Source organism: Sphingomonas sp. Leaf4, from assembly GCF_920939515.1.
Taxonomy (GTDB): domain Bacteria; phylum Pseudomonadota; class Alphaproteobacteria; order Sphingomonadales; family Sphingomonadaceae; genus Sphingomonas.
Genome location: NZ_CAKLBB010000004.1, coordinates 278,299 through 334,847, shown reverse-complemented (window position 1 = coordinate 334,847; position 56,549 = coordinate 278,299). Strand labels below are relative to the sequence as shown.

53 protein-coding genes (2 of these 53 only partly in view) are annotated in these 56,549 nt (G+C 67.7%); 26 read left to right on the top strand and 27 right to left on the bottom strand.

The genetic code is table 11. The features are described from left to right. On the top strand, positions 1–401 hold the 3' end of the coding sequence (locus LRA89_RS08165; protein WP_230769745.1) for an NADP-dependent oxidoreductase. The gene continues 589 nt to the left of window position 1, outside the view; only the last 401 of its 990 coding nucleotides appear in the window; its start codon lies off the left edge, out of view; its stop codon occupies positions 399–401. 121 nt (positions 402–522) lie between these two features. Here the strand turns inward: LRA89_RS08165 and LRA89_RS08160 are convergent, their stop codons facing one another. The 4 genes from LRA89_RS08160 to ypfJ are packed head-to-tail and all read right to left on the bottom strand — an operon-like array spanning position 523 to position 2,507. Then, positions 523–702, bottom strand: coding sequence for a phage terminase small subunit-related protein (locus LRA89_RS08160; protein ID WP_055762730.1), 180 nt, complete (start codon positions 700–702; stop codon positions 523–525). A 10-nt stretch (positions 703–712) separates the two neighbouring features. Next, entirely contained in the window at positions 713–1,162 is a 450-nt protein-coding gene (locus LRA89_RS08155; protein WP_230769774.1) for a YaiI/YqxD family protein, read from the bottom strand. After that, entirely contained in the window at positions 1,162–1,626 is a 465-nt protein-coding gene (locus LRA89_RS08150) for a GreA/GreB family elongation factor (protein ID WP_230769744.1), read from the bottom strand. Before LRA89_RS08150 ends, LRA89_RS08155 begins: the two co-directional genes overlap by 1 nt. Continuing rightward, positions 1,626–2,507 (bottom strand): KPN_02809 family neutral zinc metallopeptidase, encoded by an 882-nt coding sequence (gene ypfJ, locus LRA89_RS08145; protein ID WP_230769743.1) that lies wholly within the window; start codon positions 2,505–2,507, stop codon positions 1,626–1,628. The genes LRA89_RS08150 and ypfJ overlap by 1 nt, the downstream gene beginning before the upstream one ends. A 129-nt stretch (positions 2,508–2,636) precedes the next feature. Here ypfJ and LRA89_RS08140 point away from each other — a divergent pair, with 129 nt between their 5' ends. The 3 genes from LRA89_RS08140 to LRA89_RS08130 are packed head-to-tail and all read left to right on the top strand — an operon-like array spanning position 2,637 to position 5,235. Continuing rightward, complete coding sequence (locus LRA89_RS08140; protein ID WP_230769742.1) at positions 2,637–3,797, top strand: patatin-like phospholipase family protein; 1,161 nt, start codon at positions 2,637–2,639, stop codon at positions 3,795–3,797. A gap of 3 nt (positions 3,798–3,800) precedes the next feature. After that, complete coding sequence (locus LRA89_RS08135; protein ID WP_230769741.1) at positions 3,801–4,586, top strand: 3-hydroxybutyrate dehydrogenase; 786 nt, start codon at positions 3,801–3,803, stop codon at positions 4,584–4,586. Between the two features lie 7 nt (positions 4,587–4,593). Further along, positions 4,594–5,235: a DUF4893 domain-containing protein gene (locus LRA89_RS08130; protein ID WP_230769740.1), complete on the top strand. Its 642-nt coding sequence runs from the start codon at positions 4,594–4,596 to the stop codon at positions 5,233–5,235. A 29-nt stretch (positions 5,236–5,264) separates the two neighbouring features. On the opposite strand, the gene LRA89_RS08125 is transcribed toward LRA89_RS08130, so the two are convergent. Beyond that, on the bottom strand, positions 5,265–5,867 hold the full coding sequence (locus LRA89_RS08125; RefSeq protein WP_082467111.1) for a hypothetical protein: 603 nt from the start codon (positions 5,865–5,867) through the stop codon (positions 5,265–5,267). Positions 5,868–5,978: 111 nt separating this feature from the next. Here LRA89_RS08125 and LRA89_RS08120 point away from each other — a divergent pair, with 111 nt between their 5' ends. Both LRA89_RS08120 and LRA89_RS08115 read left to right on the top strand, forming a co-directional pair. Further along, entirely contained in the window at positions 5,979–6,641 is a 663-nt protein-coding gene (locus LRA89_RS08120; RefSeq protein WP_056496135.1) for a response regulator, read from the top strand. After that, positions 6,638–7,990: a sensor histidine kinase gene (locus tag LRA89_RS08115; protein ID WP_230769739.1), complete on the top strand. Its 1,353-nt coding sequence runs from the start codon at positions 6,638–6,640 to the stop codon at positions 7,988–7,990. The genes LRA89_RS08120 and LRA89_RS08115 overlap by 4 nt, the downstream gene beginning before the upstream one ends. Here the strand turns inward: LRA89_RS08115 and LRA89_RS08110 are convergent. Then, a complete protein-coding gene (locus tag LRA89_RS08110) occupies positions 7,977–8,462 on the bottom strand; it encodes a DUF6702 family protein (protein WP_055762701.1) in 486 nt (161 codons plus the stop codon). The two genes, LRA89_RS08115 and LRA89_RS08110, sit on opposite strands and share 14 nt — an antisense overlap. Then, a complete protein-coding gene (locus tag LRA89_RS08105) occupies positions 8,459–10,930 on the bottom strand; it encodes a M1 family metallopeptidase (protein WP_230769738.1) in 2,472 nt (823 codons plus the stop codon). The genes LRA89_RS08110 and LRA89_RS08105 overlap by 4 nt, the downstream gene beginning before the upstream one ends. A 74-nt stretch (positions 10,931–11,004) precedes the next feature. Here LRA89_RS08105 and LRA89_RS08100 point away from each other — a divergent pair, with 74 nt between their 5' ends. From LRA89_RS08100 to LRA89_RS08085, 4 genes are read left to right on the top strand one after another with little or no spacing between them, the layout of a single operon-like run. Next, positions 11,005–11,973, top strand: coding sequence for a glycoside hydrolase family 43 protein (locus LRA89_RS08100; protein WP_230769737.1), 969 nt, complete (start codon positions 11,005–11,007; stop codon positions 11,971–11,973). A 3-nt stretch (positions 11,974–11,976) separates the two neighbouring features. After that, positions 11,977–14,055 (top strand): ATP-binding protein, encoded by a 2,079-nt coding sequence (locus tag LRA89_RS08095; RefSeq protein ID WP_230769736.1) that lies wholly within the window; start codon positions 11,977–11,979, stop codon positions 14,053–14,055. A gap of 54 nt (positions 14,056–14,109) precedes the next feature. After that, entirely contained in the window at positions 14,110–14,631 is a 522-nt protein-coding gene (gene gloA, locus LRA89_RS08090) for a lactoylglutathione lyase (protein ID WP_230769735.1), read from the top strand. Beyond that, positions 14,628–15,635: a zinc-dependent alcohol dehydrogenase family protein gene (locus LRA89_RS08085; RefSeq protein WP_230769734.1), complete on the top strand. Its 1,008-nt coding sequence runs from the start codon at positions 14,628–14,630 to the stop codon at positions 15,633–15,635. Before gloA ends, LRA89_RS08085 begins: the two co-directional genes overlap by 4 nt. A gap of 122 nt (positions 15,636–15,757) precedes the next feature. On the opposite strand, the gene LRA89_RS08080 is transcribed toward LRA89_RS08085, so the two are convergent. After that, positions 15,758–16,888 (bottom strand): Gfo/Idh/MocA family protein, encoded by a 1,131-nt coding sequence (locus LRA89_RS08080; protein WP_230769733.1) that lies wholly within the window; start codon positions 16,886–16,888, stop codon positions 15,758–15,760. A 116-nt stretch (positions 16,889–17,004) separates the two neighbouring features. Between LRA89_RS08080 and LRA89_RS08075 the strand changes: the two genes are divergently transcribed. Together LRA89_RS08075 and LRA89_RS08070 are read left to right on the top strand one after the other, a co-directional pair. Beyond that, entirely contained in the window at positions 17,005–18,816 is a 1,812-nt protein-coding gene (locus LRA89_RS08075; RefSeq protein ID WP_230769732.1) for a glycoside hydrolase family 15 protein, read from the top strand. A gap of 60 nt (positions 18,817–18,876) precedes the next feature. Continuing rightward, entirely contained in the window at positions 18,877–19,680 is an 804-nt protein-coding gene (locus LRA89_RS08070) for an SDR family NAD(P)-dependent oxidoreductase (protein WP_230769731.1), read from the top strand. Between the two features lie 38 nt (positions 19,681–19,718). Here the strand turns inward: LRA89_RS08070 and LRA89_RS08065 are convergent, their stop codons facing one another. From LRA89_RS08065 to LRA89_RS08040, 6 genes are all read right to left on the bottom strand, one after another. Then, a complete protein-coding gene (locus LRA89_RS08065; protein WP_055762681.1) occupies positions 19,719–20,357 on the bottom strand; it encodes a carbonic anhydrase in 639 nt (212 codons plus the stop codon). Next, a complete protein-coding gene (locus LRA89_RS08060) occupies positions 20,354–21,943 on the bottom strand; it encodes a SulP family inorganic anion transporter (protein ID WP_056496158.1) in 1,590 nt (529 codons plus the stop codon). The genes LRA89_RS08065 and LRA89_RS08060 overlap by 4 nt, the downstream gene beginning before the upstream one ends. 132 nt (positions 21,944–22,075) lie before the next feature. Continuing rightward, positions 22,076–22,771, bottom strand: a complete 696-nt coding sequence (locus LRA89_RS08055; RefSeq protein ID WP_055762675.1) for a carbonic anhydrase — start codon at positions 22,769–22,771, stop codon at positions 22,076–22,078. Between the two features lie 101 nt (positions 22,772–22,872). Next, positions 22,873–24,189 carry an ATP-binding protein gene (locus LRA89_RS08050; protein WP_055762916.1) on the bottom strand — a complete coding sequence of 439 codons (1,317 nt, stop codon included), beginning with the start codon at positions 24,187–24,189 and terminating at the stop codon, positions 22,873–22,875. Positions 24,190–24,206: 17 nt separating this feature from the next. Further along, complete coding sequence (locus tag LRA89_RS08045) at positions 24,207–24,917, bottom strand: response regulator (protein ID WP_056496161.1); 711 nt, start codon at positions 24,915–24,917, stop codon at positions 24,207–24,209. Positions 24,918–24,966: 49 nt separating this feature from the next. Beyond that, the gene (locus LRA89_RS08040) at positions 24,967–26,742 is read right to left on the bottom strand and encodes a M14 family metallopeptidase (protein WP_230769730.1); all 1,776 of its coding nucleotides are present in this window, start codon (positions 26,740–26,742) and stop codon (positions 24,967–24,969) included. 25 nt (positions 26,743–26,767) lie between these two features. Between LRA89_RS08040 and LRA89_RS08035 the strand changes: the two genes are divergently transcribed. The 4 genes from LRA89_RS08035 to LRA89_RS08020 are packed head-to-tail and all read left to right on the top strand — an operon-like array spanning position 26,768 to position 31,543. Then, a complete protein-coding gene (locus LRA89_RS08035) occupies positions 26,768–28,519 on the top strand; it encodes an MFS transporter (protein WP_230769729.1) in 1,752 nt (583 codons plus the stop codon). Beyond that, positions 28,516–29,664, top strand: a complete 1,149-nt coding sequence (locus tag LRA89_RS08030; protein ID WP_230769728.1) for an HlyD family secretion protein — start codon at positions 28,516–28,518, stop codon at positions 29,662–29,664. Before LRA89_RS08035 ends, LRA89_RS08030 begins: the two co-directional genes overlap by 4 nt. Next, positions 29,661–31,028, top strand: a complete 1,368-nt coding sequence (locus LRA89_RS08025) for an efflux transporter outer membrane subunit (protein ID WP_230769727.1) — start codon at positions 29,661–29,663, stop codon at positions 31,026–31,028. The genes LRA89_RS08030 and LRA89_RS08025 overlap by 4 nt, the downstream gene beginning before the upstream one ends. Beyond that, entirely contained in the window at positions 31,025–31,543 is a 519-nt protein-coding gene (locus LRA89_RS08020; protein ID WP_230769726.1) for a GNAT family N-acetyltransferase, read from the top strand. The genes LRA89_RS08025 and LRA89_RS08020 overlap by 4 nt, the downstream gene beginning before the upstream one ends. Positions 31,544–31,610: 67 nt before the next feature. Here LRA89_RS08020 and LRA89_RS08015 read toward each other — a convergent pair whose 3' ends face one another. Beyond that, entirely contained in the window at positions 31,611–32,213 is a 603-nt protein-coding gene (locus tag LRA89_RS08015) for a TetR/AcrR family transcriptional regulator (protein ID WP_055762657.1), read from the bottom strand. 179 nt (positions 32,214–32,392) lie between these two features. On the opposite strand from LRA89_RS08015, the gene LRA89_RS08010 reads away from it, so the two are divergent. From LRA89_RS08010 to LRA89_RS07990, 5 genes are all read left to right on the top strand, one after another. Next, positions 32,393–33,592, top strand: coding sequence for an efflux RND transporter periplasmic adaptor subunit (locus tag LRA89_RS08010; protein WP_055762655.1), 1,200 nt, complete (start codon positions 32,393–32,395; stop codon positions 33,590–33,592). A gap of 5 nt (positions 33,593–33,597) precedes the next feature. Beyond that, complete coding sequence (locus LRA89_RS08005; protein WP_056496184.1) at positions 33,598–36,828, top strand: efflux RND transporter permease subunit; 3,231 nt, start codon at positions 33,598–33,600, stop codon at positions 36,826–36,828. A 17-nt stretch (positions 36,829–36,845) separates the two neighbouring features. Further along, positions 36,846–38,309 (top strand): efflux transporter outer membrane subunit, encoded by a 1,464-nt coding sequence (locus LRA89_RS08000; protein ID WP_230769725.1) that lies wholly within the window; start codon positions 36,846–36,848, stop codon positions 38,307–38,309. Between the two features lie 65 nt (positions 38,310–38,374). After that, entirely contained in the window at positions 38,375–38,638 is a 264-nt protein-coding gene (locus tag LRA89_RS07995) for a hypothetical protein (RefSeq protein ID WP_055762647.1), read from the top strand. A 154-nt stretch (positions 38,639–38,792) separates the two neighbouring features. Next, the gene (locus LRA89_RS07990; RefSeq protein WP_230769724.1) at positions 38,793–38,981 is read left to right on the top strand and encodes a hypothetical protein; all 189 of its coding nucleotides are present in this window, start codon (positions 38,793–38,795) and stop codon (positions 38,979–38,981) included. Positions 38,982–39,549: 568 nt separating this feature from the next. Here the strand turns inward: LRA89_RS07990 and LRA89_RS07985 are convergent. The 9 genes from LRA89_RS07985 to cyoA form a co-directional block, all read right to left on the bottom strand. Beyond that, the gene (locus LRA89_RS07985) at positions 39,550–39,924 is read right to left on the bottom strand and encodes a hypothetical protein (RefSeq protein WP_230769723.1); all 375 of its coding nucleotides are present in this window, start codon (positions 39,922–39,924) and stop codon (positions 39,550–39,552) included. Positions 39,925–39,935: 11 nt separating this feature from the next. Further along, positions 39,936–41,360, bottom strand: coding sequence for a L,D-transpeptidase family protein (locus LRA89_RS07980; RefSeq protein ID WP_443024950.1), 1,425 nt, complete (start codon positions 41,358–41,360; stop codon positions 39,936–39,938). A gap of 184 nt (positions 41,361–41,544) precedes the next feature. After that, on the bottom strand, positions 41,545–42,075 hold the full coding sequence (locus tag LRA89_RS07975) for a response regulator transcription factor (RefSeq protein WP_055762638.1): 531 nt from the start codon (positions 42,073–42,075) through the stop codon (positions 41,545–41,547). Continuing rightward, positions 42,072–43,373: an ATP-binding protein gene (locus LRA89_RS07970; protein ID WP_230769721.1), complete on the bottom strand. Its 1,302-nt coding sequence runs from the start codon at positions 43,371–43,373 to the stop codon at positions 42,072–42,074. Before LRA89_RS07970 ends, LRA89_RS07975 begins: the two co-directional genes overlap by 4 nt. Before the next feature lie 162 nt (positions 43,374–43,535). After that, entirely contained in the window at positions 43,536–44,198 is a 663-nt protein-coding gene (locus LRA89_RS07965; protein WP_443024949.1) for an SURF1 family protein, read from the bottom strand. 2 nt (positions 44,199–44,200) lie between these two features. After that, positions 44,201–44,602, bottom strand: coding sequence for a cytochrome o ubiquinol oxidase subunit IV (gene cyoD / locus LRA89_RS07960; RefSeq protein WP_230769719.1), 402 nt, complete (start codon positions 44,600–44,602; stop codon positions 44,201–44,203). Next, positions 44,602–45,231 (bottom strand): cytochrome o ubiquinol oxidase subunit III, encoded by a 630-nt coding sequence (gene cyoC / locus LRA89_RS07955; protein ID WP_055762625.1) that lies wholly within the window; start codon positions 45,229–45,231, stop codon positions 44,602–44,604. Before cyoC ends, cyoD begins: the two co-directional genes overlap by 1 nt. 5 nt (positions 45,232–45,236) lie before the next feature. Continuing rightward, positions 45,237–47,237, bottom strand: coding sequence for a cytochrome o ubiquinol oxidase subunit I (gene cyoB, locus LRA89_RS07950; RefSeq protein ID WP_230769718.1), 2,001 nt, complete (start codon positions 47,235–47,237; stop codon positions 45,237–45,239). A gap of 8 nt (positions 47,238–47,245) precedes the next feature. Beyond that, positions 47,246–48,406, bottom strand: coding sequence for a ubiquinol oxidase subunit II (gene cyoA, locus LRA89_RS07945; RefSeq protein ID WP_230769717.1), 1,161 nt, complete (start codon positions 48,404–48,406; stop codon positions 47,246–47,248). 135 nt (positions 48,407–48,541) lie between these two features. Here cyoA and LRA89_RS07940 point away from each other — a divergent pair, with 135 nt between their 5' ends. The 4 genes from LRA89_RS07940 to LRA89_RS07925 are packed head-to-tail and all read left to right on the top strand — an operon-like array spanning position 48,542 to position 52,563. Next, positions 48,542–49,882, top strand: a complete 1,341-nt coding sequence (locus tag LRA89_RS07940; RefSeq protein ID WP_055762616.1) for an MFS transporter — start codon at positions 48,542–48,544, stop codon at positions 49,880–49,882. Positions 49,883–49,889: 7 nt separating this feature from the next. Then, positions 49,890–51,119: a S1 family peptidase gene (locus LRA89_RS07935; RefSeq protein WP_230769716.1), complete on the top strand. Its 1,230-nt coding sequence runs from the start codon at positions 49,890–49,892 to the stop codon at positions 51,117–51,119. After that, positions 51,116–51,826 (top strand): NUDIX hydrolase, encoded by a 711-nt coding sequence (locus LRA89_RS07930; RefSeq protein WP_230769715.1) that lies wholly within the window; start codon positions 51,116–51,118, stop codon positions 51,824–51,826. Before LRA89_RS07935 ends, LRA89_RS07930 begins: the two co-directional genes overlap by 4 nt. Further along, positions 51,823–52,563, top strand: a complete 741-nt coding sequence (locus LRA89_RS07925) for an extensin-like domain-containing protein (RefSeq protein WP_443024944.1) — start codon at positions 51,823–51,825, stop codon at positions 52,561–52,563. The genes LRA89_RS07930 and LRA89_RS07925 overlap by 4 nt, the downstream gene beginning before the upstream one ends. Positions 52,564–52,678: 115 nt before the next feature. Here LRA89_RS07925 and LRA89_RS07920 read toward each other — a convergent pair whose 3' ends face one another. Then, entirely contained in the window at positions 52,679–53,230 is a 552-nt protein-coding gene (locus LRA89_RS07920) for a hypothetical protein (protein WP_230769714.1), read from the bottom strand. Positions 53,231–53,610: 380 nt separating this feature from the next. Here LRA89_RS07920 and LRA89_RS07915 point away from each other — a divergent pair, with 380 nt between their 5' ends. Beyond that, positions 53,611–54,219 carry a CHAP domain-containing protein gene (locus LRA89_RS07915; RefSeq protein WP_230769713.1) on the top strand — a complete coding sequence of 203 codons (609 nt, stop codon included), beginning with the start codon at positions 53,611–53,613 and terminating at the stop codon, positions 54,217–54,219. A 190-nt stretch (positions 54,220–54,409) separates the two neighbouring features. Here LRA89_RS07915 and msrB read toward each other — a convergent pair whose 3' ends face one another. Together msrB and LRA89_RS07905 are read right to left on the bottom strand one after the other, a co-directional pair. Further along, a complete protein-coding gene (gene msrB, locus LRA89_RS07910) occupies positions 54,410–54,895 on the bottom strand; it encodes a peptide-methionine (R)-S-oxide reductase MsrB (RefSeq protein ID WP_056496530.1) in 486 nt (161 codons plus the stop codon). A 69-nt stretch (positions 54,896–54,964) separates the two neighbouring features. After that, a protein-coding gene (locus LRA89_RS07905; protein ID WP_230769712.1) for an NAD-glutamate dehydrogenase domain-containing protein crosses the window boundary here: on the bottom strand, positions 54,965–56,549 show its 3' end. It continues 3,029 nt past the right edge of the window; the window shows 1,585 of its 4,614 coding nt (coding positions 3,030–4,614); its start codon lies off the right edge, out of view; the stop codon is at positions 54,965–54,967.

The following is a 56,549-nucleotide window of genomic DNA, read 5'->3' as shown; positions in this document are numbered from 1 at the left end:
GCGACGTGCCGCTGGTGAAAGCCTTGGGTGAGGCCGCACCGGACGGCATCGACGTCTATTTCGACAATGTCGGCGGCGATCACTTCGACGCGGCACTGGCCCATGCCAATCAGAACGCGCGCTTCGCGGTCTGCGGCATGATCGACGGCTACAATGCCTCCGAACCGGTCGCGTTACGCTACCTGATGCGGATCATTTCGCAGCGCGTCCGCATCCGCGGCTTCATCGTCAGCGACTTCCTGTCGCGCATCTCTGAATTTCACCACGGCATGGGCGAGATCGTGGCAAGCGGCCGGTTCCAGCGTGAGGAAACCGTGGTCGAGGGGCTGGACGCGATGCCCGACGCCTTCCTCGGCCTGTTCTCCGGCAAGAACCGCGGCAAAATGCTGGTGAAGCTGTAAGTAAGCTCCCCTCCCTGACAGGGAGGGGCTGGGGGTGGGTTGGTCCGCGAGGGAACGTCGCGAGTGCCTCAAACCGACCCACCCCCGACCCCTCCCTGTCAGGGAGGGGAGGCAGCAGGGATCAGCGCAGCTTGGCGATCTTCAGCCCGTCGTCCTTCGCCCGGTCCCTGACCGATTCCTCGCTGCGGGTCAGCGCCTTGGCGATGGCCTTCAACGCCATGCCCTTGCCGGCCAGTTGGTGCAGTTTCTGGATTTCGTCCGGTCGCCATGGCTGGCGGTGACGCTCGAACTTCTCGGCCATGACAGGCTCCTCACAGGGTCCGCTGGAGCCGCACCACGGCGGCATCGAGCGATTGCAGAAAACGCGAGCGGTCGGCCTTGGCGAAGGGTGCCGGACCGCCGAGTTGATCGCCGCCCGCGCGCAGATCGGCCATGATCGCCCGCGTCGCGATGGCGCCGCCGATCGATGCGCCGGTGAACGGCTTGCCATTGGGCGCGAGGACGCTCGCCCCGGCTTTCAGACACCGGTCGGCGAGCAGGATGTCGGCGGTCACGACGACACAGTGCCGGTCGGCCGCCTCCGCGATCCAGTCGTCGGCGGCATCGAACCCGTCCGACACGATCACCCGTTCGACGAACGGCAGCGGCGGCACGCGAAACGCGCTGTTGCTGACGATCCTGACCGCCGCGCCATGCCGCTCGGCGACGCGATATACCTCGTCCTTGACCGGACAGGCATCGGCATCGACGAGAATGCGGATCACGGTTCGATCGCTTGGCTGTCGATCACCTCGATCGCATCGACCCGCCCGGCGAAGTCGGCGGTTTCCCCCGCCATCAAGCCCGTAAGCGCCACTGCCAGCGGCGCGGTGAAGGCAACCCGCCCCGCCGCCGGATCGGCCTCGTCGCTGCCGACCAGCTCGATCGTCTTTTGCTGACCGTTCAGCCGATAGGTGACGCGCGCCCCGAAGGCGACCTCGTCGGTCGGCGGCGGCGCGATCTCGGCGGTCGAATGGCGCGTGCGCCAATAGCGCAGGTCGCGTTTCAGCGCCGTCTGCCGCTCGGCGTCGCTTTCTGCCGCAAGGTCATGCTCCAGCCGCGCGACCTGCTCGGCCATCGCCGCCAGCCCGCGCCGCGTGACGAGGTTGGGGCCAGGGGGGAGCGGCAGTTCGAAGCGCGGCTCCTTATGCTCGTCGTCATCCTCCCGCCGGAACGCCACGCTCATCAGATCGCACCCGAAAACGTGTCGCACTGGGCCGGATCGCCGGTCTGATACCCCCGGTTCAGCCAGCTACGACGCTGTGCCGACGTGCCATGGGTAAAGCTCTCGGGCGAAGCGTTGCTGCCTTGCAGCGTGTCGTCGCCGATCGCCTCGGCTGCCTTCAGCCCTTCTTCCAGATCGCCCGGTTCCATCCGCCCGCTGCGCTTGCCCCACACGCCGGCATAGCAATCGGCCTGAAGCTCGAGGCGGACCGACTGGGCATTGCCCTGCGCCTTGGGCAGCGTCTGCTGCGCCCGGCTGACGGCTTCGGCCTGTCCGGTCAGGTTCTGGATATGATGGCCAACCTCGTGCGCGACGACATAGGCCTGCGCGAAATCGCCGCCCGCGCCGAACCGCTGCGACAATTCGCGGAAGAAGCCGGTGTCGAGATACACGCCGCGATCGGGCGGGCAATAGAATGGCCCCATCGCCGATTGTGCCGCGCCGCAGCCCGACCGGCCATTGTCCTGATAGAAGCGCAAGCGCGGCGGCGCATAGGTCTGCCCCTGCTGCGCATAGATTTCGCCCCATACCTGCTCGGTCGATTTGAGCACGCGGCAGGCGAACAGTTCCTCGGCGGTGTCGCACGGCACGTCGCCCTGCGCCGACCCCTGCTGCTGCGTCGTGGGAGTGCTGCTCCCGCCGCCCAGCATGCCGCCACCGCCCGAGAACAACAGGAACGCGACCCCGACGATCGCAAGGATGCCGATCGTCCCGCAGCCAAGGCCGCGCCCGAGCAGCAGCGGCAACAGGCCGAGCAGGTTGAAGCCGCCCCCACCAAGCCCGCCGCCGCCACGGCCAAGATCGTCGACGTTGCTGGATGGATCGAGATCGTCGAGGCGCATGGGCGGCGGTCCGGTTCGTTAAAGCTGCGTATTGAAATGCGCGAAGGGGCACGCGCGTTGCAACCCTCGCCGATGAAATCGGTTGTACGGGCATTGAACCCCTGCACGAGAACGCACAAGGTGCCCGCGATGGCCGAAGCCGACCCCCGCCCGCGCCGCGCCGCACTCCCCGGACTGCCGCTTCCCGATTGCGTCGCACTGGTGTTGCAGGGCGGCGGCGCGCTCGGCAGTTATCAGGCCGGCGTGATCGAACGGCTGGGCGAGGCGGGCGTCGAGATCGACTGGGTCGCCGGCATCTCGATCGGCGCGATCAATGCCGCGATCGTCGCGGGCAATCCGCCCGCCGCCCGTGTCGAATGCCTGCGACAGTTCTGGAACCAGGCGGGGGGCGTGCTGCCGTGGTTCCCGATCCTGCCCGACGATCAGGTGCGCGAATGGGTGCATGAATGGTCGGCGGGCGTGGTGCTGGCGACCGGGGTGCCGGGCTTCTTCCGCCCGCGCATGCTCGCGCCGCAGTTCGCCGCTCCGGGCACGCCCGCCGCGCTCAGCTATTACGATACGACCCCCTTGCGCGAGACGCTCGACACGCTGGTCGACTGGGATCTGGTCAACGACGGACCGATGCGCCTGTCGGTCGGCGCGGTGGATATTGAGAGCGGCAATTTCGTGTATTTCGACAGCGCGCGCGAACGGCTCGATGCGCGCCATGTCATGGCATCGGGCGCGTTGCCGCCGGGGCTGCCCCCGGTCGAGATCGACGGGCGGTGGTATTGGGACGGCGGCCTCGTCAGCAATACGCCGCTTACCCACATCCTCGACCATCAGCGCGATCCGATGCTGGTGTTCCAGGTCGATCTGTTCGCCGCCGAAGCCACGATGCCGCGCACGATCGGCGACGTGGTGGCGCGCGAAAAGGAAATCCGTTTCTCCAGCCGCACCCGGCAGGTGTCGGCCGAACGGCTGCACTTGCGGCAGGAGCGCGAACTGATCCGCCGGCTGGTCGCCCGCCTGCCCGCCGACCTGCGCGACGATGCCGACGTCCGCGCGCTGGAGGCGCTGGCCGACGAACACCCCTTAAGCCTCGTCCATCTGATCTACCGCGCCAATGCGTGGGAGGGCGGGGCGCGCGACTATGAATTTTCGGCACGGGCGATGGAGGAGCATTGGGCCGCCGGCCGTGCCGCCATCGCCGAGACGATGGCCAATGCGCAGGTCGTCGCCGCCAATATCGTCGACGGGCGGACCGCCGCGTTCGACCTCACCCCCAATCCCCACAAGCGCCAAGGATAGTTCATGTTCCTGAAGGGCAAGACCGTGATCGTCACCGGCTCCACCTCGGGCATCGGCCTCGCCTATGCCAAGGCGTTCGCCGCCGAGGGCGCGAGCGTCGTCATCAACGGCTTCGGTGACGCCGACGCGATCGAGAAGGAACGTACCGCACTGGCGGCGGCGAGCGGCGCGGAAGCGCGCTACGACGCGGCCGACATGACCAAGCCCGATCAGATCGCGGCAATGGTCGATCACGCGGCGGTGGAGTTCGGATCGGTCGACATCATCGTCAACAACGCCGGTATCCAGCATGTCGCGAAGATCGAGGATTTCCCGGTCGACAAATGGGACGCGATCCTCGCGATCAACCTGTCATCGGCATTCCACATGATCCGCGCCGCCGTGCCGCACATGAAAAAGGCGGGCTGGGGCCGGATCATCAATACCGCCTCGGCGCACAGCCTTGTCGCCAGCCCCAACAAGTCGGCCTATGTCACCGCCAAGCATGGCCTTGCCGGCCTGACCAAGACGGTGGCGCTCGAAGTCGCGACCCATGGCATCACCGCCAACTGCATCTCGCCCGGCTATGTCTGGACGCCGCTGGTCGAACAGCAGATCCCCGATACCATGGCCTCGCGCGGCCTCACCCGCGAGCAGGTGATGAACGACGTGCTGCTGGCGGCGCAACCGACCAAGGAGTTCGTCACCGCCGAACAGGTCGCGTCGCTCGCGCTCTATCTCTGCCGCGACGAAGCCAGGGCGATCACCGGCACCAATTTGTCGATTGACGGCGGCTGGACGGCGGCGTGACCATCGCATGACGCGCTACGTAGCGATTCCGGCCCTGTGCCTCGGGGCGATGCTGGGGGCCTGTGGGGGCGGGGGGGCACCGGTCGCGTCCGCCGCCGCCACGCCGCAACCCCCGGTCCGCGACGACTGGCGGCGGGTGGCGACGCCGAACGATCGCGACCGGCTGCGGCGCTGGCGCGATGCGTGGCTGGCGGCGCTGCCCCGCGCCCGTGCCGCCGATGCCGCCGGCGTCGCCGCGCAGGGCGTGTTGTTCGATCCCGACCGGCGACTGGTGGGGGATGCCCCGGCGGGTCGTTATCGTTGCCGGGTTTTCAAGCTGGGTGGGGTGGGCACCGCGTCGCGCGAGTTCATCGCCTATCCGGCGTTCGATTGCCGGATCGACGATGAGGGATCGGTGCGCAGCTTCTACAAGCTCAGCGGGTCGCAGCGGCCGGTCGGACTGTTGTTTGCCGATGGCGACCGCACCGTGTTCCTCGGTACGCTGCTGCTCGGCGACGAGCGCGCGGCGCTGCAATATGGGCAGGACCGCGACCGTGACATGGCCGGCTGGCTGGAGCGGGTCGGAGAGCGGCGCTGGCGGCTGGTGCTGCCCTATCCGCGGTTCGAATCGACGCTTGACGTGATCGAACTCATCCCCGCCGAGGGGTAAGGGGAAGGGCGGACCCTTCCCCTCGTGCGTCACTGTGCCGGTGCGGCGGGGGCAGCGACCGGAGTGGGCGGCGTCACCCCGGCAACGGCGGCCGGCGGGGGTGGTGGCGGGACGGCACCCGCCGCGCACGGCGGACCACCAGCGGCCAGGCGCGGATCGGGACCGCGACCGTCCGGGCCGGGACCGCCCGGGCCACCCGGACCCTTGGGACCACGCGGACCATCACGCCCGGGGCCATGCGGGCCGTGGCGCGGATCGGGGCCGACCGCCGTCACCTTGCCCGCCGGATCGACGAGGTAGGACGCGCGCAACTGTCCGTTGTCATAGCGGCCCTGTACCTGCACTGCCTGTCCCTTCGCAGGCGCGGTGTCCCGTCCGGCGTCGACCATCGCCCGGCCGGTGGCGTCCTGCACCACGAACCGGTCGCCATAGACTTCGGCAACCCGGCCCTTGACCGTCACCACGCCGTCGCTGGCGGACAGACGGTTGACCGGCGTCGCGACGGTCGGTGCCATCTCGACGCCCGGCCGGGTCAGCGACACCGCACCTGCGCCGCCGGCGGCACCGATCGCCAGACCGAGGCCCATGCCCAGCGCCACCTTGCCGACGCCCGGAAAACGAAATTTCGTCATGTCTTCTGCTCCTTCATGCTGCGATGGCATCGCTCTAGCCGAGTCGTCCCCGCGCCTCGCTGAACCCGGCGGTTCAGATTGGGTTTAGACAGGCGGCGTAGCGGAGGGCCCATGCGTATCCTGTTGGTGGAAGACGATCCCGATCTCGGCCCCGCGATCCAGCGGGCACTGCGCGCGGAGCAATGCGCGGTCGATCTGGTGCCAAGCGGCATCGACGCGCAGCATCTGGGCGATACCGAACGCTATGACGTGGCAGTGCTCGACCTCGGCCTGCCCGACCGCGAGGGCACACAGGTATTGCGCGCATGGCGCGAGGGCGGCCGTACCCTGCCGGTGCTGATCCTGACCGCGCGCGATGGCTGGTCGGACAAGGTCGCCGGGTTCAAGGCCGGTGCCGACGATTTCCTGACCAAGCCGTTCCGTATCGAGGAACTGATGATGCGACTGCGCGCGCTGGTTCGCCGCGCCGCCGGGCATGGCGCCACCCGGCTGACCTGCGGGCCACTCGCGTTCGAGAGCCAGACCGGGGTGTTCGAACTGGACGGGCTGCCGCTTCGGCTCACCGCGCTCGAATATCGTGTCCTGTCGGCGCTGATGCTTGCCAAGGAAGCGGTGATCGAGCGGCTCGACCTGATGGAGCGGGTCTATGAAGGCGATGCCGACGTCGATTCGAACAGCCTTGAGGTCATCATCGGGCGGTTGCGCAAGAAGATCGGCGCGTCGCTGATCGAGACGGTGCGCGGGCGCGGCTATCGCCTCACCGCCGGGACATGAGGCTGCCGCGTTCGATCCATGGCCGCATGCTGGCGCTGTCGGCGGTGACGACATTGGTCGCGCTGCCGGTGGCGGGGTTCGCGATCGGCGGGGTGCTCGAACATTTCGTGACGCGCAACATCGACGAGCGGCTAAGCGACAAGCTGCGGCTGGCTGGGGCGGTGGTGCGGCCCGACGGAACGATCGATCAGGCGTTGCTCGACCGGGCATCGGTCGAGCGTGCCTTCGCCGCCGATACCGCGTGGCGGATCGACGCACCGGCCGGTACGATCGGGAGCGGGACCCTGCCCGGCGATATCGTGCGCCGCGATAGCGACCGGATCGCACCGGCGGAACGCGGCCGCCGGCATCCGCCGCTGCCGGGACGCGACGACCCCGGGATGCAGCCGTTCGAGGCCGAATTGGTCGATGGCACGCGCGCCCATGGCCTGACCGATACGATCGCGACCACCGCCGGGCCGGTCCGCGTGGCGGTGGCCGTCCCCCGTTGGCAGATCGATGCGCCGCTGCGCTTAGCGATGCTGCCGCTGATCGCGACGTTGATGATCGTCGCGATCGTGCTGGCGACGGCGACACTGGTGCAGCTTCGCTATGGCCTGCGTCCGTTGCGGCTGCTGCGCGACCGGGTGGCGGCGATTCGGCAGGGGGCGGCGGAGGGCGTGCCCGAGAACCAGCCCGACGAACTCCGCCCGCTGGCGATCGAACTGAACGCGCTGATCCGCGACAATGCCGCCGCGCTGGCAACCGCGCGGGGCTCGGCGGCGAACCTCGCCCATGCGCTCAAGACCCCGGTGGCGACGCTGGCGCTCGACCTCCACGGCGATCCGCGGGGCGCGCAGGTGGCGCGGATCGATGCGACGATCCGCCACCACCTTGCCCGCGCGCGCGACGGCATGGTCGACCGGCGTGGCGCGACGCCACTCTGTCCAGCGATCGAGGGACTGATAGTGGCGGTCGAGGCGCTGCACCGGGGATCGGCCGTCACCATCGAAGCGACCGTTCCCGACCTGATCGTCGCGGTCGATGCCGCCGATCTCGACGAACTGGCGGGCAATCTGATCGACAATGCCGCGCGCCATGCCCGCTCGATCGTCCGGGTATCGGCGGCACGCGATGGAGCGATGGCGGCGCTGACCGTCACCGACGACGGCCCCGGCATTCCCGCCGCCGACCGTGCCCGTGCGACCGATCCCGGCATCCGGCTGGACGAACGCGGCGACGGGCATGGCTTCGGCCTGACGATCGTTCGCGATCTGGCGACGCTCTATGGCGGCGCGCTGACGCTGGGCGAGGCACCGGGCGGCGGACTGGCCGCCACCGTCACCCTGCCGCTGGTCAGCCGAGCGTGACGCTGCCGGCGGCCCCGCCGCGCAGCGTCAGCGATTTCACCACCGTCCCGCGCCGCACATTCACCTGATTGACCTGCGCGCGGTAGACGTCGCTCAGCACGCTCGACCGGACGGCGACGACCTTCGCCCGCTTCGGCGCACGGCCGCGATACTCGATCCGCACCTCGGCGTGTGACAGGTCGGTTTTGACGTGGGTCAGCGCCACCGGCTTGCCGTCGATCGTCAGCGTGAAGCGCCGCAGCACATAGGCTTCCAGTGCCGCCAGCGCCGCCGGATCGTCGAGGCTGGTCTGCGCGGCCGGCGCGATCTTCGCCAGTGCCGGTTCGATGTCATGCGCCTCGAACCGGTGCGACACGGTGACGCTGCCATCGGCGAGCGTCACCACCGCGAGCGAATCATGCCCGCGATGCGCTTGCGCCGGAGCGACGATCGCCAGCCCTAGCCCCAGCGCGAGTGCCGCCCAACGCCTCACTTCGCCGCCGCCGGATAGGTGCGCACCGATCCCGGCTTCACCTGCACGTCGAAGTCCTTCATCCGGTTTTCCAGTTCGTCAATATCCTCGATCTCCAGCACCACCGGGCGGATGCTGCCGCGCCATGCGTTATTCGACCGGTCGGCATCGGCGATTTCCAGCAGCGGGTCGATCTCCGCCGCCGTGACGGTCTTTGGCGTCACATATTGCCACGTCACCTGTTTGGGATCGTAGCGCCAGACCTCGGCGGGGATGCGGGCGATCTCGGTCGATCCGTCGCTGAACGTCAGCTTCAGCGGCACCGGCATCACCAGCCCACCGATGTTGCGGAAGGTGAAGCGGTAGAAATTGTCGGTGACGGCGAACGCGGCGCGCTGCTGCGGGGTAAGCCCTTGCAGCTTTTCGGCGAGATCGCGGCGCTGCTGCGGGCTGACCGCCAGCCGGTCGGTCTGGTCGTAAAAGTCGCGGGTCGCCGGATCGCGCTCGGTCACGGTGCGCTGCCCGGCGTTGCGCTGAACGGTCAGCGAGACATTGTCCCCATCGCGGATCGCGCGGCGTTGCCGCTCGGTCGCCGGCAGGTCGCCGCCGGCGACACGGCCCTGCACGACGTTGGTCAGTGCGACATCGACATGGTCGGTCGAATAGAACCAGCCGCGCCAGAACCAGTCGAGATCTACCCCTGAGCTTTCCTCCATCGTGCGGAAGAAGTCGTAGGGCGTCGGCCGCTTGAACCGCCAGCGGTTGGCATATTCGCGGAACGCCCGATCGAACAGGTCGCGGCCCAGCACCGTCTCACGCAGGATGGTGAGCGCGGTCGCCGGCTTGCCATAGCCGTTGGCGCCGAATTGCAGGACCGAATCGGACTGGGTCATCAGCGGGACCTGATTATCCGACAGCATGTACTCGGCGATGTCCTTCGGCTCGCCCCGCCGTGACGGGAAGTCCTTGTCCCACAGCTTTTCGGCCTGGAACTGGAGGAAGGTGTTCAGCCCCTCGTCCATCCACGTCCACTGGCGTTCGTCGCTGTTGACGATCATCGGGAACCAGTCGTGGCCGACCTCGTGGATCACCACGCCGATCAGCCCGGTCTTGGCGCGTTCGGTATAGGTCAGCGCCCCGGTCTTGGCGTCCTTCACCGGCCGGGGACCGTTGAAGGTAATCATCGGATATTCCATGCCGCCTACGGGTCCGTTGACCGATTGCGCCACGGGATAAGGGTAGGGGAAGGCGAATTTCCCATAGACGTCGATGGTGTGGGCGATCGCCTTGGTCGAATAGGCGTCCCACAACGGACGTGCTTCCTTGGGGTAGAACGACATCGCTATGACATGCGGGTTCGCGGCATAGTCCTGCCGAACGCCCATCGCGTCCCATGCGAATTTGCGCGACGACGCCCAGCCGAAATCGCGGACGTTCTGCGCGGCGAAGGTCCATGTTTTGCTGCCCGATGCGCGGCCGCGTTCGGCAGCGACCGCTTCCTCGGGGGTGACGATATAGGTCGGGCTGCTGGCGGTCTTCGCCGTCTCCAGCCGCTGGCGCTGCGCAGGGGTCAGCACCTGATCGGGGTTCTGGAGCACGCCGGTCGCCGAGACGACATGGTCGGCGGGCACGGTCAGCGCGACGCGATAGTCGCCGAATTCGAGCGTGAATTCGCCCGCGCCCAGAAACGCCTTGTTATGCCAGCCTTCGTAATCCGAATAGACCGCAAGGCGCGGGAACCACTGTGCGCCCTCGAAGATGCAATTACCGTCCTGTCCGGGATCGGTGAAACATTCATAGCCCGACCGGCCGTCGACGACCTTCTGTTCGGCCATCGGGAACGACCAGTCGATGCTGATCGTGACTTCGCCGCCGTTGCCCGCGACCGGGGCGGGCAGTTCGATGCGCAGCAGGCTGTCGGTAACGCGGTGGGCCAGCGGCTGGCCGTCGGGGCCGCGCACGGCGGCGATGGTGAAGCCGCCCTCCCAGTCCTGCATCCGTTTGGCGCGGTTGATGTCGCCGATGCTGATCGTCGCGGTATCCGCCACCGTCTGGCTCATCTGCGCGATCGAACTGCGCTTGTAGTCGTTCTGGTCGAGCAGCAGCCATAGATAGGGCAGCGCGTCGGGCGAGTTGTTGCGATAGCGGATCGTCTCGCTGCCGGTCACGACCTTGGTCGCTTCGTTCAGCGCGACGCGGACGTCGTAATCGACCTTCTGCTGCCAGTAGCGATGGCCCGGCGCCCCCGATGCGCCGCGATAGTCGGTTGGGGTCGGCCAGTCCTCGCCCTCCAGTTGGCGGAACTTGTCCTGCCAGTCGCCCTTGGTCTGGCGGATCGGATCGGCGAATGCTGGCGGCGCGGCCAGCAGCAGGAGGCCGAGCGCGAGGCGGGAAGCGGAGGTCTTGAGCAACGGACGGTTCTTTCGCAGCGGGTCGGCGGTGATCGTCGCTGCGGATACCGGATACGTCAACCGTCGATTGCCGATCATCGCGCCAATGGTTGCAGTCGCCGCGCCCATGCGGCAAGCGACCCATGGAATCAACGCTCTGGGAGCGAAAGGCGATGATGCTCAATCGGCGGACGGCCCTCGCCGGGCTGGCGCTTCCCCTGATCGGTGGGCGTGCCTCTGCCTTGGCATGGCAGGGCGATCCGTTGCTGTTCGCCTATTTCGGCACCGGACGCGGCGAGGCGACGGGGTTGAAGCTGGCGCTGAGCGACGACGGTTTCGCCTTTCGCGAACTGGCCGGGGGGCGGAATTTTCTCAAACCCATGGTCGGCGAAGCGAAACTGATGCGCGATCCGTTCCTGTTCCGGGGCGAGGGACGCAACGCGCCATGGCACCTGCTGTGGACCACCGCATGGGACGGGGTGACGATCGGTCACGCTACCAGCCGCGACCTGCGCCACTGGACGCCGCAGCGCGCGTTGCCGGTGATGGCCGGGGTGGCGGGCACCCGCAACTGCTGGGCACCCGAGGCGATCTGGGACGCGCGGCGGCGTGTGTATGTCGTCTTCTGGTCGAGCACGGTGCGCGGACGGTTTCCCGAAACCGATGGTACGTCGGAGTCGGGCTACAACCACCGGCTATGGTATGTGACGACGCGCGATTTCGTGACGTTCGGCCCGCCCAAGGTGCTGTACGATCCGGGGTTCAGCGTGATCGACGGGACGTTCGCGCGGGGGGGCGACGGCAGCCTCCATCTGATCGTCAAGGACGAGACGGTACAGCCGCCGCGCAAGTATCTCCAAGTCGCGCGTGCCGCCACCCCGACCGGGCCGTTCGCGCCGCTTGGGGCAGCCTTCACGCCGTCGTGGGTCGAAGGACCGATGACCGCGCAGGTGGGCGGGGAGACGATCTGTTACTGGGACGTGTATCGCGACGGTCATTGGGGCGCGGCGGCGACGCGCGACTTCCGCGAATGGCGCGACGTGACCGCGCGGCTGACGATGCCCAAGGGGGCACGCCACGGATCGCTGGTGCGCGTACCGCGCGCGCTGGTCGAAGGGCTTGCGGCAGGACCGGTGGCATAGGCGATGACGATTGCTCCGTTCCTGAACGGCGGTGGCCGGGCGAGCGACATGATTCGCGCACGCGACTGGTCGGATCATGTGCTGGGGCCGCCCGAAACCTGGCCCGACGCGCTGTGCAGCGCGCTCAGCCTCGTCGTCAATTCGCCCGAATCGATGATCCTGTGCTGGGGGCCGGAGCTTACCTTCTTCTTCAACGAAGCCTATTTTCCGCTGCTGGGGCCACGGCTCGACTGGGCGATGGGCGAGCGGTTCGATCGGGTCTGGGCCGACGGGCTGGAACAGGCGATGCCGATCATCGCGGCGGCCTATGCCGGAACCAGCCCGCGCTATGTCGACGTGCCGTGGAAGCTGGATACCGATCGCGGCGCGGCGGATACGTGGTGGAGCTTTTCCTATTCGCGCATCCTCGACCGTGACGGCGCGATTGCCGGGCTGTTCATCTTCACCAACGAGACGACGTCGCGCGTGCTGTCCGACGCGGCGTTGAAGCGTAGCCAGGCCGAACTGACGACCGCGCTGAACGATCTGCGCGAACTGAACCACACGCTGGAAGCGCGCGTCGCCGAACGCACCGCCGAACGCAACATTCTGGCCGGCATTCTCGAGACGACCGATGCGACGGTCAACGTCCTCGACCTCGACTATCGCTGGCTGGCGCTCAACGGTGCCGGCGTGACCGAGTTCGAGCGGGTGTTCGGTGTGCGGCCGCGCGTCGGCGACAATCTGCTCGCGCTGATCGCCGATCAGCCCGAACAGATGGCGTTGGTGCGATCGGTCTGGGACCGGGCGCTGGCGGGCGAGGAATTCACCGCGATCGAGGTGTTCGGCGACACCGGCCGTGGTCATGCCCGCCGCGCGTATGAGATGAAGTTCAACCGGCTGTACGACGATGCCGGCAACCGGATCGGCGCGTTCCAGTTCGTCACCGACGTGACCGACCGGCTGCGCGCCGAGGCCGACCTGCGCGAGGCGCAGGACGCGCTGCGACAGGCGCAGAAGATGGAGGCGATGGGCCAGTTGACCGGCGGCGTCGCGCACGACTTCAACAATCTGCTGACCCCGATCCTCGGCAGCCTCGACCTGCTCCAGCGGCGCGCCGGCCTGTCACCGCGCGAACTGCGGCTGATCGACGGCGCGTTGCAATCGGCCGAGCGCGCGCGGACGCTGGTCCAGCGGCTGCTGGCGTTCGCGCGGCGGCAACCGTTGCAGCGTGGCGCCGTCGACCTGTCGGTGCTGATCGGCGGGATGGCCGATCTGATCGGCAGCACCATCGGGCCGCAGACGGCGCTGACCACCATGGTGTCCGCTGACCTTCCGCCCGCGCTGGCCGATGCCAACCAGTTGGAAATGGCTGTTTTGAACCTGTGCGTGAACGCGCGCGACGCGATGCCGGAAGGCGGGCGGATCACCATTGCCGCCGACCTGCCCGACGCGGCCGAGGCGCGCGATGCCGGGGTGAGTGCCGGGCGCTATGTCCGCCTGTCGGTGATCGATACCGGCACCGGCATGACCGCCGACATCGCCGCCCGCGCGATCGAGCCGTTCTTTTCGACCAAGGGGATCGGCAAGGGCACCGGGCTTGGCCTGTCGATGGTCCATGGCCTCGCGCTGCAACTGGGCGGCACGATGGCGATCGTCAGCGCGCCGGGGGTCGGCACGCGCATCGACCTGTGGTTGCCGGTCAGCGCGGCGGCGGTGGTGGAGAACAGCGGTGGCGAGGATGCCGATCCGCTGCAATTCCGGGGCCGCGCGCTGGTGGTCGACGACGAACCGCTGGTGCGAATGACCACTGCCGTCATGCTCCAGAACCTTGGCTATGATACGGTCGAGGTCGACAGCGCGACCGAGGCGGAGCGGGTGCTGAACACCCGCCGGTTCGATCTGGTCGTGACCGATCACCTGATGCCCGGCCCGTCGGGCGCGTGGCTGGCGCGAATGGTGCGCGACCGCATGCCGGGCGTCGCCGTGCTGATCGTGTCGGGCTATGCCGAGGTCGACGGGCTGCCCGCCGACCTGCCGCGCCTGACCAAGCCGTTCCGCGAAGCCGAGCTGGCCCGCGCCATCGCCGCGCTGGGCGGCTGAACCGCACGCACCGTTGCCGCGTTCGAGCCGCTCCAATCGCACAGGAGCGTTTCGATGACCCGACCCGACGGCACCAGGGGCTTCGTCCTCAACCAGACGATGCTGCGCGTGCGCGACCCTAGCGCCAGCCTGTCCTTCTATCAGGACGTGCTGGGCATGACGTTGATCCAGAAGCTGGATTTCGAGGAGATGGCGTTCTCGCTCTATTTCCTCGCCTATCTCAAGGACGGTGAGGCGATTCCCGCCGATCCGGCGGAACGCGCCCGCTTCCTGTTCACGCGCGAGACGACGCTGGAACTGACCCATAATTGGGGTACCGAGGATGATCCCGACTTCGCCGGCTATCACAATGGCAATGCCGATCCGCGCGGCTTCGGCCATATCGGCATTTCGGTGCCCGACGTCGTCGTCGCCTGCGCGCGGTTCGAGGAACTGGGCGTATCGTTCGTCAAGCGGCCCGACGAGGGCAAGATGAAGGACATCGCCTTCATCGCCGATCCCGATGGCTATTGGATCGAAATCCTGTCGCCGAACGGCATGACCGATGCCGTCGTTCAGGCGGAGGATGCGGCATGAAGGCGATGACCCTGCGCGCGCCCGGTGGCCTCGACCGGCTGGAATGGGTCGAGCGCGCCGATCCGGGACAGCCGGGGCCGGGCGAGATCCGCGTCGCGCTGCATGGTAGTTCGCTCAACTTCCACGACTATATCGTCGCCAGCGGCACATCGCCCGCCGCCGACGGCCGCGTGCCGATGGCGGACGGGGCGGGCGTGGTCGAGGCGGTGGGCGAGGGCGTCACCGACTTCGCGGTCGGTGACGCCGTCGTCTCGTGCTTCTTCCCCGACTGGCAGGATGGCGCGCCGACCATCGGCGATTTCGCGCGGACGCCGGGCGACGGCATCGACGGATTCGCGCAAGGAACGGTGGTGCTGCCCGCCACCGCCTTCACCCATGCGCCCAAGGGCTGGGACGCGGTCGAGGCGGCGACGATCACCACCGCCGGCCTGACCGCGTGGCGCGCGCTGGTGGTCGATGGCGGATTGAAGGCGGGCGACCGGGTGCTGCTGCTCGGCACCGGTGGCGTCTCGATCTGGGCGTTGCAGATCGCCAAGGCGATGGGGGCGGTGGTCGCCATCACCTCGTCGAGCGACGAGAAGCTGGCGCGGGCGCGCGACCTCGGCGCGGACTTCACCGTCAATTATCGCAACGATCAGGACTGGGGCGCGACCGTCGCCGCATGGGCGGACGGGCGGGGCGTCGATCATGTGGTCGAGGTCGGCGGCCCGGCCACGCTCGCCCAGTCGATCGCGGCGGTGCGGGTCGGTGGGCATATTTCGCTGATCGGGGTGTTGACCGGACGCGGCGGCGAGGTGCCGACGGCGGCGCTGATGGCGAAACAGGCGCGGTTGCAGGGGCTGATCGTCGGCAGCCGGCGCGCGCAACAGGATTTCGTCCGCGCGCTCGATGCGACCGGTATTCGCCCGGTGATCGACCGGCGGTTTCCGCTCACCGAACTGGCCGAGGCGTTCCGGTTTCAGGAAGGCGGCGACCATTTCGGCAAGATCGGGGTGGAGTGGTAGCGGGATGATCTCCCCTCCCTGACAAGGGAGGGGCCGGGGGTGGGTAGGTTCGGGGCTGGCGCTCCATTCCCTCACGGGCCGACCCACCCCAACCCCTCCCTTCCAGGGAGGGGCAAAGAGGCTTACTGACCACTCGGCGTCTTGGCCTTTACCGTTTCGGGCGGCGTCACCGGCGACAGCGTCTGCTTCTGCGTCGCGGTGTTGATCCGCCGCTTGCGCTCGAACGGCGGCAGGTCGACGCGGCGACCGGTCCTTAGCGCCTCGACGATGCCTTCGATGACGCGCAGATCGGCCAGACCCTCCTCGGCATCGGGTTCGGGATCGTCGCCGTTCAGGATGCAGTCGGAGAAATATTTCATCTCGCCGCCGAACTGGTCGGTCGGCTTGAACTTCTCTTCGGACTTTTCGGTGCCGATTGTGATCGTCTGATGCTGGGTGTCACCATAGCCGAAGGCGGGATCGATATGGATGCTGCCCTTGGCGCCGCAGATCGTCAGGTGATCGACGTTGCCGGCATAATAGCTGACGGTGAAGCTTGCCAGCCGGTCGCCGGGCATCCGCAGCACGACCGCGAACGTATCGTCGAGATCGCCGAAGCCCGCCTTCGCCTGCCGGGTCGCCACCGCCGATTCGACCGCGACCGGTTCCTCGCCGAACAGGTAGCGGATCGCGTTGATCGGATACGGCCCCATGTCGAACAGCGGACCCGCGACGATGCCGTGGCTGGCGCGGTGGTTCTCGGGGTCGAGCGACTGGCTGAACGTCGCGGTAAAGGTGACGAGATCGCCCAGCTTGCCGTCGCGCACCTTGTCGATCGCCGACAGCGTGCCGGGTTCGAAATGCAGACGATAGGCGGTCATCAGCTTCGCCGACGACGCCTGTTGCGCCGCGAGGATCGCGCGGCCCTGTTCGGTCGAGATTTCCAACGGCTTTTCGCACAGCACATGGATGCCCGCGGCCAGTGCCGGCACCGCGAATTCGGCGTGCCGCCAGTTGGGCGTGCCGAGATACACCGCGTCGATCGTGCCCGATGCCAGCAGTTCGTGATATTCGTCATAGCTATAGGTGCGATCGAGGCCGTACAGTTCGGCCAGCGCCGCTGCCTTGTCGGCATCGCCGGTGACGACGGTAACGAGCTTCGAATTGCCGGTGTGTTTGATGCCGGGCAGCATCGAACGCTGGGTGATGTCGCCAGCACCGACGACGGCGTAGCGGACCTTCTTGCCAAGGCCCAGGGCGGAAGCGAGGCTCATGCGGCGGTTCTCCGAACTATCGTTTTCAGGGGAGGGGGTCGCCAGCAAACGCACGTCGCCGCCGCTGTCTCCCTGCGATCACGGACATTTGCGCGCCATCACGGGTTATCGGGCGCATGCTGCTGCGATCCTCGTCCGCCCCCGCTCCCGCCTCGCTGCGCGATACCGACGGCTATCTGCCGCTTGCCCGCTACGGCGCATTGGGCGACGGGCGGGCGGTGGTGCTGTCGGGCGCGGACGGATCGATCGACTGGTGGTGCGTGCCCAACATGGATTCGCCACCGCTGTTCGACCGGCTGCTCGATGCGGGGCAGGGCGGCTATTTCGCGATCACCCCGGCCGAACCATTCACCAGCGAACAACGCTATCGCGACGACAGCAACGTGCTGGAGACGATCTTCACCACCGCCACCGGGCGCGCCAAGCTGGTCGAGAGCCTGAACAGTGGCACCGCCGGGCGACTACCATGGGCTGAACTCGCTCGCCGGGTCGAGGGGCTCGACGGGCGCGTCGCCTTCACGCTGACGCTGCGCTTCGGGCGGCGGGCCGATACCGTCAGCCCGTATTTCGCCCGCGCGGGCGGGCACGACGTGTTCCATGTCGGCGCGGTGCTGGGGCTGGTGCGATGTTCGGACAATGTTGCCATCGAGCGGCAGGGCGACGAGGGTATCGACGGGTGGATCGCGGTGGGGCCGGGCGAGCGCGCGACGATTGGCATCGTCGCCGGCGCGGACGAGCCGCTGGTGGTGCCGACGATCGAAGCGGTCGACGAACGCATCGACCTGTCCGACAAGGAATGGCGCGACTGGACGCAGCGGCTCCACTGTGTCGGCGATCACCGTGCGACCGCGATCCGCAGCGCGCTGGCGTTGAAACTGCTGCTCTATTCGCCATCGGGCGCGATCGTCGCCGCCGCGACGACGTCGCTGCCCGAGCGGATCGGCGGCAACAAGAACTGGGACTATCGCTACGCCTGGATTCGCGATGCCGGCTATACGATCAAGGCGTTTCTGCGGATCGGTGCGCTGGGCGAGGCGAAGGCGGGGTTCACCTGGCTGCTCAAGCGGCTGGGCGAGGGTGCCCCGCGCGTCTGTTACACGCTGGCCGGCGACCGGGTGCCCGACGAACGACGGGTCGACCTGCCCGGCTATCGCGGGTCGCAGCCGGTGGTCGCGGGCAATCTCGCCACCAACCAGCACCAGCACGGCATCTATGGCGACATCTTCGAGACGGCCGAACGCTTCGTCGCTTGTGGCAACATCCTCGACTCCACCAGTGCCGAGACGCTGTCGCACCTTGCCGACCAATGCGCCGATCGCTGGCGGCAGAAGGATGCCGGCATCTGGGAGCTGGAAGAGGTCCAGCATTACACCATGTCGAAGATCAGTTGCTGGCAAGCGCTGGAGCGCGCCGTCGAACTGGCCGATGCCGGGCAGCTTCCCACCACCTGCCGCGACCGCTGGGCGCGCGAGCGCGACCGGATCATGGACTGGATCGGCGAGCATTGCTGGTCGGAGGAACGTGGTGCCTATCTCTGCTATCCGGGCGCGGACGGCCTCGATGCGTCGCTGGCGCTGGCGGTGCGGTTCCGCTTCGACGGGCAGGACCGGCTGGCGCGCACGCTCGACGCGATCGACCGCGAGCTTGGCGCGGGGGCCTATCACTATCGCTACACCGGCATGGACAAGGAAGAAGGCTGTTTCCTCGCCTGTACCTTCTGGATGGTCGAGGCGCGGGCGATCCTTGGGCAGCACGACCGCGCGGCGGCGGCGTTCGACGCGGCGATGGCGGGACTGGCGGACGGCGTCGGCATCCTGCCGGAAATGATCGATCCGAAGACGCACGAGTATCTCGGCAATTTGCCGCAAGGTTTGAGCCACTTAGCGCTGATCCAGGCGATCGCCACGCTGAACGGTACGCAATTGTGACGGAACTCCGCGTCATTTCAAGAGCTTGGCCGTCCGGTGTTGCTGGATTGGAGAGACAGGATGAACTTCGGGCTTGATGGAAAGATCGCGTTGGTGACGGGATCGGACAGCGGGATCGGCCGGGAAACCGCGCGCATGCTGCTGGAGGAAGGCGTGCGGGTCGCGATCAGCGACCGACCCGGCGGTGACATCGAATCCACGCTCGAAGGCTTGAAGCAATATGGCGAGGTGGTCGCGGTGCCGGCCGACGTTACCAAGCTGGCCGACGTGCAGGCGCTGTTCGCCAAGGTGCGCGAGTTGCTCGGCGATCCGGAGATCGTGGTCAATGCGGCCGGCGTGACCGGGGCGACCGGCGATTTCCTCGAGGTCGACGATGCCGGCTGGGCCGAAACGCTGGAAATCAACCTGATGGGCGCGGTCCGTGTCGCGCGCGAGGCAATTCCGGCGATGCGCAAGGCGGGCGGCGGGCGTATCGTGCTGATCGCGTCCGAGGATGCGGTGCAGCCCTATGTCGACGAGCTTGCCTATTGCGCGTCCAAGGCCGGGCTGCTGAACCTGACGAAAGGACTGTCCAAGGCCTATGGCTGCGACAATGTCCTGGTGAACAGCGTGTCGCCCGCCTTCATCGAAACGCCGATGACCGACGCGATGATGGAGAAGCGCGCCGGGGAACTCGGCACCGACATGGACTCGGCGATCAAGAGTTTCCTGAAGGAAGAACGCCCCGGCATGGTGCTCAAGCGCCGCGGCAAGGCGGAGGAAGTGGCCGCCGCGATCGTGTTCCTGTGTTCGGGACCGGCAAGCTTCATCAACGGTGCCAACATCCGCGTCGATTCGGGCGCGGTGATGACGATGGCGGGCTGAACCGGAGCGGCTCCCCCCGGGAGGGGGGAGCCGTTCGCTTAGGTCAGCACCTTTTCCGGCACCGGCACCGCCGCCAGCGGCGTCGTCGCGTCGATCTCCATCAGCGGCTTGAGCAGCCCGTCGCGCAGATCGTAGATCCAGCCGTGCAGTTCGAGCGGCTTGCCCGAAGCGAAGGCGTTCTGGATCACGTCGGTCCGGGCCAGCTTCACCAACTGGTCGCGGACGTTCAGTTCGACCAGCCGGTTGCTGCGCAACTCGCCGGCGGGCAGGCCGTCGAGTTCATCGCGGTGGTCGCGGATCACGTCGCGCAGGATGTTGAGCCAGTCGTCGATATGGCCGTCGACCTCGCCCGACAGCACGGTCTCGACGCCGCCGCAGCCGTAATGGCCGCAGACGATGATGTGGCGCACGCCGACGGTTTCGACCGCATATTGTACCAGCGACATCAGATTCTGGTCGTTCGGATCGATCAGATTGGCGATGTTGCGGTGCATCAGCATCTCGCCCGGCTGGGCGTTGGTCAACTGGTCGGGCGCGACGCGGCTGTCCGATGGCCCGATCCACAGGAAATCGGGTTGTTCGCCTTGCGTCTGGCGGGTGAAATACCGGGGGTTCTCCTCCAGCTTTTCCGATGCCCATGCCTTGTTGGCGAGCAGCAGGTGTTTGTATTCCCTCATGCGTAGGCGACCTCCTTGCGCGGCGCCTTGATCTGCGGCGCGGTCTTTTCACCGATGTCGCCGCGGACCAGCACGTTGACGCCCCGATACTGGGCATTCTTGATGAAGCCGTTGATGATGTCGATATTGTCGAGATCGACATAGCTGGTCGCCGACAGGTCGATCACCACGGTGCAGTCGTCGGGCACCTTGTCGAGTTCGCGGGTCAGTTCGACCTTGTGGATGAAGTACAGGTTGCGCTTGGCGCGCACCATGCAGCTTGCCCCCGGGCCTTCGCCGTCCTGCACGAACGTCACCGCCGGGCGGAAATTGCGCGCGATGACGAACACGAAGCCGATGACGAGACCGATCACGATGCCCTTGAGCAGATCGGTGAACAGGATCGCCACCACGGTCACGACGAACGGCACGAACTGGGTATAGCCCTGCTTCCAGCGCTTCACGAACAGCTCGGGCTTGGTCAGCTTGTAGCCGGTCTGGATCAGCACCGCCGCCAGTGCCGACAGCGGGATGAGGTTGAGCAGCACCGGGATCAGCAGCACTGACAGCAGCAACCAGCTACCGTGCAGGATCGTCGACATCTTGGACGCGGCGTTGGCACCGACGTTGGCCGACGACCGCACGATCACCGACGTGACCGGCAGGCCGCCGATCAGGCCGGAGATGATGTTGCCGCCGCCCTGCGCCAGCAGTTCGTGGTTCTTGTCGGTCACGCGACGCTTGGGGTCGATCTCGTCCACCGCCTTGACCGACAGCAGCGATTCGAGGCTGGCGACGATCGCCAGCGTGACCGCCACGGTCCATACCGTCGCATTGCCGATCTGGCCGAAGTCGGGGAAGCTGAACAGCTTGACGAACCCGCCAAGGCTCTCGGCGATCGGCACGCTGACCAGATGGGTCGGCTTGACCTGCAGCGCCGGCGCGACCAGCCCGAACAGCGCGTTGAGCGCGACCGACCCGACCACGACGACCAGCGGGCCGGGGATGAATTTCAGGAAACCGTCGCTGGGCTTCGCCTTTTCCCACCAGAACAGGAAGGCAAGGCTGATCGCGGCGATGACCGCCGCGCCCCATACCACCTGTTCGCGCAGCACGAAGATGATGGTGTTGAAGGTGTTGCGCCCGTCGTCCTGCCGGAAGGCGAAGTCGCCGCCCGGATCGCCGTCATAGCCGATCGCGTGCGGCACCTGCTTCAGGATCAGGATCAGGCCGATCGCCGCCAGCATGCCGGTGATGACCGACGACGGCACGAATTCGCCGAGCACGCCCGACCGTGAAAAGGACAGCAGCACCTGGAGGATGCCGGCGAGCATCACCGCGAGCAGGAATGCCTCGAACGAGGGGAGGCGGGTGATCGCGTCGAGCACGATCACGGTCAGGCCGGCGGCGGGGCCGCTGACCGACAACGGCGATTTCGACAGCGCACCGACGACGATGCCGCCGACGATCCCGGAGATCAGCCCGGAAAACAGCGGCGCGCCCGACGCCAGCGCGACGCCGAGGCAGAGGGGCAGCGCGACGAGCGCGACGACGATCGACGCCGGCAAATCCTGCCGAAGATTGGCGATCAGGGATGGTTGCGACATGGCGGCAGGGATGCCTTGTGGTTGAACGGGGTGCGCCGGCCATGCCTCGGGGGAAGCATAGCCGGCGCGGAACCCGCTAGGCCGACGGGACGGGGGAGGGAAGAATCGCCCCGCCGGACATGCGGGAACGGCTTATTCGGCAGCTTCGGCCGTATAGAAATCGGCGGCCAGCCGCTTCGCGGCGGGCAACGCCACCGGCAGCGGGCGATCTTCGTTGATCGGCGCGAACCGGCCGGTTTCGCCGTCGAGCGCGAGGATCACCCCGGCATGGATGTCGACGAACCAGCCGTGCAGCGTCAGATCGCCCTTGGCGATACGCGAGGCGACCGCGGGATGGGTGCGCAGGTGCGAGATCTGCACCACGACGTTCTCGAGGCTGGCGGCGCGGACGGCGGCCTGATCGTCAAGATCGGGATAGCTGTGCGACACGACCGAATGGGCGGCATGGCTGTGGCGCAGCCACGCCGCGACGCTCGGCAGGCCTGCCAGCGTCTCGGGCTTCATCAGCGCGCCCATCGCGCCGCAGCCCGAATGGCCCGATACGATGATGTCGGTGACGCCGAGCACCGCGACCGCATATTCGACCGTGGAGGTCGTGCCGCCGTTCTGCTGGGTGAAGGGGGGGACGATGTTGCCGGCGTTGCGGATGACGAACACGTCGCCCGGCTTCGCCTGGAGGATATGTTCGGGAACGACGCGCGAATCCGAACACGAGATCATCAGCACCTTGGGGCTCTGCCCATCGGTCGCCAGCTTTGAATAAAGGTCGGCATCGGTGCCGAACACGTCCTTTTCGAATCCAAAGACCCGCCCAATGACGTCGTTCATATCGCTTGTTCCCAATCCAGAGGGCATGGGCCGCAGCCATGCCGGTCGGGATCAGCGTATACGGCCAAGATAATTGCTGCGTTCGACGGCCGTGTAACGAATTATTGCCGCTGCGCTGCGGCAGGAAGCACGATCGCAACGCACAACCCGCCCCCGTCGCGATTGGCGAGTTCGAGCCGTCCACCCTCCGCCTCGACCGCGCGGGCGACGATCGACAGGCCAAGGCCGAAGCCGACCGTGTCGCGCTTGCGCGCGGTGTCCAGCCGGACGAACGGTTCGAGGACATGGCCGAGCGATTCCTCGGGGATGCCAGGGCCGTCGTCCTCGACCCGGACAATGGTGGCGTCCACGTCGCGCACCAGCGTGAGCCGCGCGCTGCCGCCGTAATGGATCGCATTCTCGACCAGATTGATGACCGCGCGGCGGAAGTTGGACCGGCGCACAACCCGTTCGCAATGGTCGGGGCCGTGATAGCTGGCGTCATGGCCATGATCGGTCGCGTCGTCAACGATGCTGGCGCACAGCACGGCGATGTCGACCAGTGTCGGCTTTTCCGGCTCTCCCTCCCCGCCGAGGAAGGCGAGCAGCGAGAGGACCATCGCCTCCATTTCGGCAAGGTCGTTCTGCACCGTGGTGCGCACTTGGCGATCGGCAATGGCATCGGTGCGCAGCCGCAGCCGGGCGAGCGGGGTGCGCAGATCATGGCCGACCGCCGCCAGCGCGCGGGTGCGATCCTCGATCAACCGGTGAATGCGCGCCTGCAATCCGTTGAACGCCACCACCAGCCGGCGGACCTCGCCCGGTCCCGCCTCCTCGACCGGCGGCAGCGCGGCGGCACCGCCCGCGCCGAAGCGATCGACCGCATCGGCCAGTTGCCGCATCGGCCGCAACGTCCGGCGGATCAGCAGCCCGCCCGCGACCATCAGCGCGATCGCCGGGATCAGCGCGAGCAGGATGCGCCCGAGCGCCAGATCGAAGGCGCGCAGCGGCTCCAGCGTACGGAAATACAGCCAGCTTCCGTCGTCCAGCCGCAGCACGCCGGTGACGACCGATCGTCCGCCGGGCGATGCCAGCGTCAGGTGCAGCCCGGTGTCGGCGAGCGTCGGTTCCCACGCCAGCACCTGCTGCTCCATCTCGCGCAGCTCGGTGCCGCGCACCGGAAGGGCGGGGAGGGTCGGCCGCCACTGGACGGCGTAGCGTTCGGTGGTCAGTTCGGCGGCCATCCCCGGCCGTTCGGCGATGGCGCGTTCGTCGACGATCCGCCGCGCGATCACCAGATGCTCGGCCAGCCGCCGCGCCTCGTCGTCGCGTACCGAAAACTGGCTGGCGCGTTCGTAGAGCAGGACCGAGACGCCGAATTCGATGACGATCGTCAGCAGCAGGATCGCGACGATCCGCCCGATCAACCCGAACGGCATCGCCGGCAGGGTGCGTTTCACCGCCGCTCGACCGGCACGTTCAGCATATAGCCGACCCCGCGCACCGTCACGATCGGCGGAGTGGCACCGGCGGTCGACAACTTGCGGCGCAACCGGCTGATGAGCACGTCGATGCTGCGGTCCGAACTGTCGCCAAGGCGGGTGCGCGACAGCTCGATCAGCCGTTCGCGGGCGATCACCCGCTGGGCATGGTCGAGCAGCACGACCAGCAGGTCGAATTCCGCCCCCGTCAAATCGACCGACGCCCCGGTCGGCGAGGTCAGCTCGCGCCGCGGCAGGTTCGCGGTCCAGCCTTCGAAGGTATAGATGCCCTCCTCGCGCTGCGTCGTCTGCGCGTTCAGTTCGCCCCGGCGCAGCACGGCGCGGACGCGGGCGATCAGCTCGCGCGTGCCGAACGGCTTGGGCAGATAATCGTCGGCCCCCAGTTCGAGGCCGATGACGCGATCGACCTCGCTGCCCTTGGCCGACACGAAGATGATCGGCACCGCGCTCGTCTGGCGGATCTGGCGGCACAGGTCGATGCCGCTGGTGCCCGGCAGCATGATGTCGAGCAGGATCAGGTCGACCGGCCCCTGTTCCAGCGCCAGCCACATCTCGGGCGCGGCGGAGCAGGTGCGCACAAGATAGCCGTTTTCCTGCAACGCGCGGGCGGTAAGGGTGCGCAGCGCGGGATCGTCCTCGACGACGATGATGGACGGGGCGGTCATGCGGGCAAACTCGTCATGTCGCGTGGGCTAGGGACGTGGGCCATCAAGGTCAATTCACCTCGCGCCCGATCGGATACAGTAGATAGCGTTCGTCGTAATAGGGCGTGCGGGCATAGAACCATTGCAGCCGCGCCGTCGGATCGGCGGCGAATGCGGGATCGATGGCCAGCTTCGCCTCGAACGCGGCCCGGAGCGCGGGATCGTTCGCTAGCATCCGGTCGGCGAGCGGGGCGATGGCATAGCCCTCGATATATTCGGTGCGCTGGAGCATGGCCGGCGCTAGGTTCCATGCCAGCACGCCTTCCTCGCTTTCGGGTTCGAGGAGATAGGCGGCGAGCAGGCCCAGCGGCTGGTCGGCGGGAACTCGAACCGATCCGGCGGGCATCGTCTCGCGCCGGTTCTCATGGACGATCGTGGCGTCGAGCGGAACATGGCCCTCGCTCGCCGACCCGAGTTTGGGATCGGTGGCGCGCGCCATGTCGAGCGTGCGGGTGACGGCCGCGTTCACCGGCTCCATCGTTACGCCGTGCAGCCGCAACAGGTCGATGACATGCGGCAGGGTGGCCGGCACCCACCATGCCTTCGGCAATTGCACCACCTTGTCGGGCAGGCTGCCGAACACCGGCATCCTGAACGTCACCGCTCTCGACAGCCAGCGCAGTTCGTCGCGACCGGAGGCGGGCGAGCGATAGCTGTCGTGCGCCAATCCGAGAAAGTCGACCGAATAGAGCGGCACCGGGTTCGGCTTCCATGTCGCGGTCAGGGTGGTCGGCCGCGCGGCACGATCGCGGTCGATCGCCGCGCGCAGGTCGCTGCCCCGGTCGCCCGCGAAGCGGAGGGCCTCCTCGACGAACACATAGGTGCCGAGCACGCGCTGGCGGTAGGGTTTGAGCGAATGCGTCTCGACCAGCAGCGTCGGGATATGCGCGGTGTCGCCATAGCCGGTCGAGAAGCGCGGCGTGTCGACGTCCTGGGTCATGCCCTTTTCGGGGGCGCGATTGTCGATCGTGCTGACGTAATAGCCCGGCGTATGGCCGGCGCGGACCAGTGCTGCGTCCATCGCCGGGCGGAGCTGCCGGTCGAGCACCTGCCCGACCGCCGCCGAACGCGCGCCATAGCCGCGCCAGCCGGAAAAGGCATAGGTTACGTCGTAGCGATGATCGATCCCGTCGGTGACGTGCAGGTCGAGATAGAGGACCGGATCGAGCCTGCGGATCAGCGCGATCATCGCCCGCGTCTCGGGTGCATCGGCCTTCAGATAGTCGCGGTTGAGGTTGAGGTTCTGCGCGGTCGTCCGCCAGCCCATATCGCGTGGGCCGCGCTGGTTCGGGCGGTTCCACGGACCTGATCGCTCGTGCCCGTCGACGTTGTAGATCGGCACGAACACCAGATCGACCTTGTCGAGCAGGCGATTCTTGCCGCGCAGGGCGATGTCGCGCAACAGCATGAGGCCGGCGTCCTTGCCGTCGATCTCGCCGGCATGGATGCCGGCCTGCACCAGCACGACCGGCTTGGGTGTCGGACCACCCTTGTGCGCGCGGACATAGTACAGGTCGCGCCCCTGCGCGCTCCGGCCAAACGTCTCGATCGACAGGAGCGGCGATGCCGCCACCAGCCGGTCGAGCCAGCCCCGCGTCGCGGCGTAATCGGGGGTGGTGTCGAACGCGGCCGCCTCGGCAGGGGTGATCCACGGGTCGCCGGATCTGACGATCAGCGCCTCGCTTTTGCCATGCCACGGCCGGACGGGCGGCAACGGCGCTTCGAGCGCGGGCTGGGCGGAAGCGGTGGATGCGGCGAGCAGCGCGATACAGAACAGACGGACCATGGACCGATCGTAGCCGAAGCAGCGGGTGACGCCAGCAGCGATCCATTACCGGTGCGGAACGAAGTCTTTTGTTACAAGTTATTGCGGCCGGAACCCCAGACCAGTCGGAGCCACGGCGATCGCCTCGGCCTATCAATTCAAGCCGCATGAACGGCCGTTTCTGCCCGGATCGCCCGCAACGCCCGACCATCCGTTCGCGCGGCGAGTCGGCTATTTCGCGATCGGCATCCTGCTGGGGCTGACCGGCGGGTTCAGCAATGCGCTGCTGCTCGCCAACCTGCCGCAGATACAGGGATCGCTCGGACTCAGTCAGGTGCAGGGCGGGTGGCTGACCGCGATCTCGTCGATGACCAGCGTCTGCATGTCGATGCTGCTCATCAAGTTTCGCCAGCAATTCGGGATGCAGCGCTTCACCCGCGTGTTCCTCAGCGCGTTCCTTGTCCTCAACGTGCTCCAGTTGATCGTTCACAGCTTCGGCGTGCAGCTCATCGTGCGCGGTGCGTCGGGCATCGTCGCCAGTGCGCTCACGACGCTGTGCTTCCTGTATATCATGCAGGCGCTGCCCGCCGCCGCGCGGCTGTCGGGAATGATTATCGGCTTCGCCGCGTCGCAGATCGCGCTGCCGCTCGCACGCACGCTGTCGCCGCTGCTGCTGGTCGACGGGCGGATCGAGGCGCTGTTCTGGTTCGAACTGGGGCTGACGCTGATGTGTCTGGGGGCAGTCGCGCTATTGCGCCTGCCGCCGTCCGAACGCACCCCGGCGTTCGAGCGGATCGATTTCCTCACCTTCGCGCTGTTCGCGCCCGGCGTCGCGCTGCTGTGCGCGGTGCTGGTGCAGGGGCGTATCCAGTGGTGGTCTACGCCGTGGCTGGGCTATGCCACCGCCGCCGCGATCCCCCTGATCGGCGTGGCGCTGCTGATCGAGCATAATCGCGCCAATCCGCTGCTCAACACCCGCTGGATGCTCGGGCGCAACATCATCCGCTTCGGGATCGTCGCGGCGTCGTTGCGCATCCTGTTGTCCGAACAGACCTATGGAACGGTCGGGCTGCTGAGCGTCGTCGGCATGGGCAACGACCAGTTGGTGACACTCAGCCTGTGCATGGTGCTGGGGTCGATCGCCGGGCTGATCGTCGGCCTCAAGACGCTAAACATGGCCGATCTCTACAAGCCGGTGGTGATCGCGGTCGCGCTGATCGGCATCGGCGCGTGGATGGATTCGGATTCGACCAACCTCACCCGACCCTCCAGCCTGTATCTCAGCCAAACGATCATCGCCTTCGCCGCGCTGTATTTCCTCGGGCCGATGCTGATGATCGGCATCTTCCGCGCGCTGGCGCGAGGCACCACCCATATCGTCAGCTTCTCGGCGCTGTTCGGCATCACCCAGACGCTGGGCGGCCTTGCCGGCACCGCGCTGCTCGGGTCGTTCCAGATCGTGCGCGAGAAATATCATTCGTTCGAGCTGGTCCAGTCGCTCACCCTGACCGATCCGGTCGTCGCACAGCGCATCCAGCAACTGGGCGGGGCCTATGCCCGGGTGCAGGGCGATCCGGTGCTGCGACAGGGGACCGGCACGTCGCTGCTGGCGCAACAGGTGACGCGCGAGGCCAATATCCTCGCGTTCAACGACGTGTTCCTTGCCGTCGCTATCCTGTCCGCCATGGTCGTTGTCTGGCTCGGCGCGCTATGGCTGCGTTTCCGGCTGCGCGGGGAAAACCCCCTGGCGGCCGATTTGGCGGCGGTGCAACGCATGCGACAGCAGCAATCCTCATGAGCGAACCCCAAGTCTCGCGCGAAGACGCGCAACGCCTCGCCGATCCGGTCGAGATCCCCGTCGAACCGGCGCGCGCGCGCGGTTGGGCACCGCCGCGCGGCAGCCTGCGCTCGACGCTCGGCTTCGTCGCACTATTGCTGGGCGGGGTCGCGCTGGCGCTCTATGCCTGGGGGCTGTGGCCGTTCGTCAGCCGGGTGCAGGCGACCGACAACGCCTATGTCCGCGGCCAGACGACGGTGATCGCGCCGCAGGTGAACGGGTATGTGACGCACGTGCTGGTCCGCGATTTCGAACAGGTGCGCGCCGGACAGGTCCTCGCGCGGATCGACGATCGCATCTATCGCCAGCGGGTCGATCAGGCGCTGGCGCAACTGGCGGCGCAGCGCGCGAACCTCGCCAATTCGCGCCAGAGCGAGCGGTCGAGCGAGGCGAGTCTGGGCGGACAGGCCGCCGCCGTCCAGAACGCGCAGGCGCAACTGGCGCGGGCGCAGGCGGACATGGCGCGGGTCGACGATCTGGTGCGCGAGGGATCGGTGTCGCTGCGCGAACGCGACCAGACGCTGGCGGCGCTGCGCGCGGCGCAGGCCGGCGTCGCGCAGGCACAGGCGCAGCGCAGCGTCGCGCAGGAACAGGTCCGCACCGTCGAGGTGGGTCGCGGCGGATTGCAGGCGGCGGTCGAGAATGCGCAGGCGACGGTACGGCTGGCGCAGATCGATCTTGCCAACACCGTCATCCGCGCGCCGCAGGACGGCCGGCTGGGCGAGGTCGGCGTGCGGCTGGGCCAATATGTCACGGCGGGGACGCAACTGATGTTCCTCGTGCCGCCCGCCGTCTGGGTCACGGCGAATTTCAAGGAGGCGCAGACCGCGCGCATGGCCGCCGGACAGCCCGCAACGATCCGGGTCGACGCGCTCGATCGCGCCGAACTGCGCGGGCGGGTGGAGCGGATCGCACCCGCCGCCGCCAACGAGTTCGCGGTGATCCGCGCCGATAACGCCACCGGCAATTTTGTGAAGGTCGCGCAGCGGATCCCGGTGCGCATCGCGATCGACCGGAACGATCCGCTGTTCGCGCGGCTGCGCCCTGGCATGTCGGTGGAGGCCCGGGTCGATACCGGCGGCGGTCCATCGCCGGCGGTGCGATGAACCGCCGCCTGCCCCTGCTGGCGATGCTGGCGCTCGCCGGCTGCACGCCACCCGACCGGCCACCGCCCGCCGGGGCGGGGGTGGTGGCACCGCCCGCGTGGCGCACGACCTTGTCGGCCACGGCCGCGATCGACGCGCGCTGGTGGGAGGGGTTCGGCGATCCCGAACTGACCCGGCTGGTGACGGCGGCGCTCGCCAACAATCCCGACATTGCCATTGCCGCCGCGCGGGTGGCGGAAGCACGCGCGCAGGAAGGGGTGGCGCGGGCCGCGCGGTTCCCGACGCTCGACGTCGGCGTCGGCCTGACCGAACAGCGCGCGCTCAACGCACTGGGCCGGGCGAGTACCGGCACCTCGCTCCAGCCGGTGTTCCAGTCGTCGTACGAGGTCGATCTGTTCGGGCGAATCTCGAACCAGATCGCCGCCGCGCGCCTGTCGGGCGATGCCGCCGCCGCCGCCGCCGATACGACGCGGCTCTCGGTCGCGGCGGCCACCGCCAGCGGCTATGTGACGTTGCGCGGCCTCGATGCCCGGATCGCGACGGTCCGTGCCACGATCGCCTCGCGCGGCGAAGCGTTGCGGATCGCGCGGTCGCGGGCGCAGGCGGGCTATACCTCGCAGCTTGAACTGCGGCAGGCCGAAGCCGAATATGCCGGCGTCACCCAGACGCTGCCGCAACTCGAACTGCTCGCCCGGCGACAGGAGGATGCGCTGGCGCTGCTTACGGCCACGCCGCCGCGCCTGATCGCGCGCGGGCTGGTGCTCGATCGGCTGGTGCCGCCACCCGTCCCCGCTGGCCTGCCGTCCGACCTGTTGCGCCGCCGGCCCGACATCGCGCAGGCCGAGGCGGCGCTGGCGGCGACCGATGCCAGTCTGGCGGCGGCGCGTGCGCAGTTCCTGCCGGCGCTGCGTCTGACCGGATCGACCGGCGAGGTGCTGTCGAGCGCGCTGCCCAATCCGGTCGGTATCTGGTCGATCGGGGCGAGCATCCTTGCCCCGCTGTTCCGCGGCGGACAGTTACGCGGCAATCTCGACGCGGCGGCGGCACGGCGCGATCAGGCGGCGTTCGCCTATCAGCGTACCGTGCTGATTGCATTCCGCGAGGTGGAGGATGCGCTGGCCGGCGTCGACCGCCTCGCCGCGCAGTCCCGCGCGCTGGAGACGCAGCGCACCGCCACCGCCGAGGCGCTGCGCCACGCGACCAACCGCTACCGCGCCGGCTACAGCCCGTATCTTGAACAATTGGATGCGCAGCGGGCGCTGTTCAGCGTCGAACTGTCGCTCGAACAGGTGCGCGCCGACCGGTTGAACGCATTGGTCGCGCTGTATCAGGCGATGGGCGGTGGATGGGGGGCGGTGCCATGATCCGCGTCGCGACGATCGACGACATTGCGGCGCTGCATGATCTCGTCGAGGCGGCGTTCCGGGGCGACTCGGCCCGCACCGGCTGGACGCACGAGGCCGATCTGCTGGATGGCCAGCGGACCGATCGCGCCGCGCTGAGCGAACTGGTCGGCGATCCGGCGCGGCGGATGCTGGTCGCCGAGGCGGAGGGCGCGATGATCGGCTGCGTCGCGCTGTCGTTTCTGCCGGATGGGCGCGCAGCGCTGGGGATGCTCGCGGTCCGGCCGGACCTGCAGGGCGGCGGCACCGGGCGCGCGCTGGTCGCGGCGGCCGAACATGCCGCGGCGGAGGAGGGGGCCGGCGTGATGGAGATGACCGTCATCGCCCAGCGCGGCGAACTGATCGCATGGTATGAACGGCAGGGCTATCGCAGCACCGGCGGGACGCGGCCGTTTCCGCTCGACGATCCGCGCTTCGGCTTGCCCCGGACCCGCGACCTGTATTTCGTGGTGCTCGACCGTGCGCTCGCCAGATAGCACAAGGCCCGTCCGACGGCGGGTCGGACGGGCCTTGGCATCGATACGCAAGGGAGTGCGTTCCCCCTTAGTAGCCCTCTGCCGACAAAGTGCAATCCTCCCTTTGGAGGATCGGGTATGGCGTTTCGTCGGTCAGCGTGTCGACCGCCCGTTCGACGATGGCGACCATCCGGCGGCGGGTGGCGGCTTCGTCGAATTCGGCGTCCGCGATCCGGCGGTGCATCAACCCCGCGCCGATCGTCAGGATCAGGTCGGCCAGTTGCGCGCGGCGCTCGGCATGATCGGGATCGGGGGCCAGCGCGGCGATGGCGCGGAACAACGCATGTTTGACCCGCGCGTTGATGGCATGCGCGATGGCGGCGATGCGATCGTTGCGCGCCGCCTCGGCGATGATCTCGGGCACCAGCGCCCGCGAATCGCTCGGCCCTTCGCAACGGGCGAAGACGTGCAGCCAGTGGCGGATCGCCGCAATGTCGCCGGCCTCGATCGCCCGGTCGAGATCGGCCTCGTGCAGAAAGGTCGCGAGGTCGCTCTCGACGATCTCGGCGACGATCGCCTCCTTGTCGGCGAAGTCGCGATAGATCTGCCCGACCTTGATTCCCGACTCGGCGGCGAGTTGCGCCACGCCGGTACCGTGGAACCCCTGTTCCGCGAACAGCCGTCGCGCCACCGAAACCAGCCTTTCGCGACGGGCCGCCGCCTTGCTCGCCCGACACGCTGCACCGCACTGCAACAAATTCACGTCAGATTCACCTGCAACCTCTTGCCTCATTCGCCGGGACGGCGTACGCGCCGCCTATGTGTGAGTGATCGATCACTCACTGTTTAGCACATCCGTCGAGGACGTTCATGAAAAAAAGCACGGCTCCATTGGCACTGGCGCTCATTCTTTCGGCCTGCGGCGGGGGTGAGCAGCAGCCGCAGCAGGCACCGCAAGGGCCGCCGCAGGTGGGCTTCGTGACCGTGCGCACCGAACCGGTGACGCTGACGACGCAGCTTCCCGGCCGCACGGCGGCGTTCGAGACGTCCGAAGTCCGTCCGCAGGTCAACGGCCTGATCCTCGCGCGGCTGTTCCAGGAGGGCGATTACGTCCGCCGTGGCCAGCCATTGTATCGCATCGACCCCGCACCCTATCAGGCAGCGGTGGCGAGCGCCCGCGCGGCGCTGACCCGCGCGCAGGCGGCGATCGCATCGACCCGCAATCTTGCGCGACGCTATGGCGAACTGGTGAAGATCAACGCGATCTCACGCCAGGAATTCGAGAATGCGACCACCACCGCGCAGCAGGCCGAGGCCGATATTGCAGCGCAGCGCGCAGCGCTCCGTCAAGCGCAGATCGACCTGTCGCGCACGACCATCACCGCGCCGATCTCCGGCCGGATCGGGCGGTCGGTATCGACCACCGGCGCGCTCGTCTCGGCGGCGCAGACCGAGGCGCTGACGACGATCCAGCGGCTCGACCCGGTCTATGTCGATATTCAGCAGTCGAGCGCCGACGTGCTGAAGCTGCGCCAGCAGTTGATGGGCGGCGACCTGTCGCGCGGCGCCGCCGCGTCACGGGTCCGGCTGAAGCTGGAGGATGGCAGCACCTATCCGATCGAGGGGACGCTGCGCTTCACCGACGTGACGGTCGATCCGGCGACGGGGACGCAGGTGATCCGCGCGGTCTTCGCCAATCCGCGCGGGCTGCTGCTGCCGGGCATGTACGTCCGCGCCGAACTGGTCGAGGGAACGCAGGGCGACGGCATCCTCGTGCCGCAGCGCGCCGTCACCCGCGATCCCAAGGGCAATGCCACCGCGATGGTGATCGGGCAGGATGGCAAGCTCAGCCCGCGTCCGCTGACCACCAGCCGCACGGTTGGCGATGCGTGGCTGGTGACGGGCGGGCTGAAGCCCGGTGACAAGGTCGTCATCGAAGGCGCGATGAACCTCCAGCCCGGCACGCCCGTCAAGGGCTATCCATGGACGCCGCAGACGGCAGGGCAGGCACCGCAGGGTGCGGCCGCCCCGGCCGGCGGCGCGCCCGCTTCTCAGGCACAGGCGAAATAAGCCCCATGTCTCGCTATTTCATCGATCGACCCATCTTCGCATGGGTCATCGCCGTCGGGCTGATGCTGTTCGGCATCCTTGCCATCCGCTCGCTCCCCATCGCGCAGTTCCCCGAGATCGCGCCGCCCGCGGTCTCGATCTCCGCCACCTATCCGGGTGCGGACGCGACCACGCTGGAAAACACGACGACGCAGATCATTGAGCAGCAGCTCAAGGGCATCGACAATCTTCGCTATTTCTCGTCCTCGTCGTCGTCGGCGGGCACCGTCACCATCACGCTGACGTTCGAGCAGGGCACCGACCCCGACATCGCGCAGGTGCAGGTGCAGAACAAGCTGCAGGCGGCGACTCCGCTGTTGCCGCAGGAAGTGCAGCAGCAGGGCATCCGCGTCGCGAAATCCTCCGCCAGCTTCCTGCTGGTGGTGGGGCTGGTGTCGCAGGACGGCAGCAAGAGCGCGTCCGACCTCGCCGACATCATCTCGTCGCAGATCCAGGACCCGATCAGCCGGGTGAGCGGCGTGGGTGAACTCCAGATTTTCGGATCGCAATATGCAATGCGCATCTGGGTCGATCCGCTCAAGCTCAACAATTACGCGCTGACCATGGCCGACGTTACCCAAGCGGTGCAGGCGCAGAATGCGCAGGTTTCCGCCGGGCAGCTCGGCGCGCAGCCCGCGCCCAAGGAGCAGATGCTCAACGCGACGGTATCGGTCCAGTCGCGGCTCCAGACCCCCGAACAGTTCGGCAACATCCGCCTGAAGACCAGCGTCGGCGGCGCGGTCGTCCGGTTGAGCGACGTCGCCCGGGTCGAACTGGGTGCCGAGAACTACGGCTTCTCGACCCTGTGGAACGGCAAGCCGGGTGCCGGCTTCGGCGTCCGTCTGGCCCCCGGTGCGAATGCGCTGGGCACCGTCGATGCGGTGAAGGAGCAGATGGAGGAAATTCGCAAGAATTTCCCTGCGGGGATCGACGTGATCTATCCGCTCGACACCACGCCGTTCGTGCGGCTGTCGATCGAACAGGTCATCCACACGCTGGTCGAGGCGGTGGTCCTCGTCTTTCTCGTGATGTTCCTGTTCCTCCAGAACTGGCGCGCCACGCTGATCCCGACGATCGCGGTGCCCGTCGTGCTGCTCGGCACGTTCGGCATCATGGCGCTGGCCGGGTTCACCATCAACACGCTGACGCTGTTCGGCATGGTGCTGGCGATCGGCCTGCTGGTCGATGACGCGATCGTCGTCGTCGAGAACGTCGAACGCCTGATCCAGACCGAAGGACTGTCCCCGAAGGAAGCCGCGCGCAAGTCGATGGACGAGATCACCGGCGCGCTGGTCGGCATCGGCCTGGTCCTGTCGGCGGTGTTCCTGCCGATGGCGTTCTTCGGCGGGTCGACCGGCGTCATCTATCGCCAGTTCTCGATCACGATCGTCTCGGCGATGGTGCTGTCGGTGCTGGTCGCGTTGATCCTGACGCCCGCACTGTGCGCCACGATCCTGAAGCCGCACGACCCGGACAAGCACCACAGCACCAGCCGGAACCCGATCGCCCGGTTCTTCAACCGCTTCTTCGACTGGTTCAACCGGACCTTCGACCGGGGCACGCAGAAGTACGAACGGGGCGTGGGGCGCACCGCGCGCGGCTGGAAATGGTCGATGCTCGTCTATGCTGGCATCGTCGCCGTCATGGTGCTGCTGTTCGTGCGGCTGCCGTCGGGCTTCCTGCCGGACGAGGACCAGGGCGGTGTCGTCGTGCTGGTGCAGGGACCCTCGGGTGCCAGCTCCGCGCGGACCGAAGTCGCGCTGACCAAGGTGCGCGAGCATTTCCTGAAGAACGAAGCCGCCAGCGTGACCGGCGTGTTCACCATCAACGGCTTCTCGTTCGCGGGGCAGGGGCAGAATACCGGCCTGGCGTTCGTCCGGCTGAAGGACTGGGCCGAACGACCGGGAGCGCAGAACAGTGCGCAGGCGATCGCCGGGCGCGCCATGGGAGCGCTGTCGGGATATAAGGATGCGATGGTCTTCGCGATCGTGCCGCCTGCCGTGCAGGAACTGGGCAACGCCACCGGCTTCGATCTCCAGTTGGTCGATACCGGCGGGATCGGGCATGAGCGGCTGGTCGCCGCGCGCAACATGATGCTCGGTATGTCGATGCAGAACAAGGCGGTGGCGCAGGTGCGTCCGCTCAGCCTCGACGATGCGCCGCAGCTCAGGATCGACATCGATCAGGACAAGGCCCGCGCGCTCGGCCTCGACCTGGGGCAGATCAACAGCACGCTCGCGAGCGCATGGGGTGGGGCCTACGTCAACGACTTCATCGATCGCGGACGGGTGAAGCGGGTCTATATCCAGGCGGACGAACCCTATCGCCAGCGCCCGGAAGACCTTGGTGCCTTCTTCGTGCGCGGCGAGAACGGACAGATGGCTCCGTATTCGGCCTTCTCCACCGTCAACTGGACGCAGGCACCGGCACAGCTCACCCGCTACAACGGGCAGCCGGCGATGCAGCTACAGGGTGCGCCGGCGCCGGGCACCAGCACCGGTGCGGCGATGAAGGCGATGGAGGAAATCCATGCCAAGCTGCCGCCGGGCACCTCGCTCGAATGGACCGGCCTGTCCTATGAGGAGCGGTTGTCGGGCGGGCAGGCGCCGGCGCTCTACGCGCTGTCGCTGCTGATCGTGTTCCTGTGCCTCGCCGCGCTGTACGAAAGCTGGTCGGTGCCGATCTCGGTCATGCTGGTGGTGCCGCTGGGCATCGTCGGCGCGCTGTTGGCGGCGATGCTGACCGGGCTGAACAACGACATCTATCTCCAGGTGGGCCTCATCACCACGATTGGCGTGTCGGCGAAGAACGCGATCCTCATCGTCGAATTCGCCGAGGAACGGATGGGCGACGGCAAGAGCCCGATGGAAGCGGCGATCGAGGCGGCGAAGCTGCGGCTTCGGCCGATCCTGATGACGTCGCTCGCCTTCATCTTCGGCGTGCTGCCGCTCGCGCTGTCGACCGGTGCGGGTGCCGGTGGGCAGAACGCCATCGGCCGCGCGGTGGTGGGCGGCATGTTGTCGGCGACGATCCTCGCGATCTTCTTCGTGCCAATGTTCTTCGTCGTCGTGCTCCGGCTGTTCGGACACGGTGGCAAGGATCAGGGCGGCAAGAACGAAAAATCGGCCAATCGCGACATCGAACCCGATGGCGGCAACCACGCCTCCGACGGCGGCAAAGCGCCGCAGGAGGCATGACCATGGGCAAGCATATGATGACCCTGCGTACCCTGGCGATCCTCGGCGCGACGACCGCGCTGGCCGCCTGCAATCTCGCGCCCAAGAATGTCCGGCCCGACGGCGCGATCCCGCTGACCCTGCCGCAAGGCGGGGCCTATCCGCCGCTGGGGCCCGAACAGGCCGATGTGACGAAGATCGGCTACCGCGAGTTCTTTACCGATCCCCGGTTGCAGGCGGTGATCGCCACCGCGCTGGAGAACAACCGCGACTTGCGCGTGACGGCGGCGAACGTGCTGCAGGCGCGCGCGCAATATCGCATCACCCGCGCCGACCGGGTGCCGACGACCGCGGTCAACGGTGGCGTCACCTATACCAACAACCCGTTCGGCGCGCTGGGCGGGGCGGGTGGTGCCGGAGCCGGTGGCGCGAGTGGCGGTGCCGCCGGCGGGGTGCCGGCGCAATCGTCGGGCAATCTCGAAATCTATCAGGCGTCGGTCGGCTTTTCGGCGTTCGAGCTCGACCTGTTCGGCCGGGTCCGCAATCTGAGCCAGGCCGCGCTCCAGCAATATTTCGCGACCGAGGAAGCGCAGCGCGCCGCCCGTATCGCGCTGATCGGCGAGATCGCGACCGCGTGGCTGACGATGGCGTCGGATCAGGACCAGTTGCAGATCTCGCGCGATACGCTGGCCAGTTTCGGCCGGTCGCTGGAGTTGACGCGGGCGCAGTTCCGCGTCGGCGTCATCTCCGAGCTGGAGGTGCAGCAGGCCGAAACCAACTATCAGCAGGCGCGCAGCGACATCGCCACGCTGACCGCGCAGATCGCGCAGGACCAGAATGCGATCAACCTGCTCGCCGGCACCACCGTGCCGGCCGAGCAACTGCCGACGACGCTGGGCGCGCAGGACCCGATCCTGACCGACCTGCCCGCCGGCGTTTCGTCGCAGGTGCTGCTGCGCCGGCCCGACGTGTTGCAGGCCGAACGGCAGCTCTATGCCGCCAACGCCAATATCGGCGCGGCGCGGGCGGCGATGTTCCCGACGATCTCGCTGACCGCGACGCTGGGGACGATCAGCACCGCGCTCGGCGGGCTGTTCGGCGCGGGAACCGAGAATTTCTCGATCTCGCCGACCGCCAGCCTGCCGTTGTTCGACGGCGGCCGGCGCAGGGCGAACGTCGAGGTGGCGCGCGCGCAGCAACTGGGCGCGGTCGCGACCTATGAGGATACGCTCCAGACCGCGTTCCGCGAGGTGGCCGACGCGCTGGCGACCCGCGGCACGATCGGCGAGCGGCTGTCGGCGCAGACCGCGCGGGCGGCCGCCGCGACAACCGCTGCCCGGCTGTCCGATGCGCGCTACCGCGCGGGAATCGATTCGTTCCTGACCACGCTCGATTCGCAGCGGACCAGCTATGCCGCGCGGCAGACGCTGGTGCAGACCCGGCTGGCGCGGGCGACCAACCTCGTCACGCTGTACCGGACGCTGGGGGGTGGATTGAACTAAACGGCACACCCCTTGCATCGCGCGGCGATCGGCATATCCTCACTCTATAATATAGGAGAGGAACGATGGCTGGAATCGAACCGCGCGATGCCGTGGGTGAACAGAGCATGGTGATCTTGCAGAGCCTGCTCTGCCTGCTGCGCGAGAAGAACCTGCTCTCGCGTGCCGACATCGAGGATCTGGCGGCGAAGGTGGCGATGCGCGCCGCCGATCGCGAGCGCGATCCGCTGCCGTGCCAGAGCGATGCGGTGGTCGCCGCCGCATCCGAGATGGACCGGCTGGGCGCCTATATCGGCGGGCGCTACGGCGGCAAGCACCGGCGGATCTGAGCGCCAACGGCCGCGATCCCGCGACCGGTGGTGTCATGACCGCGTCAGAATTTGCGGCGACAGGCATCCCCGATCCGGGGTCGGGCGTTGATACGACGTCCGGTTGAACCGGGCGATTGTCAAACAGGGCGGATACCGCCCGCGAGAGGTTAGCGTGTCTTTGATCGGCCCGGACGAAATGTCCTACTTCGTGCGTCGTGCGGAACAGCAACTGGAACTGGCGCAGCGCGCCGACCATGCCCAGGTGGTTCACGCCCATTACGAACTGGCCAACCTGTACCTCGACATTGCCTATGCCGATCAAGGCGTTGGTCAGCCGGAGCCGGTCGCCAACGCGGCCTGACCGGTACTTGGCCGTGCCGGAACGCGGTGGCCAAAGTTTACAAACTTTACACTCGTGACGCGATTTGTGGTCAGATTGTGGCGGATGGATGTGGTTGCGGCCCGACCTTCACGTGCGTTTGGCGGTGGTGCTGCCAAGCTGTTGCGATATTTGAATAATATGGTCGTGAGTGGCGGGGTGTGCGTAGAGGTGCGCGGCTGCTTCGGCATTTCCTTTTCCCTTGGATAGAAGAGAGATGCTGAAGTTTGCTGGTCAGTGCAGACTGTGGCCGATCGACATTCGGTCGGACAGCGGCTCCTGGCATCTCCCCTCCCTGACAAGGGAGGGGCCGGGGGTGGGTTGGCCTGTTGTGGAACGCTTACGTTTCCTCTCGAGCCGACCCACCCCCAACCCCTCCCTTGTCAGGGAGGGGAGCAGGTTGAAGGCACTTGCTGAATGTCGATCCAGTCCCGGCCTTCGCTGTGCAGTCATGTCAAAGAGCGGACGCGGTTTCGCGCGTTGCCGACACTCTGACAAATTCCGCCGTTGTAGGACAGCTACCCGGCGCGCCATGCGCCGGGCGGGGGAATCACTCGCCCGACTGGTTCGACATGACGTCGTCGACCGGGGCGTCGTCGGCCGGCGGGGTCGGTTCGCCGCGGGTGCTGCGCGAGGTCAGGCCGGTGGCCGAGGCGTCGTCGAGGACCTGCTGGTCGGGCTCGACCGGCGGCGGGGGTGGCGGCAGGTCCTCGACCGGGGCAGCGGCGGTCGCGTTGCCGACGATGTCGGGTACGGGTTCGTAGCTGACGTCGGTGTTGGCTTCGACCGGCGGCGGTGCCTCCTCGTCGAACGCGCTGTTCTCGATCGGCGCCTCGTCGACCGTGTCGTTCGAGCAGGCGGCAAGACCCCCGGCGAGCAGCAACGCGCTGCCCGCCAGCATCAGCCTACGAAATTTCCGGTTCATTCGTACCCCCTTCATCGCGCGGCGACCTGCATCTTGTCCGACCGCGCGGCGATCTTGTTGGCGAGGACGCCGTCCCATTTATAGGGGTCCTCGCGGAAGCTCATCGTGCCGTTGGGCGTGGCGAACGCGGTCCAGTAGAGGAGGTACACCTTCACCGGATTGGCGACCTGCGCGCGCACCGTCTTGCCCGAGGCGAGCGTCGCGTCGATCTGCGTATCGGGCCATTGCGGCGTGGTGCGCAGCAACAGCCGGGCGAGATCCTCGGGCTTTTCGAGGCGGACGCAGCCATGGCTGGCAAGGCGATCGAACTTGGCGAAGCCCGACTGCGCCGGGGTGTCGTGGAGATAGACCGCGAACGGATTGTCGAAATCGAACTTGAACCGGCCGAGCGCGCTGCGCTCCGACGCCTGTTGCAGCCGCTTGCCACCATTGCCGGTGTCGATCACGCGGAAGCCGTTGCGCCGGAGATAGCCGGGGTTCGCCCGCTCCTTGGGCCACAGTTCCTTGTCGGCGATCGACGACGGCACGTTCCATGGCGGATTGAGCACGATCGAATGGATCGTCGAGGTCAGCATCGGGGTTTCATCGCCCGGACGGCCCGTCACCGCCTTCATCGACGTGACCGGCTGATCGCCGTCGAACACGGTCAGCACGGCGGCGGCGATGTTGACCTGAATCCGATCCTTCTCGAGCTGCGTCGGCAGCCAGCGCCAGCGCTCCATGTTGGCCTTGATCTGCTTGATCCGCTCGCCGACCGGTACGTTGAGCGAGGCGATGGTCTGCGCGCCGACCTGTCCGGCGGGGTTCAGGCCATAGCGGCGCTGGGCGCGACGCACCGCATCGAGCAGCGATGCGTCGAACATGTCGCCGCTGGCCGAAACCTCGGAATCCTCGGCGGCGAGGCGCTTGCGCAGCGCCGCGACCTGCGGTCCTCGACCGCCCAGTTTCAGTTCGGACCCGGCGCCGATCGTGCCCCAGCCGCCCGCCGCCTGAATCTTGCGATAGCGCGCGAGGCCGGCGACCAGCGTGTCATAGCCAGCATAGGGCGGCGGCAGCGCGGCGACCCACGATGCAAGCCGGTTCTGCGCCACGGCGGCGCGCAGCGAGGGGAGCGGATCGAACGGCTGCGGCCGCATCGCCCAGTCGGTCTGGAAATCGGCGGTGTCGAGCCGGCCCGAACGGACCGCGCGGGCATGGTCGAGCGCTGCCTGCACCAGCGCCGGGCCGGTCAGCGAGGCGAGCGCGGGTTCGCGGTCCTTCAGCCCCTGCGCCACTTCGTCGCGGGCGATCAGCCGGGCGAGTTCGCCTTCTTGCGCCGGGGTGAGGACCGGCACGCCCATGGTAACGCCGGTGGTCTGCGGCAGCGTCGGCACGACCGGCGGCGGCAGTACCTGCGCGCCGGCGGCGGCAGTGCAGCCGAGCGCGACGCCCGCCATCAGCAGACGGCGGGCCGGAGTTACGAAGCGGTGGCGGTTGTGGAAAATCGCTCTCATCCTTGACACTTTACGGGTGCGGGCCGGTCTATCGCTACCGATGCTGCCGCACGATGAACCGTTTCCCCTTTGCGGCGCATCATAGCACAGGGCCGGGGGCGTTTCGCACCCCCTGAATGGCGAAGATTCACGACAAATGCCGCTTGTCGAGTTTTCTGGCCAGCGTGCGGCGGTGCATCCCCAGCCGCCGGGCCGCTTCGGAGATGTTGAAGCCGGTGTCGGCCAGCGTCTGGTGAATATGTTCCCATTCCAGTGTCTTGATCGAGGTGGGGGCGGCGGTCAGGTCGGCGGCGACATTGCCCTCTACCTTGGCGAAGGCCGCCTCGATCTCGTCGGTGTTGGCGGGTTTGGTGAGATAGTTGGTCGCGCCGAGCTTGATCGCCTCCACCGCCGTCGCGATGCTGGCAAAGCCGGTCAGCACGACGATCCGCATCGCCGGATCGATCGCCGACAGCGTCGAGACGCAGGCGAGGCCCGACGCACCGCCCAGCCGCAGGTCGACGACCGCGAAGCCGGGATCGAACGCGCGGGCAAGGTCTTCCAGCCGGTCGGGACCGCCGGTGACTTCGACGGCATAGCCGCGCCGCTCGAACGATCGGCATAGCGTCCGGGCGAAGGTGGCGTCATCCTCGACGATGAGCAGGCGGGGTGCAGTCATCGCGGTTTCTCCAGCGCGAGTGATTCGATCGGCAGGACGAGGGTGGTTTCGGCGCCGCCGCTCTCGCGGTTCACCGCCTCGATCGTGCCGCCCAACGGACGCAGCACGTTGGTGGCGAGATAGAGGCCGAGCCCGGCACCTTGCCGGTCCTTGCTGGTATTGTACGGCTTGCCGAGGCCGGCGAGGATGGCGGCGGCGAAGCCGGGGCCGTCGTCGCGGACCGACAGGCGCAGCATCGCCCCGTCGCGCAGCGCGACCAGCGCGATGGCGCGGCCGCCGGCCTCCACCGCATTGTCGAGCAGGTTGGTGATCGCCTGCGCCAGCGCGCGGTCGGCGACGATCGGCACGTCGGGGCCGAGCCGGTCCTCGAAGGTAGCGCGCGCCGGATCGCTGCCGCGCCAGCGGTCGAGCGTGGCGGTGAGGAAGGTGCGCAGCGTCGTGCGGGTCGGGGCTTCGCCGGTGACTTCGCCGGCGGCGAACAGGATGCCCGAGACGATGTCCTTGCAGCGCGCGATCTCGCCACGCATGTCGTCGACTTCGGCGGCGAGGCGCGGGGATCGGCGGATCGCGGGTTCGGTCTTCCAGTCGCCGAGCAGCACCGAGATCGACGAGAGCGGCGTGCCCAGTTCGTGCGCGGCACCGCTGGCGAGCAGGCCCATGCGGACGATATGTTCCTCCTCGACCGCGCGGTTGTGGAGCTGGGCGACCTTGGCATCGCGGTCGCGCAGGTTGGCGGCGATGCGGGTGACGAAGGCGACGAGCAGCGTCGCGGCCAGCACGAAGTTGATCCAGTTGCCGATGAGGTACGCATCGGAGAGGTTGCTGGCATAGCCCGGCGGCAGGCCAAGCGGGCGATAGACGACCGCGAGCAGCGCGAAGGCGGCGCTGGTGATCGCGACCAGCGCCCAGTTCCACCATTGCGGCAGCAGGATCGCGCCGATCACGACCTGCAACAGATAGAGCGAGACGAACGGATTGCGCGCCCCGCCCGAGAGATAGAGTTGCGCGGTAAGCGAGGCGACATCTAGCACCAGCGCGGCGAAGATGGGCAGGTTGGTGTCGCTCCAGCGCGAGCGGCGGGCCAGCGTCAGCAGGTTGAGCAGCACGAGGCCCGCCAGCACCCCGGCCATCGGAAGTAGCGGCAGGCGGATGCCGAGCAGCCCGTCGACGACGAGGATCGTGGCGAGCTGTCCGCCGACCGCCAGCCAGCGCAACTGCACCAGCAACAGCATGTTGCGCCCGACGCCGTCGGCGGGCGGCAGGAAGCGCGGCGGCAGGAGCGGGCGGGCGGGCTGCATAGGCGGTATGTAGGGCGGCGGGGGGGCGGGCGGTAGGTAGCGGTGCTGGCTCCCCTCCCTAACAAGGGAGGGGCTGGGGGTGGGTAGGCTGCTTGTAGAGCGCCTACGTTCCCTCGCAACCCAACCCACCCCCGACCCCTCCCTTCCAGGGAGGGGAGAAGGTTAGCCTCGCCGCCGGGTCGCCCACCATGTCATGCCGCCCAGCAACGCGGCGAGGCCGAACCATGTCAGCGCATAGACGAGATGGTTGTTGCGGAAGGTAACGACGGTCAGGCCACCGCGCGGCCAGCCGGTGCTGGCGCCCGCGTCGATGAAATAGGGGGCGACCGGCGCGACCCCGCGCTTCGCCGCGATCGCGCCCACGTCGCGCGAAAACCAGCGGTCGGCGGCGGGATCGTTCGATCGCAGGAACGCGCCGCCCGGCTCGGTCAGGCGCAGCAGCCCGCGCACGGTGACGGGAGTGGTCGGTGGCGGAACCTTGCCGCGCTGGGCAGGGGGCACGAAGCCGCGATTGACCAGCAGGGTGAAGCGTCCGGTGTCGAGCGGAGTCAGCACCCAGAAGCCGCCGCCAAGCACGGTCACGGCCTGGACATAGCTGTCGCTGGCGGGGCGATACCGCCCGGTGGCGACCACCGGGCGGTATTCGTCTTGTCCGCCGACCGGGGTTCCCGGCGGCGGGGCGGGGACCGGCGGTGCTTTCAGCATCGCTTCGGTCCGCGCGATCAGGTCTAGCTTCCAGGTCCGGCGCTGCAACTGCCACAGCCCCAGCCCGATCAGGCCGGCGATGACGAGGGCGATCAGCCCGCCCGACAGCGCGCGGCGCAGGGTCACATCGAGCTCATGTCTCCGCCCATCTGCGGCATCATGTTGACGTTCATGTGATACATCACCCACAGCGACCCGGCGATGGTGATGCCGACCAGCACGACCGTGAAGATCAGCGCCATCAGCGTCCAGCCGTTCTCCGACTTGGTGTTCATGTGCAGGAAGTAGATCATGTGGACGACGATTTGCACCACCGCGCAGACCATCACGAGCCCGGCGGTCAGGCGCGGATCGGCGATGACGCCGCTCATGACCAGACCGAAGGGGATCGCGGTCAGCACGACCGACAGCAGGAAGCCGATGACATATTCGCGGCGCGAGCCATGGGCGGGGGCGTCGCCGTGGCCGCCATGGCCGTGATCGTGGCCGTGGCTGTGCGCGTCGTGGTGGGCGTGGCCGGCCATCAGAGGACTCCCAGCAGATAGACGAAGGTGAAGACGCCGATCCAGATGACGTCGAGGAAGTGCCAGAACAGCGACAGGCACATCAGCCGGCGCATGTTGGCCGCGCCGAGGCCGTGCTTGGCGACCTGCACCATCAGCGTCGTCAGCCAGACGATGCCGAAGGTGACGTGCAACCCGTGGGTGCCGACCAGCGTGAAGAACGCCGAGAGGAACGCGCTGCGCTGCGGGCCTGCGCCTTCGTGAATCAGGTGGCTGAATTCGTACAGCTCAATGCCGAGGAAGCATGCGCCGAACACGCCGGTGATCGCCAGCCAGCGCAGCGTCGCCGCCTTCTTGCCCTCTTCGGCGGAAATCATCGCGAAGCCGTAGGTGATCGACGAGAACAGCAGCATCGCGGTGTTGAGCGCGACCAGCGGCAGGTCGAACAGCTCCTTGGCGTCCGGGCCGCCAGCGGTGCTGCCCGAATAGACGCCATAGGAGGCGAAGAGCATGGCGAAGATGAGACAGTCGCTCATCAGGTAGAGCCAGAAGCCGAGCATCGTGCTCGACCCGGCTTCATGTTCATGCTCCTCCGCCAGATGATAGGCGCGCTCCGACGCGCCTGCGGGGATTTGTACCGACGAACCCATGGTCTTTACGCCCCCGCGGCCTGGAGGTCGGCGGTACGCCGCGCCTCGGTCTCGATGACTTCCTCCACCGGAATGTGGAAGTCGCGCTTGTAGTTGAAGGTGTGAACGATCGCGGTGCCGATCACGGCGACGAACGCCAGCGCCGCCAGCCACCAGATGTACCAGACCATCGCCAGACCGAACACGGTCGACAGGCCGGCCAGCACGATCCCCGCCCAGGTGTTGCTCGGCATGTGGATGGCGGTGAAGCCGTCCACCGGCCGGGCGTATTTGTGGCTCTTCATGTCATACCAAGCGTCGAGATCGTGGACGACCGGCGTGAACGCGAAGTTATAGTCGGGCGGCGGCGACGAGGTGGCCCATTCGAGGCTGCGCCCGCCCCATGGATCGCCGGTGAAGTCGCGCAGCTTGTCGCGGTTCATGATGCTGACCGCGATCTGCACCAGGAAGGCGGCAATGCCGACCGCGATGATCGCGGCGCCGATCGCGGCGATCACGAACCAGATCTGGAGCGACGGATCGTCGAAGTGGCGCAGGCGGCGGGTGATGCCCATCAGCCCCAGCACGTAGAGCGGGGTGAAGGCGACCCAGAAGCCGACGAACCAGCACCAGAAGCTGATGAGGCCCCATTTCTTGTCGAGCTTGAAGCCTAACGCCTTGGGGAACCAGTAGTTGATGCCGGCGAACATCCCGAACACCACGCCGCCGATGATGACGTTGTGGAAGTGGGCGATCAGGAACAGCGAGTTGTGCAGCACGAAGTCGGCGGGCGGCACCGCGAGCAGCACGCCGGTCATGCCACCGACCGTGAAGGTCAGCATGAACGCGATCGCCCACAGCATCGGCAGTTCGTAGCGGATGCGGCCACGATACATGGTGAACAGCCAGTTGAAGATCTTCGCGCCCGTCGGGATCGAGATAATCATCGTAGTGATGCCGAAGAACGAATTGACGCTCGCCCCCGACCCCATGGTGAAGAAGTGGTGCAGCCACACGAGGTACGATAGGATGGTGATGACCAGCAGCGCGTAGACCATCGACGTATAGCCGAACAACCGCTTGCCCGAGAAGGTCGACACGATTTCCGAGAACACGCCGAACGCCGGCAGGATCAGGATGTAGACTTCCGGGTGGCCCCAGATCCAGATCATGTTCACGTACATCATCGGGTTGCCGCCCAACGTGTTGGTAAAGAAGTTGGTGCCGACATAGCGGTCGAGCGACAGCATCGCGAGCACGGCGGTGAGCACCGGGAAGGCGGCGACGATCAGGATGTTGGTGACGAGCGCCGACCAAGTGAAGATCGGCATCTTCATCAGGCCCATGCCCGGCGCGCGCATCTTGACGATGGTCGCGATCAGGTTGACGCCAGACAGCAATGTGCCGACGCCGGCCAACTGCAATGCCCAGATATAATAGTCGACCCCGACGTCGGGCGAATAATCCAGCCCGGACAGCGGCGCGAACGCCAGCCAGCCGGTGCGGGCGAATTCGCCGACGAACAGGCTGGCCATCACGATCACCACACCCGACGCGGTCATCCAGAAGCTGAAATTGTTCAGAAACGGGAACGACACGTCGCGCGCGCCGATCTGCAAGGGCACGATGTAGTTCATCAGCCCGGTGACCAGCGGCATCGCCACGAAGAAAATCATGATGACGCCGTGGGCGGTGAACACCTGGTCATAATGGTGCGCGTTCAGAAAACCTTCGTTCTGGCCGAAGGCGATCGATTGCTGGGCGCGCATCATGATCGCGTCGGCGAAGCCGCGCAGCAGCATGACGATGCCGAGGATCATATACATGATCCCGATGCGCTTGTGATCGACGGTGGTGAACCACTCCTTCCAGAGATAGCCCCACAGTTTGAAGTACGTCAGCGCCGCCAGCACCGCCGCGCCGCCGATGGCGACCGCCGCGAAGGTCATGACGATGATCGGTTCGTGGATCGGGAAGCTTTCGATCGTGAGACGACCGAAGATCAGCTTGGTAAGGGTATCGGACATGATGTGTCTCAGCCTTGCGCCGAAGCGGGGCGGCCCGGCATCGCGCGCGGTGCGATGCGGGTCATGTTACGGTTCTTGGCGCTGCCCGGCTGGTTGCTGCCGGGCGCGGCCTTCGACCCTTCGGGGGCGTCGCCGCTGCTGTGCGGGCTGACGCCATAGTCGGACGGGGCCTTTTCGAGCGCGCCCTTGGTATCCTCGCCCTGCGGCGGCAGGCGGTTGTTGGTCGGCCCGCCCAGCGCGCCGTCAGGGCCGCCGTGGTGCATGCTCTCGGTCATGCACGGCGTGCCGGGCTTCACGCACATCTGGACGATGCGGGTGAACAGGCCCTGCTCGACACCGCCGAAGCCCATCGGCGCGACCTTCTCGCTCGGCCGCTCCAGCACCAGATAGCGCTGCGTGTCGAGCCGGTTGGGCATCGCCTTCACGCCCGCGACGAAGCGGTCGAAGCCCGCCTGGTCGGTGCTGGTCGTCTTGAAGTTCATGTAGGAGAAGCCGGCACCGCTATAATGCGCCGACATCCCCTCGAACGTGCCGGGACGGTTCAGCACCGCGTGCAGCTTCGTCTCCATGCCGGGCATCGTGTAGATCATGCCGGCCATCGCGGGGACATAGAAGGTATTCATCACCGACGACGATGACAGGCGGAAGCGGACCTGCCGGTCGACCGGGATCACCAGCCGGTTGACCGTCGCGATCCCCTGTTCGGGATAGATGAACAGCCATTTCCAGTCGAGCGAGACGACCTGGATTTCCAGCGGCTGCTGCCCCTGCGGCACCGGCTTGCCCGCCGAAATCTGTCCGATCGGACGATAGGGGTCGAGCAGATGGGTGCTGATCCACGTCAGCGCGCCCAGCGCGATGACGATCAGCAGCGGTCCCGACCAGATGATGAGTTCCAGCCCGGTCGAATGGTCCCAGTCGGGTTTGTACGTCGCCTTCTCGTTCGCGGCGCGATATTTCCACGCGAACCAGACGGTGAGCACCATCACCGGAACGATGATGAGCAGCATCAGGCCGACCGAGATCATCAGGACGTCGGCCTGCTGGCGCGCGACATCGCCGGCGGGATTGAGCACGACCATGTCGCAGCCGGCGAGCGCGGGCAGGAGCCCGAGCGGCAGGAGCGAACGCAGTGGCCGGTGCCACGGAAGCGAGCGGGGCTGGATCATGCGCGCGACCTATGCTGCCCGATGCTGCACTGCGATAGGACATTTTGTCCTATCCCGGTGTTTGGTGCATTGCGATAACGGGCGCATATCCTGTCTACACCCGCGCGCATGCCGCGCCGCATGCTTGGAGTCCCCATGGCCGAGGCCTTCGTCCATTCCCGCGACCTCGAGGCCGATGCCCGGGCGGTCAACACGTCCGGCAACGGCGAGGACCAGATCAGCGTCCAGTCCGAGGAGATCGCCATCGGCGTCATCATCGGGCGCACCTCGGAATTCTTCGACTTCTTCGTCTATGCGATCGCATCGGTGATCGTGTTCCCGCAGTTGATGTTTCCGTATGTCGACCGGCTGACCGGCACGCTCTATTCCTTCGCGCTGTTTCCGCTGGCGTTTTTCGCGCGGCCGATCGGCACGTTGCTGTTCATGGCGATCGACCGGCGGCACGGGCGCGGCACCAAGCTGACGATCGCGCTGTTCCTGCTCGGCACCTCGACGGTGGCGATGGGCTTCTTGCCCAGCTATGCACAGGTGGGCGCATGGTCGGCGATCCTGCTGGCGGCGCTGCGTATCCTTCAGGGCATCGCGCTGGGCGGCGCATGGGACGGTCTCGCCTCGCTGCTGGCGCTCAACGTGCCGCAGGACCGGCGCGGCTGGTATGCGATGATCCCGCAGCTTGGCGCGCCGCTCGGCCTGATGGTGGCGAGCGCGCTGTTCGCGTTCTTCACCGCTTATATGAGTGCCGAGGATTTCATTAGCTGGGGCTGGCGCTATCCGTTCTTCGTCGCCTTTGCGCTGAACGTCGTGGCGCTGTTCGCGCGGCTGCGCATCGTCGTAACGCCCGAATATACCGCGCTGTTCGAGAACCGCGAGCTGAAGGCATCGCCGGTGCTGCCCACGGTCGGCCGCGAATGGAAGACGATCGTGATCGGCGCGCTGGTGCCGCTGGCCAGCTTCGCGCTGTTCCATATGGTCACGGTGTTCCCGCTGTCGTGGATCTTCCTGTTCACCGAACAGGAGATCGCCCGTTTCCTGTGGATCGAGACGGCTTGCGCGATCTTCTTCATCTTCGCGATCGTCATTTCGGGCGTGCTGGCCGATCATGTTGGTCGGCGCACGCTGCTCGGCTTCGGCGCGGTCGCGATCGCGCTGTTCTCGGGACTTGCGCCGCTGCTGCTGAACGGTGGCGATGCGGGCGAGATCGCGTTCATGATTACCGGCTTCATCCTGCTCGGGCTGTCGTTCGGCCAGTCGTCGGGCACGGTGGCGGCGAACTTCGCCAAGGATTCGCGCTACACCGGCGCTGCGCTGACCTCCGATCTCGCGTGGCTGTTCGGCGCGGGCTTCGCGCCGCTGGTGGCACTTGCGCTGGCGGGCAAGCTGGGGCTGTTCGCATCGGGGCTGTACCTGCTGTCGGGTGCGGTGGGTACGCTGGCGGCGCTGGCGCTCAACAAGGAACTGGCGCGTCGGCTGGATTGACCGGAGCGTGCTGAGTTTGCTTGCGCTGGCGGTGGCGAGCCCCGCCGCCGCGCAGGTGTGGCCGGTGCAGCGCGAGGCCGAGGCGCTGGCGGTGGATGCCGCCGAGGTGGCGCGGACCGAAGGCGGCACGGCCGAAGCCGCGCTCGCCGAATTGCGCGCGCAGGGGGCGAGCGTTGCGCTGACCGAATGGATCGAGGGGGCGTATCGCGACCGGCTGGCCGGGCTGTCGCTCGATAGCGGTGGCGATGTCAGCGTGCTGCTGACCGGGCGCAAGCCTGTCGCCGACATGATGGTGCAGGCGGGCGAGGCGACCGTCGCGGTGCGCTTCCGCACCGGGGCGCGGGCCACCCGCGACCAACTGCTGGCCGCGATCCGCGAGCATCAGGCGGCGATCCGCGCGATGCTGGCACGGCCCCCGGCGCTGGGCATCGACGCGCGGCGTGGCGAGCTGGTCGTGATGATCGGCGGGGCCGATGCGGCAGGCGACCGCGAGCAATTGCGCAAGCGGATCGAGCGGCTGACCGACGTGCCGGTGCGACTCGCCCCCGCCGACCGGCCGGACGGATTGCTCGCCGGTACGGCGGCGCTTGATGCTCCGCCGTCGCCGCTGGTCGGGCCGGTGGTGCCCGGCGGATCGCGGGTGGTGGGGCCGGACCCGGTCGATGGCCGGCGCTATATCTGCACCACCGGTTTCGGGGTGAGCGACGGCGCGCGGACCGCGATCGTCACCGCCGCGCACTGCCCCGACACGCTGGAGCATATCGCGACCGACGGATCGCGCATTCCGTTGCCGTTCGTCGGGCAATGGGGCTGGGGGTTTCAGGACGTGCAGGTCAATCTGTCACCGCTGGCTGACCGGGCGGTATTCTTCGCCGATACCGCGCGGACGCAGGTGCGGCAGGTCGAGCGTCAGCGGGGCCGCGCGGCGACGCGGGTCGGCGACCTCGTCTGTCACCGGGGCGAGCGCAGCGGGTATAGCTGCGCGCGGGTGCTGATGACCGATTTCGCGCCGTCGGGCGACCTGTGCGGCGGTGCGTGCCTGCCGATGTGGGTCGCGGTCGCCGGACCCAGTTGTCGCGGCGGCGACAGCGGCGGGCCGATCTTCATCGGCACGACCGCGATCGGGCTGTTGAAGGGGAGCAGCTATCGCGGCGACCGGTCGTGCGGCTTCTATTACTATATGCCGATCGACTATCTGCCCGAGGGATGGCGGCTGCTGACCGTGCCGCGGCCGTGACCGGCGCGATCCCCGCCGCCACGCTGATCCTGCTGCGCGACCGGGCCGGCGCGCTGGAGGTGCTGATGGTCGAGCGGGCGGCGGCGATGGCGTTCGCCGGCGGGGCGATGGTGTTTCCCGGCGGGCGGATCGACCCCGGCGACCGCGCGTTGGCGCTGGCGATGGGAGACGAGGCTCTGGCACCACGACTGGCGGCGATCCGCGAGACGATCGAGGAAGCGGGCATCGCGATCGGCGTGGCGGGCGAGGTCGCGGCGATGCGGGCGGCGCTGGCGGGAGGCGAAGTGCTCGGCGCGATCGGACCGGTCGATCCGACGCCGCTGGTCGAGTACGCCCGGTGGTTGCCCGACCGGGGCGTGAGCCGGGTGTTCGATACGCATTTCTATGTCGCGGCTTGTCCCCACGACGCCCCCGAACCGGTGGTCGACGGGACCGAGAACCGGAGCGCGGCATGGCTGCGGCCGGGCGCGGTGCTGGCGGCGGCGGAGCGGGGGGCGGCGAGCCTGTTGTTCCCGACGCGGCGGGTGCTCGAACGGCTCGCCGCACAGCGCGATGTCGCGGGCGTGCTGGTCGATGCCGCGCGCTGGCCGGTGCGGACGATCACGCCATGGGTCGAGCGACGGGCGGACGGCGACTGGCTGACGATCCCGGACGATCTTGGCTATCCGGTGACGGCCGAGCCGATGGCGCGGACGGTGCGTGGGTGAAGGCGCTGTCGACCGGTGTCCGCGCGCTCGTCTGGCTGGCGGTGCTGGCGGCGATCGGCTTCGCACTCTACGCCTTTGTCCGCAGCCGGCCGCAGGACGTGCCATGGACCCCGCTCGACCTGTCGCAGCCGATCGGCATGTTCACCCGCTCCAAGATCGGCGGACTGAAGGATGATTTCGCCGGATGTCGCGCGCTGCTGGATACGGCGGGGGTGCGCTACACCGCACTGCCGCCGCGCGATGGCGGGGCGCAATGCGGCTATGACGATGCGGTGCGGCTGAACGCCGGGGGATCGCGCGACCTTGCCTATGCCCCGGCCGGGGTTGGCGTGTCGTGCCGCGTCGCCGCCGCGCTGGCGCTATGGGAATGGCAGGTGGTGCAGCCTGCTGCACAGGCGCGCTTGCGCAGCGGCGTCGCGCGGATCGAGCATTTCGGCAGCTATAGCTGTCGCCGGCTCTATGGCCGCGATTCGGGGGCGTTCAGCGAACATTCGACCGCCAACGCGCTGGATATTGCCGCGTTCGTGCTGGAGGATGGGCGGCGGATCAGCGTGGTCGGCGATTGGACCGCCGGGCAGGGCAAGGCGGACGCCGACAAGGCGGCGTTCCTGCGCGACGTGCGCGACGGGGCATGTGGCGTGTTCTCGACGGTGCTGTCGCCCGATTACAATGCGGCGCACCGCGACCATTTCCATTTCGATCAGGCGAGCCGCGGGATGGGCGGGGCGTGTCGGTAGCCATTTGATCCGCCTGACGGCGGATGGCGGCACCAGCCCGCTCCCCCACCCGACCACCCAATCAGGATACGCTGTGGGTGGTCGGGTGGGGGAGCGGGCTGGTGCCGCAACTGGATCAATGCATCGGCGCGCCGGCCTCGACCTTTTCGACCCATGCCGGATAGAACACCGGCTGCCGCAGCGACCAGCCCGAGGCGGTGGCGGCGGCTTCGCTGAGCGACTGAAGCAGTTTGCGGCGCAGTTCGGGATGAAGATGCGGCAGCGCCGCCGACGCGCAGAACGCGGCGGGCAGCCATGGCCGCGCCTCGGCCCCGACCAGCCGTTCGTAGAGGAAGCGATAGGCGCCGAAGGTGGTCAGCCGCCCCTGTCCCAGATCGAAGGCGGTGACGAGCAGCAGCGGCGTCATGAACGGTTCGATCGCTTCGAGCCCGCTGTCGTCGGGGATGCAGGCGCGAATGTCGGGCAACCGGTCATAGACGCGCGCCTGCGCGCGGATGCTGGCCGCCTCCACCACGTCGCGCGACCAGCGCTTCATCGCATCGTCGCGGTCCAGCCCAACGTCGAGCGCGCGGCGGATATACCGTTGCGTGGCGGACGAGAAGCCCGCGAATTCCTTCATTTCCGCCAGCGTCATCGCGCCTTCGGCCGGTTTGCGTGCAGTCGCCATCATCCAAACTCCCACCCCGGATTAACCGACAGGAGATTGCCCGAAACTGGTTAACAGCTTGCTGAACGAACCGTTCGGGCAACGTCCCGCGATACATCCGAACATGGACGCTGCTGCATTGCAACAATTCCGTCATGCGGTTCGTCGCATTTGACCGGCGCGCGCAAAGCGTTGTCCCGAATCGACCAGGGCGTCGTCGGGCAGCCTGTCCGGGCGATGAACGGGCGGCGGCACGGCCCTGAGCCGTCGACCAACCGCCGGTCATCGCCGCGCAAACACGCTTCGTCGGAAAAGGTTCCGGTCGAGTCGTTGCCGGGGTTTCCGCCGGTAAAAAACCCTGCTTGGTACCGCTCACAGCGTAATTGGGGCCTGGGGGTCAGATGAGTTTTGGTGGTTTCGCAGCGCGTTTCGCGCTGATGGTGTTGTGCGCCCTGACGATGGTGGCTCCGGCGCAGGCCCGTTTCTGGCAGTGCGCCCCGTATGCCCGTGAAATCTCGGGCGTCGAGATCTTCGGCAACGCCCATACCTGGTGGAACCAGGCCGCCGGCAAGTACGAGCGTGGCCATGCCCCGAAGGAGGGGTCGGTCCTGTCGTTCGCCGCGACGTCGCGGATGCGTCTGGGCCATGTCGCGATGGTGTCGAAGATCGTCAGCGCGCGTGAAGTGCTGCTCACCCATGCCAACTGGTCGCGGCGCGGCGGCATCGAGCGCGACGTGCGCGCGGTGGACGTGTCGGCGGCGGGCGACTGGAGCCAGGTGAAAGTGTGGTTCGGGCCGCTCGGTGGCCTCGGCACCTCGTCCTATCCCACCAACGGCTTCATCTATTCGGGCCATGCCCCGCAGGTCAGCCCGTTCGACGCACCGCTGGTAATCGCCAAGGCGCAGCCGACGACGACGGTAGTGGTCGCCTCGGTCGCGCCGGTGCAGGTCGCCCGTGCGCTGCCGACCGGCCATGGCGCGCTCGACCGGGAAGTCGCGGCGCTCAAGTAATCGTCCGGCTTCGACGGCAAAGCCGGCCCGGCGCTTCCCCCAGAGCGCCGGGCCGGTTTGCGTTTGGGCATAGCCTCCAACGATCGTCGTTCCCGCGAAGGCGGGGATCCATAGACGCTACCGTTTCGATTCCAGCCGGAACGTCGGCGTGTATGGATCCCCGCCTGCGCGGGGATGACGAAGGACCGGGTCAGGCCGCGCGGAACGTCATCGCATCGCCGTTCATGCAGTAGCGCTTGCCGGTCGGCGGCGGGCCGTCGTCGAACACATGGCCGAGATGCCCGCCGCAGCGGCTGCACAGCACTTCGGTGCGACTCATCATCAGCGAGCGGTCGGTCCGGTCGACGACCGCGCCGTTCAGCGGCGCATAGAAGCTTGGCCAGCCGGTGCCACTCTCGAATTTGGTTTTCGAGCTGAACAGCGGGCGGGTGCAGCCGGCGCAGGCGAAGATGCCGGCGCGCTTCTCCTTGTTGAGCGCGCTGCTGTACGGCCGCTCGGTCCCCTCCTGCCGCAGGATCGCATATTGCGCCGGGGTCAGCCGCGCCTTCCACTGGGCGTCGGTCAGCTTGAGCGGGAAGTTCGGCGCGGCCTCGCTTTCGCCCGGCGCGCAGCCGATCAGCGCGGCGAGGCCGGTGAAGGTGGTGAGTTCGAGCAGGCGACGGCGATCGAGCGACATGGGCGATCCTTTCGAATCGCCCATGTGGTGCGAGCGCTACCATGCCGCAACGGCCCGGTACGGTAGCGATCAGCGGCCGAGCAACACCCGCGCCTGACCGGCGATCTGCGCCAGCATCGCAGCACCCGGCACCGGGGCCTGCCGCGCGCGGTGGACCAGCGCGGCGAACTGCGCGACGCGCGGGGCATTGACGGTCAGCCATGCCTCGACCGCCGCCTGCGGGTCCTTGCCCGCGCGCCGGCCGAGGAAGTCGAAGCGCAACTGCTGGAAATCGCGGGCGAGGCCGGCGATCAGCAGCCGTTCCCACGGATCGCCGGTCTGGATGCGCGCCGCCACCGCCTGCGCCCAGTCGAGCCCCAGCGCGAAGCCCAGATGGGTGAACGCCTGCGTCAGCTTCGTCTCGTCCAGCTTCAACCGGCGGCCGAGATCGGCGAGGCCGACCGCGCCGTCGAGTTCGAACAGCCGCACGACCTGACCCGCCAGATCCTGCGGCGCACCGGCGTCCTGCAATACGCCGGCGATGCGGTCGCGCTGTTGCGCGGCTTCGGCGCGCAGCAGCGCCTTGGCCTGGGTGGCGAGGCTGGCGACCCCCTTGGCGAGATGCGCGACCGCTTCCGCCGCGCTGGTGCCGGCCGGAAAGGCGCGGAGCAGATCGGCGATCTGCGAGCGCATGCCGACCGCCACCTCGTCGAGCAGCGCGATTCGCGCGCGTTCGGGAATGTCGGCCCCCTCGATCCGGTCGTAGAGCGCGTCGATATCGAACAGCCGTTCGGCGGCGACGAACATCGCCGCGATATCGGCCAGCGCCGCGCCTTCCTCCTCGGCCAGTTCATAGACGTGGAGCACGCCCAGCCGGTTGACGATGCGGTTGGCGAGCTTGGTCGCGACGATTTCTCCGCGCAGCCGGTGCGACAGGATCGCCTTTTGCTGCGTCTCGCGCATCTCGGTGGGGAAGGCGGCGAGCAGATCGCCGGTCATGTCGTCGTCGGTGGCGATCGGCGCGTGTTCGATCGCGTCCTGTAGCGCCAGCTTGACGCTGGCCAGCAGCACCGCCAGTTCGGGGCGGGTTAGGCCGTGTCCGTCCTGCGCGCGGCGGATATAATCGTCGTTGCCGCTCAGCCCCTCGACCACGCGGTCGAGCTTGCCCGCCGCCTCCAGCATCTCGATGACGCGGACATAGCTCGGCACCGCGACGGGTCCGTCATTCTCCATCACCGAGAGCGCCAGCGTCTGGAGCCGGTTGTCCTCCAGCACCAGATGCGCGACGTCGTCGGTCATCCGCGCCAGTAGCGCGTTGCGATCGTCGAGCGCGAGGCGGCCCTCGATCACCTCGCGGTTCAGTGCGATCTTGATGTTGACCTCGTTGTCCGAACAATCGACCCCGGCCGAATTGTCGATGAAGTCGGTGTTGATCCGCCCGCCGTTCAGCGAGAAGGCGATGCGTGCCGCCTGCGTGACGCCGAGGTTCGCGCCTTCGCCGATCGCCTTGGCGCGCAGCGTCTGCGCGTCGACGCGAATCCGGTCGTTGGCGGGATCGCCGACGTCGAGGTGGCTTTCGGCGCGGTCCTTCACATAGGTGCCGATGCCGCCGAACCAGATCAGGTCGACAGCCGCGCGCAGGATCGCCGCAATCAGCGCGGTCGGCTCCATCTCA

Coding starts and splice junctions, on each gene's coding strand:
- LRA89_RS08005 (WP_056496184.1), top strand. CDS start 33,598: ATGTCTCGCTATTTCATCGATCGACCCATCTTCGCATGGGTCATCGCC.
- LRA89_RS08115 (WP_230769739.1), top strand. CDS start 6,638: ATGAGGCTGCCGCGTTCGATCCATGGCCGCATGCTGGCGCTGTCGGCG.
- LRA89_RS08075 (WP_230769732.1), top strand. CDS start 17,005: ATGCTGCTGCGATCCTCGTCCGCCCCCGCTCCCGCCTCGCTGCGCGAT.
- LRA89_RS08000 (WP_230769725.1), top strand. CDS start 36,846: ATGACCCTGCGTACCCTGGCGATCCTCGGCGCGACGACCGCGCTGGCC.
- LRA89_RS08070 (WP_230769731.1), top strand. CDS start 18,877: ATGAACTTCGGGCTTGATGGAAAGATCGCGTTGGTGACGGGATCGGAC.
- msrB (WP_056496530.1), bottom strand. CDS start 54,895: ATGTCGCTCGATCGCCGTCGCCTGCTCGAACTCACCACCTTCACCGGC.
- LRA89_RS08010 (WP_055762655.1), top strand. CDS start 32,393: ATGAAAAAAAGCACGGCTCCATTGGCACTGGCGCTCATTCTTTCGGCC.
- LRA89_RS08080 (WP_230769733.1), bottom strand. CDS start 16,888: ATGAGCCTCGCTTCCGCCCTGGGCCTTGGCAAGAAGGTCCGCTACGCC.
- LRA89_RS08040 (WP_230769730.1), bottom strand. CDS start 26,742: ATGGTCCGTCTGTTCTGTATCGCGCTGCTCGCCGCATCCACCGCTTCC.
- LRA89_RS08065 (WP_055762681.1), bottom strand. CDS start 20,357: ATGAGGGAATACAAACACCTGCTGCTCGCCAACAAGGCATGGGCATCG.
- LRA89_RS08100 (WP_230769737.1), top strand. CDS start 11,005: ATGATGCTCAATCGGCGGACGGCCCTCGCCGGGCTGGCGCTTCCCCTG.
- gloA (WP_230769735.1), top strand. CDS start 14,110: ATGACCCGACCCGACGGCACCAGGGGCTTCGTCCTCAACCAGACGATG.
- LRA89_RS08125 (WP_082467111.1), bottom strand. CDS start 5,867: ATGACGAAATTTCGTTTTCCGGGCGTCGGCAAGGTGGCGCTGGGCATG.
- LRA89_RS08130 (WP_230769740.1), top strand. CDS start 4,594: ATGACGCGCTACGTAGCGATTCCGGCCCTGTGCCTCGGGGCGATGCTG.
- cyoD (WP_230769719.1), bottom strand. CDS start 44,602: ATGGCCGGCCACGCCCACCACGACGCGCACAGCCACGGCCACGATCAC.
- LRA89_RS08055 (WP_055762675.1), bottom strand. CDS start 22,771: ATGAACGACGTCATTGGGCGGGTCTTTGGATTCGAAAAGGACGTGTTC.
- LRA89_RS08095 (WP_230769736.1), top strand. CDS start 11,977: ATGACGATTGCTCCGTTCCTGAACGGCGGTGGCCGGGCGAGCGACATG.
- LRA89_RS08150 (WP_230769744.1), bottom strand. CDS start 1,626: ATGAGCGTGGCGTTCCGGCGGGAGGATGACGACGAGCATAAGGAGCCG.
- cyoB (WP_230769718.1), bottom strand. CDS start 47,237: ATGTCCGATACCCTTACCAAGCTGATCTTCGGTCGTCTCACGATCGAA.
- LRA89_RS07985 (WP_230769723.1), bottom strand. CDS start 39,924: ATGAACCGGAAATTTCGTAGGCTGATGCTGGCGGGCAGCGCGTTGCTG.
- LRA89_RS08140 (WP_230769742.1), top strand. CDS start 2,637: ATGGCCGAAGCCGACCCCCGCCCGCGCCGCGCCGCACTCCCCGGACTG.
- LRA89_RS08020 (WP_230769726.1), top strand. CDS start 31,025: ATGATCCGCGTCGCGACGATCGACGACATTGCGGCGCTGCATGATCTC.
- LRA89_RS07970 (WP_230769721.1), bottom strand. CDS start 43,373: ATGCAGCCCGCCCGCCCGCTCCTGCCGCCGCGCTTCCTGCCGCCCGCC.
- LRA89_RS08085 (WP_230769734.1), top strand. CDS start 14,628: ATGAAGGCGATGACCCTGCGCGCGCCCGGTGGCCTCGACCGGCTGGAA.
- LRA89_RS08030 (WP_230769728.1), top strand. CDS start 28,516: ATGAGCGAACCCCAAGTCTCGCGCGAAGACGCGCAACGCCTCGCCGAT.
- LRA89_RS07995 (WP_055762647.1), top strand. CDS start 38,375: ATGGCTGGAATCGAACCGCGCGATGCCGTGGGTGAACAGAGCATGGTG.
- ypfJ (WP_230769743.1), bottom strand. CDS start 2,507: ATGCGCCTCGACGATCTCGATCCATCCAGCAACGTCGACGATCTTGGC.
- LRA89_RS08135 (WP_230769741.1), top strand. CDS start 3,801: ATGTTCCTGAAGGGCAAGACCGTGATCGTCACCGGCTCCACCTCGGGC.
- LRA89_RS07975 (WP_055762638.1), bottom strand. CDS start 42,075: ATGACTGCACCCCGCCTGCTCATCGTCGAGGATGACGCCACCTTCGCC.
- cyoC (WP_055762625.1), bottom strand. CDS start 45,231: ATGGGTTCGTCGGTACAAATCCCCGCAGGCGCGTCGGAGCGCGCCTAT.
- LRA89_RS08120 (WP_056496135.1), top strand. CDS start 5,979: ATGCGTATCCTGTTGGTGGAAGACGATCCCGATCTCGGCCCCGCGATC.
- LRA89_RS08160 (WP_055762730.1), bottom strand. CDS start 702: ATGGCCGAGAAGTTCGAGCGTCACCGCCAGCCATGGCGACCGGACGAA.
- LRA89_RS08060 (WP_056496158.1), bottom strand. CDS start 21,943: ATGTCGCAACCATCCCTGATCGCCAATCTTCGGCAGGATTTGCCGGCG.
- LRA89_RS08025 (WP_230769727.1), top strand. CDS start 29,661: ATGAACCGCCGCCTGCCCCTGCTGGCGATGCTGGCGCTCGCCGGCTGC.
- LRA89_RS07920 (WP_230769714.1), bottom strand. CDS start 53,230: ATGGCGACTGCACGCAAACCGGCCGAAGGCGCGATGACGCTGGCGGAA.
- LRA89_RS07915 (WP_230769713.1), top strand. CDS start 53,611: ATGAGTTTTGGTGGTTTCGCAGCGCGTTTCGCGCTGATGGTGTTGTGC.
- LRA89_RS08045 (WP_056496161.1), bottom strand. CDS start 24,917: ATGACCGCCCCGTCCATCATCGTCGTCGAGGACGATCCCGCGCTGCGC.
- LRA89_RS07980 (WP_443024950.1), bottom strand. CDS start 41,360: ATGGCGGGCGTCGCGCTCGGCTGCACTGCCGCCGCCGGCGCGCAGGTA.
- cyoA (WP_230769717.1), bottom strand. CDS start 48,406: ATGATCCAGCCCCGCTCGCTTCCGTGGCACCGGCCACTGCGTTCGCTC.
- LRA89_RS08050 (WP_055762916.1), bottom strand. CDS start 24,189: ATGCCGTTCGGGTTGATCGGGCGGATCGTCGCGATCCTGCTGCTGACG.
- LRA89_RS07940 (WP_055762616.1), top strand. CDS start 48,542: ATGGCCGAGGCCTTCGTCCATTCCCGCGACCTCGAGGCCGATGCCCGG.
- LRA89_RS08105 (WP_230769738.1), bottom strand. CDS start 10,930: ATGATCGGCAATCGACGGTTGACGTATCCGGTATCCGCAGCGACGATC.